This is a genomic window from Marinobacter shunpengi (assembly GCF_045449715.1).
Taxonomy (GTDB): domain Bacteria; phylum Pseudomonadota; class Gammaproteobacteria; order Pseudomonadales; family Oleiphilaceae; genus Marinobacter.
In genome coordinates this window covers 114,162-169,389 of sequence record NZ_JBJJLA010000022.1, presented here as the reverse complement: position 1 = coordinate 169,389, position 55,228 = coordinate 114,162, and the positions used below count along the sequence as shown (strand labels likewise).

Genomic DNA, 55,228 nt, shown 5'->3' with positions numbered 1-55,228 from the left:
CGATGAACGCGCCGGTCTGCTGATGGTCTTCCAGACCTATGAGAAACTGAGTTACGGCCTGATCCTGCAGGCTACCCGCGCCCTGTCCGTTGGCGACAAGGTGATGAATCCGTAAGACCCCGATCAGAACGTAAGGGCTGCCAGGAAGGCAGCCCCTCCAACAGGGAGGTTTACCCCGGTGACGGTCAGCGCACCAGACACTGATTTCCTGTCGTCCCCTTCCGCCCCCTGGCTGATACTGGGCTCCTTGCCCCGTTTCAGTGGCAAGCGCTGGCTGGCGGTGTGTGATGCCTTTGCCAACCCGCTGGAATTCCTGGAGGCCTCCCCGGCCACCCAGAAGGCTTTCGGCGCCGGTGCCGGGGCCCGTGCCATCATGGCGGCCTGGCAACGGCGGGACCTGGATTTTGCCCCCCTGGCGGACGTGGCCGCGGTTTTCGATACCTGCCAGCGTCAGTCCATCGGGCTGCTGGGCTGGGGAGACCGGCACTATCCGGAGCCCTTGCGCCATATACCGGATGCTCCGGCGGTTCTCTATGTGCGGGGAAATCCCTCGCTGCTGGAATGTCCCCAGATCGCCATCGTCGGCTCCCGCAATGCCACCCGGGCGGGCCTGGACCACGCACGGCAGTTCGCTGGTGCCCTGGCGGAACGGGGCTACGCGGTCACCAGCGGCCTGGCCCAGGGTATCGACGGCGCCGCCCATGCCGGCGCCCTGGCGGCGGGCGGCGATACCGTTGCCGTGGTGGGCACCGGTGCCGATGTGATCTACCCCAGTGCTCACCGGGCCCTGACCGGCGAGATTATCCAGCGGGGCGTGCTGGTGTCGGAGTATCCACCGGGCACCGGTCCCAAGGCGGGCCATTTTCCCCGACGCAACCGTATCATCAGCGGCCTGAGTCGGGGCATCCTGGTGGTGGAGGCGGGGTTGCGTTCCGGCTCGCTGATTACCGCCCGGCTGGCCCTGGAGCAGGGGCGGGAGGTGTTTGCCATTCCCGGCTCCATCCACAACCCCCTGGCCCGGGGTTGTCACGAGCTGATCCGCCAGGGCGCCAGGCTGGTGGAGACCGTGGACGATATCGAGGACGAACTCTCCGCCTGGTGGAACCGGCCGGTGGAGGCGCCCTCACCGAAGCCAGCCCCTGCGGAACCTCAGGCGGAACTGCCCATTAAGGCACCGGAACCCACGCCGGTGCCAGCCCATCTGGACGATCGGGAAATCGCGGTGCTGGAGGCTTTAGGGTATGATCCCCGCTCAACGGATCAAATCTGTGACGCCACGGGCTTGCCGGCGGACCAGCTTATGCAGTCGCTGCTGATGCTGGAAATGGAAGGACTGGTGGAATCCGCCCCCGGAGGGTATCTGAGGGTGTTCTAGTATTCCTTTCCAGCCCTGCCCCGTGGCCGTTGTGAGAGTCTGCGGAGCGTCATGACAACAGCCATCAACCTTGCCACAAACTGGTCCCGCCAGCGGCTCTGCCAGGTGCTGGACGGGCAGGGCGTGATCGCCTATCCCACCGAGGCAGTGTGGGGCCTGGGGTGCAATCCCTGGAGCGAGTTCGCCGTCGACGCCATACTCGCCCTCAAGCAACGACCCATGCACAAGGGCCTGATCCTGGTGGCAGCCTCAGTGCAGCAGATTGATTTCCTGCTGGACCCGCTGCCGGCCGAGGTGCGCGAACGGGCCCAGCAGCACTGGCCCGGCCCGGTCACCTGCGTGGTGCCGGATGTGCACCGTCGGATCCCCGACTGGGTGCGGGGCGACCATGACACCATTGCCGTGCGGGTCAGCGCCCACCCTCTGGTACAGCAACTTTGCCGGCTGGCGGGCATGCCGCTGGTGTCCACCTCCTGCAACCCGGCCGGTCGAGAGCCGGCCCGGTCGCCCTGGCAGGTGCGGCGCTACTTCCCGGATGGCATTGACCTGATGGTGTCCGGAAGCCTGGGCGAGTCCCGCCAGCCCAGCACCATTATCGATATCACCACTGGCCGCAAGCTGAGATAGGAGGCCCGATGACCGATCCCGCCACGCCGGATTCCGAAGCGGTCCGGCAGTACCTGCTGAACCTGCAGGACACCATCTGCGAGCGACTGGAGGCCCTGGACGGCAAGGCGAGTTTTGTCACCGATGCCTGGGACCGACCGGAAGGCGGCGGAGGCATCAGCCGGGTGATCACCGAGGGCGCCGTGTTCGAGAAGGGCGGCGTGAACTTCTCCCGGGTGATGGGGGAGCAGATGCCGCCCTCCGCCACGGCCCACCGTCCGCACCTGGCCGGTGCGCCCTGGCAGGCCATGGGCGTATCCCTGGTGATGCATCCGAAGAACCCCTACGTGCCCACGTCCCACGCCAATGTGCGGTTCTTTATCGCCACCCCGAAAGACAGTGACCCGGTGTGGTGGTTCGGGGGCGGCTATGACCTGACACCCTACTACGGTTTCGACGAGGACTGCCGCCACTGGCATGACACCGCCCGCAATGCCTGCCTGCCCTTCGGGTCCGATCTCTACCCGCGCTACAAGCAGTGGTGTGACGAGTACTTCTACCTCAAGCACCGGCAGGAACCCCGGGGCATCGGCGGCCTGTTCTTCGACGACCACAACACCGGCAACTTCGCGGACGACTTCGGCCTGATGCAGTCCGTGGGTTCCAGTTTCATTGCCGCCTACGAGCCCATTGTGGCGCGCCGCAAGGATCTGCCCTGGGGCGAGCGGGAGCGGGAATTCCAGCTCTACCGCCGGGGCCGCTACGTGGAGTTCAACCTGGTCTACGATCGTGGCACCCTGTTCGGGCTGCAGTCCGGCGGTCGCACCGAGTCCATCCTGATGTCCCTGCCACCGCTGGTGCGCTGGGACTATAACCGGGTGCCGGAACCCGGCTCCGGGGAAGCGCGGCTGACCGAGCATTTCCTGACCGGACGCAACTGGCTGGAGGACGACGATGCACAATGACCTGTACGCCGTGGTGGGCAACCCCATCAGCCACAGCAAGTCCCCCCGCATCCACAGCCTGTTCGCTGCCCAGACCGGCCAGGCAATGGAATACACCGCCATCCAGGCGCCGCTGGAGGACTTTGCGGCGACTGTGCGGGACTTCTTCGCCAAGGGCGGCCAGGGCCTGAATGTCACGGTGCCCTTCAAGGAGCAGGCCTGGGATATGGCGGACCGGCGCAGCGAGCGGGCCGAGAAGGCCGGGGCCAGCAACACCCTCTACCAGGAGGCCGACGGTGGACTGGTGGCGGACAATACCGACGGCATCGGGCTGGTCACGGACCTGACCGTTAACGCCGGCGTCAGCCTCACCGGCAAGCGAATACTGGTCCTGGGGGCCGGTGGCGCGGTTCGCGGTGTGCTGGGCCCGATCCTGGCGGTACAGCCGGGGGAACTGGTGATTGCCAACCGCACGGTGGCGAAGGCCGGGGCGCTGGTGGAGCTGTTTGCGGACGAGGCCGGCGATACCCGGCTTTCCGCCACCGGTTTTTCTGACGTGGCCGGTGCCTTTGACGTGGTTATCAATGGCACCAGCGCCAGCCTTCAGGGCGACCTGCCGCCAGTGTCCACGGACATTGTGACGCCGGATACGGTGGTGTACGACATGATGTACTCGCCGGGCATGACCACCTTCAACCAGTGGGCGTCGGAGAACGGCGCCGGCCGCATCCTGGATGGCCTGGGCATGCTGGTGGAACAGGCAGCGGAGTCGTTCCGACTCTGGCGGGGGGTGCGCCCGCGGACCGCGCCGGTGATGGAGGAACTGCGCAAACACTGAGGTATGTCACTGTTTGGCAAGCCGGTGGTAACCTGACCCACCAAACTGGGCTATGCTGTGGGCAGTGTGAGTAGTCGTCATAAGGCCGTCAGGCCCTCAGTGGCGCAGTCGGTTAACGAATTACCCGGACGGGACACTGCATGGATATTCTTACCCTGGTCGGGCTGGTGGCGGGGGTGGCGATTGTCATTATTGCCATGCTGGCCAACGCCACCGTATTGACCTTTCTCAACCTTCCCGGTCTGGCGATCGTCCTGGGCGGCACCCTGGCGGTCACCCTGGTGAGGTTCCGTATGGCTACGGTGACCAGCTCCGTCAAGCTGGCCCTGAAAACCGCCTTCACCGACCGCCTGGACCGCCCCAGCGACCTGATCCTCGAGGTCAGTGAGCTGGCCCGGGTGGTCCGCAAGGACGGCATCCTGGGGCTGGAGAGCCACGAAACCGATAACGAGTTCCTGCGCAAGGCCATCAACCTGTGCGTGGACGGTCATCCGCCGGAAATGGTGGAGGAAACCCTCGCCCAGGACATCCAGCAGATGAGCGAGCGTTACGAAGTGGCCGAGCGGGTCTTCCGGGGCATCGGCGAGTCGGCGCCCGCCATCGGCATGCTGGGCACCCTGGTGGGCCTGGTGCAGATGCTCAATACCCTGGATGATCCCTCTTCCATCGGGCCGGCCATGGCCATCGCCCTGCTGACCACCCTCTACGGCGCCTTCCTGGCCCAGTTGATTGCCCTGCCCCTGGCGGACAAGCTGCAGTTGAAGGCAGAGGACGAGCGCCGCAACCAGGTGCTGATCGTCACCAGCATCCAGAACATCCTGCGGGGCCAGAATCCGCGGGTGATCTCCGAGATCCTGTCGTCCTTCGTCAGCCCGGATCAGCGCCAGTCGCCGGAAGCGGGCCAGGAGGCCTGACCGTTGGCATCTCCGGTTCTGACCCGTCGTACCCGTGTGCGCCACAAGGGCGGCGCGCCCTCCTGGATCGTCACCTTTGCGGACCTGGCGACCCTGCTGCTCACCTTCTTTATCCTGCTTCTGTCGTTTGCCGAGATGGACCTGAACAAGTACAAGGCCATGGCCCAGTCCATGGCGGTGGCGTTCGGCAGCGCCAATGTGGTGGCGGAGGATATCGGTGGTTCACCGCTGACCATGATCGAGTCGGATACGGTATCGCTGCCGGAACCGCCGGATTCTCCCCGGGAGGAGGCGGAGTTCATCGATGACCGTGGTGCGGCGCCGGATGTGACGCAGGTGCCCGAGGGCATCGTGGATCTTTCCTCCCGCCTGATCGCCGAACTGGAGGACCAGGTGGCCGATGAGTCCCTGAGCGTCAACTATGATCCACAACAGGTGGTCATCCGGTTCTCAGAGCAGGCTACCTTCAATTCCGGGGAGGCGGAGATCAAGCCCCGGATGCTGCCGATCATCGACCGGGTGGTGGGTGTCCTGTCCCAGTGTAGTGGCGATATCATCGTGGCGGGTTACACCGACGATGTGCCCATCACCAGCAGCCGATTCCGATCCAACTGGGACCTGTCGGCGGCCCGGGCGGTATCCGTGGTCCATGAGCTGGTGATGAACCGCCAGATTCCGGCGGATCGGGTGATTGCCGCCGGCCGGGCGGAAACCCAGCCCCTGGCGCCAAACACCACCCCGGAGAATCGCGCCCTCAACCGTCGGGTGGAGATTGCCATCCGCGACCCGGGCTGTCAGGATTCGGCTCCCACCGAAGACCTGCCGGTCGAGGTGCTGCCCTGACCGTTCGGGGCACCAGGAGTCTGCGTGGTAGAAATCGCGCCGACTCCTATATCCTAATAGACAATTCATCTAGGTCAGGGGGCCGGAGGGTCGTTATACTGTTTGGCCCTATTTTCCTGGCAGCTTTATAACGAGAGAGATCATGAGCGGACCTGAAAAACCGAAAGTCATCGGAGAGGAATGGAGCGACGAGCGGGTCAAGAGCTTCCTGCTGATCAGTCCCTATGACGCCCGGCTCAACCCGGATCACTATGTCCTGATCACCGCCTACGAGGCCATGCGCGCCGAGGATTTCGAGCGTTTTATCCGGTTCTTCGTGGAAGCAGGCCGGGATCTGAACGCAAAGGACAGTCAGGGCGAGACCATCCTCGATCACGTTTCCCGTCACAAGCGCATGACGGCCTACGCTGATGCCCTGAAAGCAGCCGGCGCAAAAAAAGCGGCTGAACTGGCGTAACAGCCAGCCCAGCCGCCGAGCTCCACGAAGGAGGTGGCAGGCGAGGTGGAACGATCAGTGGACTTCCACCTCGATGGCCTTGGGTTCGGCCGGTTCCACCTTGGTCAGGGTCAGTGACAGGATCCCATCCTTGAACTCGGCCCTGATGCTGCCCTCGTCCACGTTGTCTGGTAGGGTGAAGCGGCGCAGGAAGCTGCCGTAGACCCTTTCGACACGGTGTTGCCTGTCGTCGCTGGTCTCTTCTTCTTTCCTGCGTTCACCCTGGATTGCCAGCACGCCGTCGTGGACGGTGACTTTCACGTCTTCCTTCTTCATGCCCGGCAGTTCGGCATCGATCACGAAGGCTTCCTTCGTTTCCTTGATGTCGACGGCCGGGGCCCAGTCGTTACGGCGGAACAGATCCTTGCCCTCCCGTTCGCCATTGCCGGCGGTGGGCAGACCAAAGTAGCGGTTGTAACGGTTGATCAGGTCTTCAAATTCGCTGACCGGATTCCAACGGGTAAGGTTGCTCATAATGAAACTCCTCCTGTGAACCTGAATACGATGTTTTGATTCAGCTTCAGTCTCGGAACAGCTCCATCACGGTGGCGCCAGCCGGATGGTTACTCCGTGAACTTCTGCTGTTATCGAATTTAGGAGCGGATTGGGGTTTTTCAAGAGGGCCGGTGGTTGAATTTTGATCTGGGTCAGGTTGGTTGAGGTTTGGGGGTTCGGGGGCAGGGTATGGTGGTCGGGGGTGTTTTCTCCGCCGCAATTCACGGTCCATCCCTGGACCGACCTTGCTCCGCGACATCCTGTCGCTGCTACGTAAACACCCCCGACCACCATACCCGTCAGACAGCCGGGAAAACGCCGTCATTGCTCAGCCAGGTAGTCGTCTTTAAGTTTGACGTAGTTGGCGGCTGTATATTTGAAGAACGTCTTCTCGTTATCGGTCAGTGCCCGCGATTTCTTGCATGGCGAGCCGACATAGAGATGGCCGGACTCCAGGGTTTTGCCCGGCGGCACCAGACAGCCAGCGGCGATGATGACTTCATCCTCGACCACGGCACCGTCCATGATGATCGCCCCCATGCCCACCAGCACACGGCTGCCGACCGTTGCGCCGTGGATCAGGGCCTTGTGGCCGACGGTGACGTCATCGCCCAGAGTCGTGGGCCAGCCGCCGGGGTTGAAGTCGGAGGCGTGGGTGATGTGGATCACCGTGCCGTCCTGGATGCTGCAGCGGTCGCCGATGCGGATGCGGTGCATGTCACCCCGCACCACGGTCATGGGCCAGACCGAGCAGTCGTCGCCCATTTCCACATCGCCGATCACCACCGCCGACTCATCCACCCAGGCCCGTTTACCGAATTTTGGGGTGTAGCCCTTGTGAGAACGTATGTTCGCCATTACATACACCTATTAGCCAAGAGATTTGCATACCGTTATCTTCACAGATTACACGGTGATCGACACTATCAGAACCTGGCCGTTGCTCCCTTACGGACCCACGGAGGTTGGTAGACAGGTGTTGGGGATGTTTTCGTAGCAGCGCCATGGATGGTGCGGTGCAAGGTCGGTCCAGGGAGGGGCCGTGAATTGCAGCGGAGAAAATATCCCCAACGCCTGTCAGGCACCAATCTATCAGGCCAGGTAACCTTCTGGACAATCAGCTGAGACGAGGCCAAATGAACAACCCACTGCTCACCGACGACCTGCTCCCCAGGTTCGACCACATCCGGACCGAACACATGGAGCCCGCCATTGACCAGATCCTCAGCGACAACCGCGTGCAGATCCAGGATCTGGCGGCCCAGGAAGATCCCAGTTGGGACACCCTGGTACAGCCCATGCAGTCGCTGGACGACCGCCTCAACAACGCCTTCTCGGTAATCTCACACCTCAATGGCGTGATGAATAACGACGACATCCGGGCCGTCCATAAGCGCTGCCTGGAAAAGCTCACTGAGTATGGCACCGAGATCAGCCAGAACGAGCAACTCTGCGCCGCCTTCAAGAGAGTGGCCGAACGTTCGGATTTCCAGGACCTCAGTGAGGCCCAGCGCAAGATGGTCAACAACACCCTGCGGGACTTCCGCCTGGGGGGCGTCGACCTGCCCGAGGACAAGAAGAAAACCTTCGCTAACCTGTCCCGGGAGCTGGCGGACCTGTCCAGCCGCTTCAGCGACAACGTACTGGATGCCACTCAGCACTGGTACAAGCACATCACCGACGAGAGCGAACTCGCCGGCGTGCCCGAATCGGCCCTGGACGGCGCCCGTCAGGCCGCCAAACAGAAAGAGCTGGACGGGTTCGTGATCACCCTGGATTTCCCCAGCTTCTTTCCGGTCATGACCTACTGCGATAACCGGGAGCTGCGCCGGGAAGTCTACGAAGCCTTCGTCACCCGCGCCTCCGATGTGGGGCCCGACGGCGGCAAATGGGACAACACCCCGATCATGGCGGAGATTCTCAAGCGTCGGCATGCCCAGTCCAAACTGTTGGGTTTCAACAGCTACGCTGAGCGCTCCCTGGCCACCAAGATGGCCTCCAGCGTCGGCGAAGTCATGGACTTCCTGAACCAGCTCGCCGCCAAGTCCAAGCCGGTGGCGGAGCAGGAAGTGGCCGAACTGAAGGCCTTCGTCAGGGAGGAGTACGGCGTTGAGGACCTGCAGGCCTGGGACATCGGCTACTACAGCGAGAAACTGCGCCAGAGGCGTTACGATATTTCCCCGGAAACCCTGCGTCCCTGGTTCCCGGCGGAGCGTGTCATCTCCGGCATGTTCCAGGTCACCGAGAAGCTGTTTGGTGTGCAGATCGAGCATCGGCCCGAAGTGGAAACCTGGCACAAGGACGCCACCGCCTATCGCATCTCCCGCGATGGTGAAGAGATCGCCTGGTTCTACCTGGATCCCTTCGCCCGCCAGGGCAAACGTGGCGGCGCCTGGATGGCCGACTGCCGGGTACGCTGGAAGAACCAGCGTGGCACCCTGCAACTGCCGGTGGCCTTCCTGACCTGCAACTTCACGCCGCCGGTGGAAGGCAAGCCGTCACTGCTGACCCACGACGAGGTGACCACCCTGTTCCACGAGTTCGGCCATGGCCTGCACCATATGCTGACCCAGGTGGATGTGGCGGATGTGTCTGGTATCAACGGTGTGGCCTGGGATGCAGTGGAACTGCCCAGCCAGTTCCTGGAGAACTGGTGCTGGAACCCGGACTCCCTGGCCCTGATCGCCAGCCATCACGAGACCGGCGAACCGCTACCCCAGGACCTTCTGGACAAGATGCTGGCGGCCAAGAACTTCCAGGCCGGCATGCAGATGGTCCGCCAACTGGAGTTCTCCCTGTTCGATTTCCGCCTGCACGCGGAATTCACCGAGGCAGCCCCCACCAATCCACTGGACATGCACCGGGAAGTCCGTAAGGACATTGCGGTGATCGAGAGCCCCGAGTTCAACCGCTTCCCCAATGGCTTTTCCCACATCTTTGCCGGTGGCTATGCGGCGGGCTACTACAGCTACAAGTGGGCGGAAGTGCTGGCGGCGGACGCCTTCTCGCTGTTCGAGGAGAATGGCATCTTCGATCCGCAGACCGGCCAGTCCTTCCGGGAGAACATCCTGGAAATGGGCGGCTCCCGGGAGCCGGCGGAACTGTTCAAGGCTTTCCGGGGCCGTGAACCGGACGTGGATGCCCTGCTCCGCCAGTCCGGCATCACCGACCACGAGCACGCAGCCTGAGGAGTCAGATAATGGCCCGTACACCGAAACGCTTCATCGCCGGGGCTGTGTGCCCCCGGTGCGCGGCCATGGACCGGCTGACCATGTTCACTGATGACGACGGCGTTCAGCACCGGGAGTGTGTCTCCTGCGGCTTCACCGACAGCCAGGGGGGCGATGGCCCCTCCGGTAATGGGGAGCTGGAGACCCGGGTGAACAAGCGTGACAATGAGGAGGACCACACCGTCAAGCAGGTGGTGTTTTTCAAGTCCCGCTCTGAGGATTGATTTTCTGGGCTACGTGGTTGCTTTTGTAGCCTGCAAACTCTGGGGGCTCAAGGGTCCGGGTGGGGGTTCCTAAACGAAAAACGGTTGTTTTTCTGACTGTTTCGGAATCCCCACCCGGACCCTTTCGTTTTGAAACCAACCCGCCTAAGCCTTACTACCCCCTGGTCCGCTGGTTACAGCACCATCGCCGCCAGCCAACCAAACACCAGTAACGGCAGGTTGTAGTGCAGGAAGGTGGGTACCACGGTGTCCCAGATGTGGTTGTGCTGGCCGTCCACGTTGAGGCCGGCAGTGGGGCCGAGGGTGGAGTCGGAGGCGGGTGAGCCTGCATCCCCCAGGGCGCCGGCGGTGCCCACCAGGGCGACAATGGCCAGGGGGCTGAAGCCCAGTTCCAGGGCCAGGGGTACATAGAGGGCGGCGATGATGGGAATGGTGGAGAAGGACGAGCCGATGCCCATGGTGATCAGCAGGCCCACCACCAGCATCAGGAAGGCCGCCATGGCCCGGTTGTCACCGATGGCCTCGACGGAGCCCTGTACCAGGCTGGCGATGTCGCCGGTTTCCCGCATCACTTCCGCAAAGCCGTTGGCGGCGATCATGATGAAGCCGATCATGGCCAGCATCTTCATGCCTTCGGTGAACAGGTCATCGGATTCCTTCCACCGCACCACGCCGGACAGGTTGAACAGCACGAAGCCGGTCAGCGCCCCCAGGATCATGGAGCCAAGCCAGAGCTGGACCACAAAGGCCGCGACGATGGCCATCAGGGCCATGAACAGGGTCCAGCTGTTGTAGTGGGTGTCCACCCGTTCGGTCTGCTCGATCAGCGACAGGTCGTAGTGGCGGTCACCCCGGTAGCTGAAGAAGACCGCCACGAGAAGACCCACCAGCATGCCCAGGGCGGGCAGGGCCATGGCCTTGATCACACTCAGGCCCTCGATGGTGATGCCATTGTCCGCCACATTGGCCATCAGGATCTCGTTCAGGTAGATGCCGCCGAAGCCCACCGGCAGGAACATGTAGGGGGTGATCAGGCCGAAAGTCAGCACACAGGCCACCAGACGCCGGTCCAGTTTAAGCTTTGCCATCACATACAGCAGCGGCGGTACGATCAGCGGGATAAAGGCGATGTGGATCGGCAGGATGTTCTGGGAGGACAGGGCCACCGCCAGCAACAGGCCGATAATCAGGAAGCGCACCCCCTTGTTGGCCGCGGCGGAGGAGTCACCGGCGTCCTGGTTGCCCACCAGCGCCAATGCCTTGTCCGCCAGGGCATGGGCCAGGCCGGACTTTCCGATGGCCACGGCAAAGGCACCGAGGGTGGCGTAGGACAGGGCCACGGTGGCACCGCCACCCAGTCCGTTGTTGAAGGCTTCGATGGTGGCGTCCAGGGACAGGCCGCCCAGCAGGCCGCCGACAAGGGCGCCAATGATCAGGGCAACGACAACGTGGATGCGAAGCAGGCTCAATACGAGCATGACGATTACCGCAGCGACAACGGCGTTCATGGTAAGACTCCGATGGTTAGCAGTGGCCCTTGTGGGGCCTTGTGCACGGGTGATTACAGATTGGTCAGGTTTTGAAGGGGCGCTAATGTGCAGGAAACGGGCCGTGGAGTCAAAAATGCCCGGGGTCTGGGACACCCGGGCACGATGCATCAATGACTTATGGGTCAGTCACTGATGCGGGTAAAGCGGGGCACCTGCTCGCCGGCCACTTCCACCGATTCGTTGAACATCTCCAGGGGGCGAACCCAAAGGCTGTAGTCGCCGTACAGGCAGCGGTAGACCACCAGCCATTCCTCGGTTTCGCTATGGCGGGCCGTACCGATGACTTCGTAGTCCTTGCCCTTGTAGTGCCGGTAGCGACCGGGGAGCACGTGCCGGGTCATGGTGGTACCTCAGTTCTTCAGCTTGTAGCGGCCTGGTCCCAGGAAGATCAGCGCCAGCGCGGTGAACAGGAAAAAGCCCTGCAGTTCCAGTGCCCAGCCGCCGTTGCCACCGAGCTTCATCAACTCATGGGTGTGGACCAGAGCGATGGCCACCAGCATGTTGAAGACAATGATCAGGGCCCCGATGCGGGTCTGGTAGCCCAGGATAACCATCAGGGGCGCCAACAGTTCCCCAATGAATACACCATAGGCGAAGAACGCCGGAATGCCATGGCTGGCCAGTTGACCCTCAATGAATCCGACGCCGTTGAGCAGCTTGCTGATGCCATGGAACAGTAGCAGGCCGCCAAGGGTCAGGCGGAGGATCAGTTTGCCGAGATCGGGATTGTCCATTGAGGGGTTCTCCGGTCAGAAGGAAATTCAGTGGGTTGAAGGCCAACAAGGTTAACGCCAGTTGTCACCCACGCCAAGCGCGCCGTTCACCTAGCGGTGGGTGATCTGTGGGTGCAGCTCCACCAGCCGCTTGAGGAGCCGGTTCTGGGCGCCGGTGCTGATACCGTTGTCCTCCATGGCCAGCACCAGTTGCTCCGCCAGGGCATTGAACTGGGTTTCGGTCACGTTCATGTCCGTGTGTACCTCGGTCATCGGGCGTCCTCCGTAGGTGCAGGGGCCGCCGCTGATCTCGCAGATCTGGTCCGTGAGGTTGGTGTGGAACTGAACCACATCGATGCCCTTGAACTGGAAGGCAATGCGTTCGTCCTCGACGATACGGTGCAGCAGGTCCTCCACGATATCGGCAATGCCAGCGCGCTCGCCCAGGTCCTGGTAGAGGGTATCCCCGGACAGGGAATCGCGGGTGGCGCATCCGGTAAGCAGTGCCAGGGTGGTCAGCAGGATGATCGTGCCCGTTCTCAGTGTCATCGTGGAACTCCTCAGAAACTGCCCTGCAGCGAAAGGTAGGGGCCCCGCTGGTCCTCAAGGCCGGCGATGTCGCCCAGGTTGGTCCAGGCGGCAGTGATGGCCAGGCGCCGGTCCGGCACCCAGACGATGAAGATGTCCCACCAGTCGTCCTCGGTAGCGAAGCCCAGGTTATCCGGCTTCTGCCGGTACTCGGCACCTATGATCCAGCGCCGGTTCAGGAGTACACCGGCGCTGGTTTCCAGCATGGCCTCGTAGTCGTCGTTGCGGTCACCGCCAAAGCCCAGCAACCCACCCTGGTTGGCTTTGGTGCCCCGCACGGTGGCGTTCAACAGCAGGTTGCGGTCGAACACCGCGGCAAAGAACAGCTTGCTGGCAGACAGGTAGACATCGGTGCCACGGTCATCCCTGGCACCCACGGCCTCCGGTATGTCGAAGTCCCGCTGGCGCTTGTGTTGCAGTCCCACGGACCACTGGCCGTAGTCACTGTAGAGCACATCGCCAAACAGCCGTGCCTTGATCCCGAAGATATCCTGGGACAGCTCGTCTTCGCCCAGGGCAGCCCCCAGGGTATCCAGGTCCAGGGTCTGGCGGGCGATGCTGACTTCGACCCGGTTATGCCAGTTCACGGCGGCACCGGCGACATTCAGGGTGAAATCGTCCACTTTCGCCTGTGACAGGGTGACCGTGCCGCCCCACTCCCGATCGCTGGCGTAGCCCGCCAGCATTGCCCAGGGCACCAGTCCGCCGCCGGCACTGCCCTCGATGGTGGTGACCCCGCCGGTGGCCCAGAGCCGGCTGCCGGGGTCGGCAATGGCGGATGTGGACAGGGTCAGGGCCGCGGCGATGGCCAGTGTCGGTCCGGCGCGTCGGGGGTGGTCTCTCATGAGATATCTCCAGTGGTCGGAAGCAATGTGTCGGCCTGGGTCCGGAAGGTCCGGGCCCAGTCACCAAGGTCCGCTGCTGGCATCGGGCGTGCCATGTAGAAACCCTGCCCCTTGTCGCAGCCCCAGTCCTGCAGCAGTTGCCAGCTTTCCAGGTCCTCGATGCCTTCCGCCACCACGGTGAGGCCCAGCCCGTGGGCCATGTCGAGGGTGGAGCGGACGATCAACTGGTCCTGGGGTTCCCGGTGCAGGCGCAGCACGAAGGATTTGTCGATCTTCAGTTCCTGTACCGGCAACTGGCGCAGTTGCGACAGGGACGAATAGCCGGTACCGAAGTCATCCACCGACAGGGTCGCACCCATGGCCCTGAGCTGGTCCAGGGTGCGGTGAGCGGAGGCGGCATCCGACATCACCGCACTTTCGGTGACCTCGAAGGTAAGCCAGTGGCAGTCGATACCCTGCTCCCCGAAGGCCTGCCGGACATCGTCGGTCAGTTGCGGATTGCCCAGGTCCAGGGCCGACAGATTGATGGCGGCGCCGATCAACAGGCCTTCCCCGTGCAGGCTCGCCAGGTCGTGGGCAATCCGGGTCAGGATAAAGCGCGTCAGGTTGCCGATCTGGCCGGTCTGTTCCGCCAGCAGGATGAACTCCTCAGGTGAGATGAACCCCAGCTCCGGGTGGTGCCAGCGGCACAGGGCTTCCACCTGGGCAATGCCCACGCTGTTCATGTCGATCTTGGGCTGGTACACGAGGTTCAGGCCACCAGTGGCGATGGCCTGGCGCAGGTCCTGGCTGAGGGTCAGCTCCCGCAGATGGTGCTCGTCCCCGCCGGGTTCGTACAGGGCCACCTGCCCGGGGCTGTGTTCGGCCCGTTTCAGAGTCAGCCGCAACCGACGCCGGATTTCGTCCAGGGTGCCGGCATCCCGGGGGACTTCCAGGCCCGCCAGAGCCACCTGCAGGTGGAGGGGCGTCCCGTCGATAGTGGCTTCGGCCTGGAGCTCATCCTGAATGCGGGGCAGCAGGGTGTGCAGCGGACCCGCTCCGGGGTCCGCCAGAACCACGAACTCGTTGCCGCCGGAACGGCTCAGTAACAGGGCCTGGCTCTCCACGGAGGCACGGAGCCGGTCAGCGGCCAGACCCAGGGCCTGGTCGCCAAAATCGAACCCGAGGGTGTCGTTGAGGGCCCGGAACCGGGTCAGGGTGATACCGGCCAGCAGCAGTGGCCGCCGTTTCCGCAGGTATTCCTCAAGCTGTGCGTTCAGGGCCTTGCGGTTAGTCAGGCCGGTGAGTTCGTCGTGGAAGGCGTTGAAGCGGATGCGTTCCTCCCGCTCCCTGACCCGGCGTTGCATGGTGATCAGGGCACCCTGGAGGGTTCGCAATTCGCGGGTTCGTGGCGGCGTGGGTTCGGTGACCGGCTCGCCATTGCCAATGGCGGTGGCGAGCCGTGCCAGATCCAGAACCGGCCGACCCAGTGCCCGCGCCGTCACCAGTACTACCAGCCCGGACAGGGCCGCGGCCATCAACAGGATGAGGACCAGATCGGTGACGCGGTCATAGTAGTTGGCCAGGGCCTGCTCACGGTCGACCAGCAGCATGGCCTGCACTGGGGATGGTTGTCCCGGGCCAAGGTCGATGGCGCGGAAGAAGAATCCCCGGGTTTCCTGCGTGTCTCCGTTGTCTCCGGGCTCGGGCAGCCTGGTGAAGGGTTCCGGGGGGGCGCTCGCGGCCAGCAGGGAGGCGCTGGCGCGGCTGCGGAACACCACGCTGGTGTCCGTCAGTTCCGCCAGTTGGCGGGCAAAGCCGTTGTCCAGGGAAAAACCGGCGACAAGCCACGCCCGCAGGCCGGCACCGCTCACGGGCACGACAAACATCTGCAGGGCCTTGTTGCCGGTGCTGACGATCTGCTCCGCCTGCCCCTGGTCCCGGGCCCTTGCCAGCAGTCGGGGAAGGAAGTCCTCCAGGTTGATGTCGGCGGTGCCCAGGGTGGCCTTCGGGTTGCCGTTGCTATCCAGCACCACGGCGATATCGGCACCAGCGCGACCGGCATGGTTGTTGAGGGCACTTTCCAGGGTGGCCTGGTTGTCGCTGGCAATGGCGGACCGGAACCCGAAATCATCCACCAGTACCTGCAGGCTGCCGCTCAGCAATTCGGCGCGGCCGGCCATGATCTCGGTGGTGACCCGTGCGGCGACATCAAGGCTGTTGGCGGCCCGCTGTTCCTCGTCTTCCAGCAGATAGAGCATGAAGACCAGCCCCAGGGCGAGGGCGGTGGCCGCCACCAGGGAAAGCATGGCCGCCAGCAGGCGGCCACGGAACCCGAGACTGCCAGGTCGCCAGGTCATAGCTCCCGGAAACGCTGCTGCAGTCGCTGGAGGGAGGAATCCGTTTCCGGCTCGGGGCGCACGTTCAGCGTCAGGGTCACCGGGTCGCTGCCGGTCAGGTCGACGGCAACGTCCACCAGTTCGGTATTGTTCACCAGCCGGGGATGCCAGACGCGGACCTGGTCGGGCAGCGGGCGTTCGTCCGGCCAGTCCAGCGACACCGCTCCCTGTTCACGGGTGACCCCGTGGTGCTGGTCGGTCACCAGGATGAAGCCCTGCATCTGGTCATGGATGTTGCAGCCCAGCTCCACCACGCCGGTGGTGCCAAAGTTGACCGGAGCCTCGGGTACGCCGGCATAAAGCTCGATTTCGAACGTCTTCGCCGGGGAAAATGAATAAACGTGGTGCTGAGTGTTATCACGGTTGGGGAAGGCCACATCGGTACCGGGCGGAACCACCATCACATGGGGGACGAACTGGCGGTTCTCCTGCACCATACGGGCGTCCGCGGTGGTCTCGTCCACCGGTAGCGGAAGGACGATCACCGCGTCGGCCAGCGGTTTGCCGTTGCCGGCATCGGTGACCTGGAAGCGGAGGTTATCCGCAACCGCAAGCATGGGGGCCACCGTAAAACACAGTACCAGGGCCTGTTTGCACGTCATTGCCGTCGCTCGTTGTTCGGTCAGGGCATCAGGGTAAACCGGATGTGGTTCCGGGTCAGCAGGTTTTCCCAGTATTCCTTCATCCACATCCTGGCGGCCTTCTGTAGTTCTTCTACGAACGGATCGAGATCCAGTTCATAGTAGCTCGGTGACCGGATCAGGTTGAGCATGGTCATGTTGATGGATTCGTCCAGCTCGTTGGCGAAGGGCTCCCCGATGAGCTGGTGAGCCAGCAGGTTGGCCTGGGTGGCTTCCATGTCCACCACCTGGCTGCGGCGGGTGGAGAGATTGTTCTCGTACATTTCCTCCATCAGGCGGTGGCACAGGTAGGCCTTGATTAGCAGGCCGTCGAGACCGTCGTACCGGGTCAGCATGATGGAGGGCTGCGTGAAGTAGCAGATGGCGGTCTGGATGAACGGGTCAAACAGCCCCCGCTTGCCGGACTTGCGGGCACAGTCGTCGATACAGTCGATCAGCCGCGGGGCCATCTCGATGTACTCGATCGCGAACTGGAACAGGCACATGGCCGGCTGATAGCCGTCCACCGTTACGCTGGCGGGCAGCCTGGCTGCCTTCTCGCGCATCTGGCGAAGGAATTCGCCGGAACGGGCTTCCTGCCGACGGGCCTGATCAATGATGTTCAATACTGCCTCTGGAGTCATGTCAGACAATGCCGGGGTTACTATGTCATGCGGGGCTGTCCGCGTCGGCGGCTCCCTAAACTGGAGTGTAGTTGAGATTTTTTCTCGTGCCGGGGGGATTACCGATCACTCATTGAAGAACCATGACCCATGTCGTGTCCGGATCATGAACACCATCGCCATGGACGTTGCCCGCGCCACCATCAGCAGGATCAGGGCAAACCAAAGCCCGTGATTGCCCCAGCCGGTGGTCAGCCACCAGCCGGGCAGGAACACCACCAGCGCCGAGAACAGCATGGTGTTTTGCATGTCCCGGGTGCGGGTGGCGCCGATGAAGATGCCGTCGAACAGGTAACCCCATACGGCGGTGGCAGGCAGCAGCCAGAGCCAGGGCAGGAACTGGCGGGCGGTGTCACGTACCTCATCGATGCTGGTCAGCAGGCCGATCAGCCAGTGCCCGCCGGCAACGAACAACGCCGTGAACACCACCGCGCCAATCAGTGACCAGCGGGTGGCGGTGCGGCAGGCCACCAGGAAACGGCGGTGTGAACGTCTGCCCACCGCCTGGCCCACCATGGCCTCGGCGGCATTGGCAAAGCCGTCCAGGCCGTTGGATATCACCAGCAGGAAGGTCAGCAGTACGGCATTGGCGGCCAGGATCACTTCCCCCTGGCGGGCGCCCTGGGCCGTGAAGAAGGCCAGCACCAGCAGCAATGCGATAGTGCGCACCATGATATAGCGGTTGACGCGGATCAGCGCCAGGTAGTCCGGCAACGTACCGAGCAAGGCCCGCAGGCTGGCCCGGTGGTCCGGCAGGCGCTGCCACACCAGCCACAGGCCCAGGGTGGTGGCGCCGTACTCCGCGATAACCGTGGCCAGGGCCACACCACGGCTGTTCCAGCCCAGTACCGTTACGAACAGCACGTCCAGCACGATGTTCACGCTGTTGGCGGCGATCAGCATGATCATGGGCCCGCGGGGTAGTTGGCAGCCGATCAGCCAGCCCACCAGGGTGTACTGGCACAGCACGGCCGGTGCACTCCAGATACGGATGGCGGCGTACCCGGCCGCCAGCTCCGCCACATCTGGCCCCGGGTTCATCAGTGCCAGGCCGGTGGCAATGAGTGGCGACTGCAGCAGGATCAGCGTCAGCGCAATGCCGCAGGCCAGCAGCAGGGATCGTAGCAGCAGCGCGGTCTGGGCGGTGGCGTCCCGGCGCCCGAAGGCCTGGGCCGCCAGCCCGGTGGTGCCCATGCGCATGAAGCCGAAGGTCCAGTAGAGGATGCTGAACAGGTTGGCGCCCACGGCCACCGCCCCCAGGTATTCGGGGCTTTCCAGGTGGCCCAGCACGGCGGTATCCACCAGTCCCAGCAGGGGGACGGTCAGGTTGGTGAGCATCAACGGCCAGGCCAGGCGCCACAGGTGCCGGTCCGAGTGGGTCAGGGTCAGCATGTCGCGACTGTGTCAGGAGATCTCATATATCGTAATTGCATAAGGTTATATCTATAAAATTTTTCAAAATGTGTCAGAGGTTTTGAGTGTGAGCTAACTCTCTGTCTATACTGGCTTCTGGTTATCCGTGAACAGACTTCCCGGCAATCCACCTGTTGCGTGTGCGAGCGCGACCGGTTTCAATAGCGCCCGGGGGGACGAACTTCCAACGATCCACTGGAAGTGTCACGCAGATCCGCCAGACATGACAGGCAGCCGTCGCAGGAGAGACGACCGCTCCAAGTGTGTCTGTCATGAACAAGAACAACATTCTGTGGAGACGCGGTATGCACGTGCACGTAAAACGGGCAGGTGCCCTTGTCGCGGGCCTGTTATTGTCTGCTCCGGCGCTGGCCGAGTGGACCCTGAACATGTCCCCGGGGGTCACTGAAACAAGCAACCAGGTTTATGGTCTTCACATGACCATCCTGTGGATATGCGTCGCCATCGGCGTCGTGGTCTTCGGGGTCATGTTCTGGTCCATCTTTGCCCATCGAAAGTCCAAGGGCTACAAGCCCGCCAATTTCCACGAGAACACCCTCGTGGAGATTCTCTGGACGATTATACCCTTTGCCATTCTGGTCATCATGGCCATCCCCGCCACGGCCACCCTGGTCGACATGTACGACACCAGCGAAGCCGACATCGATATCCGGGTCACCGGTTACCAGTGGCGCTGGCAGTACCAGTATCTCAATGATGAGTTCGGCTACTTTTCCAACCTTGCCACCTCCCGGGATGAAATCGACAACCGGATGGACAAGAACGAAAACTATCTCCTGGACGTGGACAACCCGATGGTGATTCCGGTGGGTAAGCGGATACGCCTGGAGCTCACGGCGGCCGACGTTATCCACTCCTGGTGGGTGCCGGCCTTCAGCATCAAGAAGGACGCCATTCCAGGTTTTATCAACAAGGTCTGGTTCGAGGTGAACGAGCCGGGTATCTATCGCGGGCAATGTACCGAGCTGTGCGGCAAGGACCATGGCTTCATGCCGGTGGTGGTTGAAGCGGTGCCGGAAGAGGAATACAACCAGTGGGTCGCGGACCGGCGGGAAGCGGCCGAAAAAGAGCGCCAGCTCACCGAGAAGGACTGGACCCTGGAAGAGCTGGTTGAGCGTGGCGAGGGTGTCTACACCTCCTACTGTGCGGCCTGTCATGGCCAGGATGGTACCGGCGGCGGCGCTTTCCCGGCACTCAAGGGGTCCCCGATGGTGACCGAGGACGTGGAGGCGCACCTGGATGTCGTGGTCAATGGTGTTAACGGCACCGCCATGCAGGCCTTCGGAGCCCAGCTCAGCGAGGCCGATCTGGCCGCGGTGATTACCTACGAGCGTAACGCCTGGGGTAATAACACCGGTGAAATGGTGACGCCGAAAGAAGTGTTCGACTACAAGAATCAATAACAGACAGCCGGACGGCGGGCAGGGTTCCGCCGTCGGGTTCGCCAGATAACAAGATATCGCCAGCGAAAAGAATCAGGCGGCAACGGGGGTTTCAAATGAGTGCGGTCGCAGATACCCACGCCCAGGACCACCATCACGGTCCCGCCAAGGGCATAACCCGGTGGCTGTTAACCACCAACCACAAAGATATCGGGTCCATGTACCTGATCTTCAGTTTTGCCATGTTCCTCCTCGGGGGCAGCATGGCCATGGTCATCCGGGCGGAACTGTTCCAGCCCGGGCTGCAGATTGTGCAGCCCGAGTTCTTCAACCAGATGACCACCATGCACGGCCTGATTATGGTCTTCGGTGCGGTGATGCCGGCCTTCGTGGGGCTGGCCAACTGGATGCTGCCATTGATGGTGGGGGCACCGGACATGGCGCTGCCCCGGATGAACAACTGGAGTTTCTGGTTGCTGCCGGCGGCCTTCCTGATGCTGGTGTCCACCCTGTTCATGGAGGGCGGCGCGCCCAACTTCGGCTGGACGTTCTACGCACCACTGTCGACGACCTACGGGCCGCCGAGCACCACGTTCTTTATCTTTGCCGTCCATATCATGGGGATTTCCTCCATCATGGGCGCCATCAACGTCATTGCCACCATCCTCAACCTGCGGGCGCCGGGCATGACCCTGATGAAAATGCCCCTGTTCGTATGGACCTGGCTGATCACCGCCTTCCTGCTGATCGCCGTCATGCCGGTACTGGCCGGCGTGGTGACCATGATGCTGATGGACATCAACTTCGGCACCAGTTTCTTTGATGCCGCCGGCGGCGGTGACCCGGTGCTGTTCCAGCATGTGTTCTGGTTCTTCGGGCATCCCGAGGTGTACATCATGATCCTGCCGGCGTTCGGTGTGGTGTCCCACATCATTCCGGCCTTCGCCCGCAAGCCACTGTTCGGCTACGCATCCATGGTCTACGCGGTAGGCGCCATTGCCCTGCTGTCGTTCGTGGTGTGGGCGCATCACATGTTCACCGTGGGCATTCCCATCTTCGGCCAGCTGTTCTTCATGTACGCCACCATGCTGATTGCGGTGCCCACCGGGGTGAAGGTGTTCAACTGGGTGGCCACCATGTTCCGCGGCTCCATGACTTTCGAGGCACCGATGCTGTTCTCCGTGGCCTTCGTTATCCTGTTCACCATCGGCGGTTTTTCCGGCCTGATGCTGGCCATCGCCCCGGCGGACTTCCAGTATCACGACACCTACTTCGTGGTGGCGCACTTCCATTACGTACTGGTACCGGGTGCGATCTTTGGCATCTTTGCGGCGGCCTATTACTGGCTGCCCAAATGGACTGGCACCATGTATGACGAAACCCTGGCCAAAACTCACTTCTGGTTGTCTTTCGTGGGTATGAACCTGGCCTTCTTCCCGATGCACTTCCTGGGCCTGGCCGGCATGCCCCGCCGTATTCCGGACTACGCGCTGCAGTTTGCGGACTTCAACATGGTGTCCAGTGTTGGCGCCTTCATGTTCGGTACCACCCAGTTGCTGTTCCTGTTCATCGTGGTGAAGTGTGCCAGGGGCTACGGCGAGAAAGCCTCGGCCAAACCCTGGGATGGTGCAGAGGGCCTTGAATGGACCGTGCCGTCGCCGGCCCCGTATCACACCTTTGAAACGCCGCCGGACGTAAAGTAAGGGGTATTCGCGGCCCTGGTTCCCCGGTCGGTTCCGGACCGGGGGCCGGCCAGCAGGCCTGGCCGGTGAAACGGGCACGGCGCTCCCGGATGTCGTCCGATGCAACGAGAGACACGACAACAATAATCGAGAATGGACAGGCCAGCGGAACGGGCCTCTGGAGAAAAGCATGGCGAACAACCAGACGTACTACGTACCTGAACAGAGCAAGTGGCCCATCGTGGCCACGGTCGGGATGTTCCTTACCGTCTACGGGGTAGCATCCGTCATGGTTAACAGCGGGCAGGGTGAGTCCACCCACAGCTCCTGGTTCATCTTCCTGATCGGCAGCCTGGTGATGGTCTACATGCTGTTCGGCTGGTTCGGATCGGTGATCCGCGAGAGCCGGGAGGGGCTCTACAGCCCGCAGATGGACCGTTCCTTCCGCTGGGGCATGAGCTGGTTCATCTTTTCCGAGGTGATGTTCTTCGGCGCCTTCTTCGGTGCCCTGTTCTATGCCCGGGTATTCTCGGTGCCCTGGCTGGGCGGTGAAGGGGACAAAGGTGCCAGCGGGTTGCTGTGGGAAGGCTTCCAGGCCACCTGGCCGCTGATTAACAACCCGGACCCGGAAGCCTATCCGGCACCGGAAGGGGTGATTGGGGCGTGGGGACTGCCCCTGGTGAACACCATCCTGCTGGTCACGTCGTCCTTCACCATCACGCTGGCCCATCATGCCCTGAAGGAAAACCACCGGAATAAGGTGAAGACCTGGCTGGCGGCCACCATCGGTCTGGCGATCGTGTTCATGTTCGTGCAGGGCTACGAGTATATCCACGCCTACCAGGACCTGAACCTGACCCTGCAGTCCGGTATCTACGGCAGCACCTTCTTCATGCTGACCGGTTTCCACGGCGCCCACGTGATCCTGGGCTCGCTGATCCTGATTGTCATGTTCATCCGGATCCAGAAAGGCCACTTTACCGGCGACAACCACTTCGGGTTCGAGGCGGCAAGCTGGTACTGGCACTTCGTGGATGTGGTCTGGCTGGGGCTGTTCGTGTTCGTCTACGTGATCTGATCCTGTCCACTGGGTGCCGGACGGAGGGGTCCGGCACCCGGCCTGGCGCTATTCTCCGGCTCAGGTGTACGGAGTCGGGTTCAGGCTGAGCCCGCCCTGCCACAGGGCCAGCAGGATAACGAGCAGCAGCAGTATACTGAGACCCACCCTGACCGCCAGCGAGTTGACCACCCGCCGTCTGCCGCCATCATCCTTGATCAGGAAGAACAGGCCACTGAACAGGCTGATGATGACGGCCAGCATCAGTACGACGATCAGGATCTTTAGAAGCATGGGTATCGTCCCCGAATTGGATTCCCGTTATTGTTGTCGGTGTACAGGCAATAAGCCTCCGGGCCATGGCCGGATTGCCCGTCATCAGGGACGGGTCCGGTGGCTCCAGACTGGGACTATAACAGAGCATGTCTGAACATGAATCCCGTCGCAGGGTCTGGTCTCCCGACTGGCGACTGTTACTGCTGGCTCTGGTGATGCTGCCGGTACTGCTGGGCCTCGGGTTCTGGCAACTGGACCGGGCGGAGGAAAAGGAGCGCCTGCTGGAGCAGTGGGACGACCCGGCCCAGGCCCGTCCGTGGGTCGATCCGGGCATGGAAAACAGGGTGACCGGGCAGCCGGTTGTCCTGACCGGGCGGTACGGAACACCGGTATGGCTGCTGGATAACCGCACCCGGGACGGCGCCCCGGGTTATGAAGTGCTGAGCCTGTTCCACCCCGACCAGGGGGCCCCGGTGGTGGTTAACCGGGGCTGGGTGCAGGCGGAACGCCGTCGGGACCAGCTTCCCGTCATCGACACGCCGCAAGAGCCGGTGCGTCTGCTGGCCCGGGTGGCAGACTACCCGGTACCGCCCATCCTGGCGGGCGAACCGGTCGCCAGAAGCAAGCCTTCCACCTGGCCCCGACGGGTCCAGGCGCTGCCTGAGGAATTGGCCGCGGAAGTGGAGCCCGGGGTGGCGGATAAGATCTTGAAACTGGACGGCACAAATCAACCGGGTGCCTTCCGGGCTGACTGGGAACCCGATATGATGGGCCCGCAGACTCACTATGGTTATGCCCTGCAGTGGTTCTCCATGGCAGCGGCGCTCATCATACTGACAATAATAGCGAGCTATCGTAAGCAGGAGTCCTGAATGACCGATACGACTGCCCAGCAGCAGGAAGCCGAACCGTCCCCGGATCAGGTACGCCGCGGTCGTCGCACCGCCTTGCTGTTGTTTGCCATCGGTTTCGGGCCGATGATCTTTGCCACCATCATGTACTACTCTGGCTGGCTTCACCCGGAAACCCGCAGCAACCACGGCGAGCTGATCGAACCGCCGGTCCCCGTGGCCGAACTGAACCTGCTGGGTGCCGAAGGACAGCCCCTGCAGGCCCGCTTCGGCCCGGACCAGCAGGATGCCAAGTGGCTGATGGTTGTCACCGCGCAGAACTGCGGAGAGGATTGCGAACAGCTCCTGTACCTGGCCCGGCAGGTGAATATCGCCCTGGGCAAGAATGCTAACCGGATGGGCCGTGCCGCCTGGCTTGGCAAGGTACCGGAGGAGCTACAGGCGCGCTGGCAAAAAGAGTACAGCTCCATGGAGCGCCTGAGCCTGGCCCCGGATGCCGACCCCGCTTGGCCGGCGGACGTAGACCCGGCCGAGAGCCCACGCATCCTGGTGGTGGATCCGTTTGGCAATGTGATGATGCACTACGGTAGCGGTAACACCGGCAAGGAAATGCTCGAAGACCTCAAGCACCTGATGAAGCTCTCCCAGATCGGATAGAAACGTCCGGGCAGTGCCCGGCCATGCAAGGGTTCGGATTGTGGAAAAAGAACAACAAGTTGCCATGAATCAACCAGGTAAGGCTCACCGTGTGATGGCACGCTGGGCGCTGATTGCCGCGTTGTTTACGGTGGTGGTGGTGATGCTGGGGGCCTGGACCCGCCTGGTGGATGCCGGGCTTGGCTGTCCGGACTGGCCGGGTTGCTACGGCTTCCTCACCGTGCCCCAGAGTGAAGCCAGTATCGCCGAGGCTAACGCCCGCTTCCCGGAAAGCCCTGTGGATGTGTCCAAGGGCTGGCCGGAAATGATCCACCGTTACGCCGCCGGCAGCCTCGGGCTGATTGTGTTCGGCCTCGCTATCTACGCTGTTCGTCATCGCCGAGAAGGTGTGCCGGTCAAACTCCCCCTGTTCACCGCCGGGTTTATCGTGTTACAGGCCCTGTTCGGCATGTGGACCGTGACCCTGCAGCTCTGGCCCAAGGTGGTGGCGTTACACCTGTTGGGGGGCTTTACCACCCTCAGCCTGCTGACGTTACTGACCCTGCGCCTGCGGGCATCCCGCAAGTCCGTAACACCGGAACGGGAAAGTGCCCTGGCCCGCCTGCGACCCTGGCTCTACGGCGGCCTGGCCCTGGTGATCCTGCAGATTGCCCTGGGGGCCTGGACTGCCGCCAACTATGCGGCAGTGGCCTGTCCCGATCTGCCCACCTGCCAGGGCCAGTGGTGGCCCGAGGACATGGATTTCCGTCATGGCTTCGACATCCTGCAGACTATTGGTCCCAACTACCTGGGTGGCCAGCTCACCGCTGACGGGCGGGTGGCGATCCACATGACCCACCGTGTCGGGGCGATAGTGGTGCTCGGGTATTTTGCCGTGCTGCTGCTGGTGCTCTGGCGGCAGGTGCGACGCACACCACTCCGATCCATGGTCCTCTTGACCGCGGGGGTGCTGCTCATGCAGATTGGGCTGGGCATAGCCAATGTCGCATTCCATATTCCACTGTCCGTCGCGGTGGCCCATAACGCCATGGGGGCCGGACTGCTACTGACGGTTATCCACATGCTCTGGCGTGTGCATGGCTACGCACGACAACCGGTCGCAGAACCGGCAGGGACAACAACAACGCAACGCGAGGTACCCGCATGACTGACCAGGCCAAGGCCATGGCTGCCCAGTCCTCCGCCAGCCGATCCATTTCCTGGCGGGATTTCCTGGAACTGACCAAGCCCCGTGTGGTGGCGCTGATGATCCTCACCTCGGTCATCGGCATGCTGCTCGCCACGCCGGGTGTTCCCGGATGGAGTGTGCTGCTGTTCGGCAACCTGGGTATTGCGTTGCTGGCGGGAGCCGCCGCGGTGGTCAACCACGTGGTGGACCAGAAAATTGACACCATCATGGCCCGCACCCGTCGCCGCCCGGTGGCCACCGGGCGGGTCAGCCAGATGGATGCCCTTCTGTTCGCCACCGTGCTGGCGGTTGCCGGCATGATGGTCCTGATGTGGCAGGTCAACCACCTCACCGCATGGCTGACCCTGGCATCCCTGGTGGGCTATGCCGGGGTGTATACCCTGTTCCTCAAGCGGGCCACGCCCCAGAACATTGTTATCGGTGGTCTGGCGGGGGCCATGCCGCCACTGCTGGGCTGGACGGCGGTGACCGGGCAGGTGGAGGGCCATGCCCTGCTGCTGGTACTGATCATCTTCGCCTGGACGCCCCCCCACTTCTGGGCCCTGGCCATCCACCGCAAGGAAGAGTACGCCAAGGCGGGCATTCCCATGTTGCCGGTCACCCATGGTAACCGTTACACCGAACTGCACATCCTGCTGTACACCCTGATGCTGCTGGCGGCCACCCTGCTACCCTTTGCCACCGGCATGTCCGGCTGGATCTACCTGGCGGGCGCCACGGTTCTCGGGTTACGATTCCTGCAGTATGCGGTCCGCCTGCTCCGGGGGGATGACCGCCGTGTGGCGCTGGCAACCTTCAAGTACTCCATCACGTACCTGATGGCCCTGTTCGTGGTGTTGCTGGTGGACCACTTCTTCTACTTCTGATTACCAGGCTGACAGGAGACATGATGGATCGTTCGGTCCGGCGCACGCTGTTGATATTGCTGCTGATCGTATTCCTGATTTTCGGTTTTGTTATCTTCCAGCAGATGGATAACCGGAGCCAGGAACCTGAGCCGGCGCCGGATCTGAGCGCCATCAACACCTTTGTGTATGACGAGCCCAGGGAGCTGGCGGACTTCACCCTCACCACCGAAGAGGGCGATGAGATGACCCGGCAGGACCTGCAGGGTCGCTGGACCTTTGTGTTTGTGGGCTACACCAACTGCCCGGATATCTGCCCCGCCACCATGGCCACCCTGCGACAGACCGACGCCAGCCTGACGTCTGAGCTGCCCCAGCCCAACTATCTGTTGGTGAGCGCCGATCCGGAGCATGACACCCCGGAAAAGCTGAAGCAGTACGTGGATTTCTTCGGGGAGGATTTCCACGGTGTGACCGGCGATATCGATGTGCTCCGCAGTTTTGCCAAGAGCGTGGGTGCCGTGTTCGTGCATCGGGACGACGGTGAGGGCAATACCCTGGTGGACCACAGCGGCCATCTGGCCCTGATCAATCCCCAGGGCCGGACAGCCGCCCTGATCCAGCCCCCCCATGACCCGGACAAGCTGGCCGAAGCCTACCGCGAGATCTACGAGTGGACCCGTCGCAACCAGTCGCGCTCTGGCTGATTGCCTGAACTTCCAATCAACGACACGCCTTCTCCGGGATGTGTCACCCCCAACCCGAGGACAACCATGCTATACGTACGAGCCATCCTGAATGTAAAGCCGGACCAGCGTGACACCCTGCTGGAAGCCGCCAAACCCTGTATCGAGGCAACCCTGAAGGAGCCCGGATGCCTGGAGTATGAACTGCACACCAGCCTGTCCGATCCCAACCGGCTGGTGTTCCTGGAAGTCTGGGAATCCGCCGGGCACCTGGAACCCCATGGCAAGAGCGACCACATGAAGGCCTTCGGCAAGGTCGCCGCCGGCTGCCTGGCGGGACCGCCCAGAATCGAGTACATTACGCCAGCCAAGGTAGATGTGAAGTAACCTAAGGAGTTTCCCGACTGGTTCCCGTCCGGGCTATCCGCCCGCGGGCTACCAGGTCAGAGGCTCCGTGATCCGGGATCCATCCCGTTGGAGTCGCCATGACAGAGCACCGGTCCGCCGCTAAGCCCGCCAATCTCCTGTCGGTAGTGGTGGCCGGCGCCACTATCCTGCTGGTGGTCCATGCCCTGGGCCGCTTTATCTACACCCCCCTGCTGCCCTACCTGGTGGGCGACGGCCAACTGACCGCCAGCGAAGGCGCCTCTGTTGCGACCTGGAATTACCTGGGCTACCTCATCGGTGCCCTGCTGGCCATCCGCTGGTACCGCCCGGACCAGATCCGCCTGACCCTGCCCATCGCCATGGTGGTCCACGTGATAACCACCCTGTTGCAGACCCAGGTGGAACCGGCCTCCTGGCTGTCCGCCCTGAGGTTGGTGAACGGCATCGCCAACGGTGTGGTGTTCGTGCAGGCGCCGGCACTGATACTGGAATGGCTGGTAAGGCGCAACCGCAGCTCCGCCAGTGGCCTGGTCTATGTGGGGGTGGGTGTGGGCCTGTTGCTGTCCAGCTTGCTGGTGTCCGGCACGGCGGACCTGCTCACCGGCCCGGCCCGCTGGTGGCCGGCGGCGCTGCTGTCCATTCCGCTGGCGGCCTGGGCCACCTGGTACCTGCTGAAACTGGATGTACCGGCGGGACTCCAGCGGGATGACGGTTCGTTCGTTGACAAGGGGCCTCTGCTGGACCGGGCCAGCATTCCCCTGTTCCTGTCCTATGCCGGGGCGGGGCTGGGCTACATCCTGCCCATGACCTTCCTGCCCCTGCTGACCAAGACCCAGTTACCGGAAGGCCACTGGCTGGTGGACGGCTCCTGGCTGCTGGTGGCGGTGGTGACCATTCCCACGCCCATTGTCTGGAGCTACCTGGGCTCCCGGGTGGGCGACCTCCGGGCCCTGCGGCTGAACTACCTGATCCAGTTCCTCGGTGCCCTGGCGCTGGTGGTCTGGCCGGACCCCCGGGGGATTGTGCTCTGTGCCCTGCTGGTGGGCAGCACCTTTGTGGGCACCGTGCTGCTGACCCAGCGTATTGGCCGCGCCCTGCACCCCCACCAGGGCCCGCGCCTGTCGGCCGCCACGGTGGCCCTGTACAGTGTGACGCAGATGGCCGGCCCCTGGCTGACGCGGCAATGGCTGGACGCCGGTGGTACCCTGGTGGGCGCTTTCACCCTGGGGGCCATTGCCCTGGGTTGGGGGCTGTTCTTTGCCCTGTTCGTTCCCCGTGCCGAGGACTGGCACGCCCGCCGATAGATCCCGGAACTTGTCCATGCTGCCCATCGACCAGGTACTGCCGGAACTCACTGCCACCCTGGAGTCACAAACCACCGTGTTGCTCCAGGCACCCCCCGGGGCCGGCAAGACCACCCGGGTACCGGTTGCCCTGCTGGATGCCCCATGGCGGCAAGGGCGCCGAATCCTGATGCTGGAGCCCCGGCGCCTGGCGGCCCGATCTGCTGCCCGGTTCATGGCACGGCAACTGGGTGAGACGCCCGGCCAGACGGTGGGTTATCGCACTCGCCTGGATACCCGGGTATCGGCACAGACAGTCATTGAGGTGGTCACGGAAGGCATCCTGACCCGCATGATCCAGTCCGACCCGCTGCTGGATGACTACGCCGCTGTGCTGTTCGATGAGTTGCACGAGCGTTCCCTGCAGGCGGACCTGGGCCTGGCACTGGTGCGGGAATCCCAGCAGGTACTGCGCCCGGACCTGCGGGTGGTGGTAATGTCCGCCACCCTGGATACCACGCCCCTGGCCCGAATGCTGGATGATGCGCCGGTGATCAGCAGCGAGGGCCGCGCCTTCCCGGTATCGGTGATCCACCGTCCGCCGTCGACCCCTGCCGGGCGGGCACCCCGGGTGACTGATCAGGTGGCCTCGGTCATCCGGGAAGTGCTGACGACGGAAACGGGGTCCATCCTGGTGTTCCTGCCCGGGGCCGGGGAAATCCGCCAGGTGGAGCGCCTGATCCGCCCCGACCTGCCGACTAATGTTCACCTGGCGCCCCTTTACGGCAACCTCAAGGGTGAGGAGCAGGACCGGGCCATCCAGCCGGTCCCCGACGGCGAACGCAAGATCGTGCTGGCCACCGCCATTGCCGAGACCAGCCTGACCATTGAAGGTGTGCGGGTGGTCATCGACGCCGGCCAGGCCCGACGGGCGGTGTTCGACCCCAACAGCGGCATGACCCGCCTGGAGACAGGGCGCGTGTCCCGGGCTGCCGCCGAGCAACGCAAGGGCCGGGCCGGACGGGTGGAGCCCGGGGTGTGCTACCGCCTGTGGAGCGAGTCCGACCAGCATGGCCTTGCCGCGTTCACGCCCCCGGAGATCCTGGAGGCGGACCTGGCCCCCCTGGCGCTGGAGCTGGCGCAATGGGGAGCCCTCAAACCGGAGGACCTGGACTGGCTCGACCCGCCACCGGTCGCCCACTGGAACCAGGCGGTGGCATTGCTGCAATGGCTGGATCTGCTCAACCCGGACGGGACCATCACCGACCATGGTCGCAACGCCCGGGCCCTGGGCATCCATCCCCGCCTGGCCCATATGGTGCTGAAGGGGCGGGAACTGGGCTATCCGCAATCAGCGGCCAGACTGGCGGCGCTGTTGGGTGAACGGGACCTGCTTGGCCCCGGCGCGGGGGCGGATATCGGCTATCGTTTGCAGGCCCTGGGCGGGGAGTATCGGGCCCCGAACCTCGACCGCAACCGCCTGGACGCGATCCGGCGCTCCGCCGCCCGGCTGCTGCCGGATGCCCACGCCCGGGATGTGGATGACAGCCTGCCGGCGGGCCGTCTGCTGGCACTGGCCTACCCGGACCGGGTTGGCCTGAGGCGTTCCGGGGATGCCCACCGTTACCAGCTCAGTAATGGTCGTGGCGCCAGTCTGTCCGACGAGGACGCCCTGGGCCAGCAGCCATGGATCGTCGCCGCCGACCTGGATGGCCGGGCCAGGGAGGCGCGGATCTATCTGGCCGCCACCACCGACCGTGCCACCCTGGAAGCGGACCTGGCCGACCATATCGAAACCTCGGACGAAGCGACCTGGGACGACGCCCGGGGTACCGTGGTCGCCCGCCGGGTGACCCGGTTGGGGGCCCTGGTCCTGACGGAGAAAGCATTACCGGAGCCAGGGCCCGAGCAGATCCAGCTTGCCCTGCTCACCGCTGTCCGGCAAAAAGGCATCGACAGCCTTCCCTGGAAGAAAGCCGCCCGCCAGTGGCAGGCCAGGGTGACCTTTATGCGCTCCCTGGAACCGGACCAGTGGCCGGAGGTGTCTGACAACGCCCTGATGGCAATCCTGGAGCAATGGCTGACCCCTTTCCTAACCGGTGTCCGCAACTGGAAAGCCCTGCAACAGGTTAATCTGATGGACGCCCTGCAGACGCTCCTGCCCTGGGATCGGCAGCAGGCCCTGAAACGGGAACTGCCCACCACCCTGGAAATCCCCACCGGCCAGCAGGTCCGCCTGGACTACACGGCGGAAAACGGTCCGGTGCTGGCGGCCAAGCTCCAGGCCCTGTTCGGCTGGACGGAAACCCCCAGGCTGGCTGGCGGGCGAGTCCCCGTTGTTATCCACCTACTATCACCCGCACAACGCCCCCTGGCGGTCACCGCGGACCTGGCCAGCTTCTGGCGCGAGGTGTACCCGGAAGTCCGCAAGGAAATGCGCGGCCGCTATCCGAAGCACCCCTGGCCCGAAGACCCGTTCACGGCGGAGGCAAAGATGGGGACCAAGCGGTCCGGGCGATAAGCACCAAACGGGACATCGGGTATACTGGTACCCAGTATCCTGTCCGGGAGCATGGAGAGCCGTATGAAACCCAACCCCATTTTCTGGCGCGACCCCCGCATGCCCCATGTGGAACTGCGTCAGGTCGAGGACGGCCGCCAGGTCTGTTACGCGCCCCACAGCCACACCCAGTGGTCCATCGGCGCCATAACCGGCGGCCGGAGCACCTATTGCTATCGCAGCGACCGTTATCAGGTGGCGGCCGGCGACCTGGTGCTGATGAACCCCGAGTGGGTGCACAACTGCAATCCCATCGAGGACCAGCCCTGGGCCTACTTCATGATGTACGTGGATACAGACTGGCTGACGGACCTGCGCTACCGGGCGGGCCTGCTGCCGTCGCCCCAGTGGCAGGATATCGAGACACCCATTGTGTCCGACCCGGGGTGGTACCGTCGTTATTGCCACATGGCGCATTGCCTGCTGGATGATGGCCGGGACCTGCTGGAAAAACAGACTGAAGTGGTGGAGTTCCTATCGGACCTGATGCATGAACTGGCCAGCCAGCCGGTCCACTCCAGGACACAGGCTCCGGAAACCCTCAGATCACTGGCAGCCTATCTTGACGAGCATGTGGCCGAGGATATCTCACTGGATAGGCTGTGTGACCACTCGGGCTATAGCGCCGGGCACCTGGTCCGTGCGTTCAAGCGGCATTTCGGCCTCACGCCCCATGCCTACCTGGTCAACCGCCGGATACAGCTCGGTCGTCGGGCCCTCAGGGAGGGCGCCCCCATCGTTGAGGCTGCCCTGGACGCGGGCTTTGCCGACCAGGCCCATTTCCAGCGCACCTTCAAGCGGTTGATGGCGGCCACCCCGAAGCAGTATCGGGTGGCGTCAGCCAAGCAGCAGGTAGACACAGCTGGCGGCAAGTAACGCGGCCAGTGTCCGGTTGATGGTGACCAGCACCGCAGGCCGTTGCACATGGCGACGGAGAAAGGCGCCGGCGTAGACCCAGGTGGCCAGCGACAGCCAGCAGATGGGCAGGTAAAGCACCGCGAACAGCAGGATGGTGTCCAGGTCATTGGCACTGGTGTAGGCGCCAATGCCGGAGGCAGAGGCCAGCCAGGCCTTGGGGTTGAGCCACTGCATCAGGGCGCCGGTGGCAAAGCCGGGTGCCCGGGCGTCGTCCTCCGGCAGGTCACCGCTGTCCCGGGCGAGGCGCATGGCCAGGTAGAGCAGGAAAGCCACGCCGGCCCACCGCAACAGGTCTTCCAGCATCGGCACCATGGTCATCAGCGAGTAGAGCCCCAGGCCGACGGCCAGGAACAGGACGATAAAGCCCAGGGTAGCCCCGGTCACGAAGACCAGTCCCCGGGCGATGGGGTAACGGGTGCCACTGCTCAGGCAGACCAGGTTGACCGGACCCGGTGAAATGGATGCAGCCAGGGCAAACGCCGACATGGGCAGGATCAGGGAAAGGCTCATGGGTGGTTCTCCGCTTTGGTGACGGAGGTATCCTGCGGTAATCCTGGGCTGGGTTATTGAACAGAATTGATGTGGTACGGTCGAATCCGCTTTCACGCTTGCACATCATCATCGGAAAGGGTGACTATTCCGCCGTGCAGGGACAAACAGCGCGATAACAAGAGTGCATTTCGTGCCCTGGCCCGTGGGGGCATTATGATATCGGGAGTACCAAGCATTGCCTGAACTCAAGACCGTCGGCCTGTTCCTTGTCACGGCGCTGGCCGAGATTGTCGACTGTTATCTGCCCTACCTGTGGCTGCGGGAAGGCAAGTCCATCTGGTTGCTGATCCCGGCGGCGTTGAGCCTGGCGCTGTTCGCCTGGTTGCTGTCCCTGCACCCCACCGCTGCAGGTCGGGTCTATGCGGCCTACGGTGGCGTCTATATCTTCATGGCGATCCTGTGGCTATGGGTGGTGGACGGCATTCGGCCCACCCCCTATGACCTGTTGGGATCGGCCGTGGCGCTGGTTGGTATGGCCATCATTATGTTTGCTCCCCGTCACACATAGGCGACGTTGTCATGAAATCATGGATTGCCACTTCTCTCCTGTTGTTGTTTGCGGCAGATGACTCCCCCAGGGAGCAGGCCACTTTCGAGTTTGAGCCTCCGGTACAGGAGCAGGCCCCTGCGGAAAGGCCACCCCCTTGCGCCTTCCATAACCTCGAGCTTCCCGAGTCCATGGCCGTATACGCCGCCGGTGGCTACACAGGGCGGGAACTCCCGTTCCAGATCGACCAGAGTGGCCATCAGGCCACGCGGTTCGATGTCGCCGTCAACAGTCCCGGGCAGCCGGTGGCATTGATGCTCGGGGCCTATGAGCCGACGGTCTGGAACCTGGGCTGGAGCCAGGGCACGGAGATTGTGGCGGTGGTGGTATCCGGCTATCACCGCCAGGCGATTGCCGGGCTGGAGCCGGACGTTCCGGTGTTGAACAGCAGTTATGACAACCAGGGGTCGTGCGGATATTTCTATGTGGGCAAGGATCGCAATGCTGCGCTGAACCCCCTGTCACGGAAGCTTTTCAACCAGCCGGTGGACCTGGTGTTTCCCGGCGACAGGGACACCGGCCGGATCCTGGTGGGGGAGCCTCTTGATGCGGGGGCCGAACTGATCACCTCAACGGCACAAACCCCGGAATCGTTTCGGGACCCGGATGCGCCCCTGGCGGGGCAGGCGGGTATCGACCAGGCCCTGACCAGGGGTGTCCTGCGCGAAGCCACGCCCGCCGATGCCGATGCCTGGGTGGATGCCCTGATTGCCAGCCGCCCGGAACCGGACATCCCCCCGGTCGCCGGTGAGGGGATACCACGGCCCCCTACCCCCCGGATGCACCGGGCCTATGTGGTGCTGGAGGCGTTCACCTATCCCAGTGGTCTGTACGGGGCCAATTCCGCGACTTTCTTCGTGCCGGAGGGGGTGCCCAGGCCGGAGGGCAACCCGGGGCATTCCGCCGTCCACGATTTCAATACCCTGACGTGCGATGGGGCCCTGTGTCGCTAAACGACCGGGCGTGATCCGTCAGCCAGAAGGTCTGCCTGTGCCACCTCCACCCGCTCGGCCACGCCGGGCCCTGGCGGCCTAAGCCGCCCGGCAGGTCTTCAGTTGCTCGTTCAGTGCCGCCATCACATGGGAGCGGGTCAGCACGCCCAGCACGCGGTTGTCACGGTCGACCACCGGGTACACCTTGGGTTTCTGTTCGGTGAACAGGGCACCCAGCGCCAGCTCCGACATATCCGGTGTGACGGAGACCGGGTGACGGGACATGATGTCGCTGATCCGTACCCAGTTGTCGCAGTGGTAGGTGCTGCTGGCCAGTGAGCGGATGCAGTCCTGCTCGGACAGGAATCCCACCAGGCGATTGTCGTCATCCACCACCGGCAGGCCGGTATAGCCGCTGGACAGGATCTGGTCCACGGCGCGGCTCAGGTAGTCCCGCTCATGCAGTGCAGGGGTCCATTTCGACATCAGATCTTGTACGGTACGCATCGGTCCCTCCTCGGAATTTATCAGGCGTCTGGCCAATAAGTATCCGGATTGGGGCAGTGACTGCCCAATGGGACTTTCCAATGCTATCTATTCCCATAAGCTATCGTTATTAATAGATCGATAGCTAACGACCATCTAAGCCCGCAAGATCAGTAGCACGCCGGTAATCAGCAGAACGCCATACACTGCCTGCCGGAAGCGCTCCTCGTTGAGCCGGTGGTGCAGGAATTCCCCCACCAGCACGCCCACCACCAGCAATGGCAGGTACCACACCAGCCGGTGAGCGCTGGCCACCAGGCTGCCATCGAACAGGTAGAGCACGCTGAGGGTCAGGTTCAGGGTGAACCAGACGGTTAGCAGGGTAGCCCGGGTCCGGCTCTTGTCGAGCCGGATGCCCGCCAGGGCGTAGACCAGTAACGGCCCGCCGGAGGCGAACAGGCCGTGGGTGATACCGGCCCCGAAGGTGATTATGCGGCTGGTTATCAGGCCGTGGGGTTCCGCCACCCGGCCCCCGAACAGTCGCCACAGTTCCTTGCCGGCAAACCACACCACCAGCGCGCCGAACAGGGCCTTGAGGATACCGGCGCCCAGCCAGGGGGTCAGCAGGTAGCCGGCCACCGTGCCCGCCAGCATCAGCGGCAGGATCAGGGTGGCCAGTAGCCGCCAGTCGATATGGTGGTGATGCCTCCAGGTCAGGTAGCCGCTCATGAATACGTTCAGGGGCACCAGTACCGGCAGCATGTCGGGGATGGGCAGCAGCACGGCCCCCAGGGACAGGGCGATGACAATGGAGCCGAAGCCGGTGATGGCTTCGATGGTGTAGGCCAGCAGGATGGCAAAGCCCAGCCAAAGCCAGGGGTCGATCATGTCACGGGGCCTTTGTCCGGAGTGTCGGGTGGTGGCTGCTGGCAATATCGCCGGCAAACTTACGGCGTATGGCTCGCAGGTAGAGGGCCGGCGCGATGCGCCACAACAGGCTGCCGAAACGGGAGACGCCATCGGGCAGTAGCCAGCGCTTGCGCCTGTTCAGGGCCTGGTCAATCATCCGAGCCATGTCATCGGCGCTGGACAGGCCGCCGATGGTGGAGCGGGCATGTCTGGCCTTGCTCCCATCCGCCCCCAGGGCGTTGTGCTCGATGGGGGTGTCCAGGAAGCTGGGGTACACCATCAGCACATGGACGCCCCGGGGCTCCAGCTCCAGCCGCAGCACCTCGAAGAACTGGGCCAGGGCCCCCTTGGCGGCGCAGTAGCCGGCCCGCCCCGGTACCGGCATCCAGCCGGCCATGGAACCGATGCAGATAATGCTGCCCCGGGACTGTTCAAGCAAGGGCAGGGCCAGTTGTGTCAGTTCCACCGGCCCCTGCCAGTCCACCGCCATCACCTTTCGGAACACCTCCGGATTGGTGTCCGTGGCGGGCGACCGGTGGGTGATGCCGGCGTTGTTCACCAGCAGGTCCAGCCGGCCGAAAGTGGTCTCGGTTTCGTGCACCAGGCGCTGGAGCTCGTCCCGCCGGGTAACGTCGACGGTGACGATATGCACCCGGGTGTCGTCGCCCAGTTCCGCCCGCCGCTGGTGAAGGGCTTCGGCATCGATATCCGCCAGCACCAGGCAATGTCCGGCCCGGTACCAGTGTTGCGCCATGGCCCAGCCGAGGCCGCTGGCGGCGCCGGTAATCAGGGTAACGGTCACAGGTCACCCCGCTGCTGGGCATGCCCGACGAAGAAGTCGAAGGTTTCCGCCGAGGTCTTCCGGGGCCGGTAACCGAATTCCTCCTTCAGGCGCCGATTGCTGAGTACCGGCCGGTAGCGCAGGAAATTGACCTGCTCCGGTCCCACCGGTTTGCCCAGCCATTTTGCCACCTGCAGGCCCGCCTTGACGACGCCCGCCGGCAGGGTCAGCAGGGGCTTATCCAGTTTGCGGGCAATCTCGCGGATGGTCAGGGCACCGTCGCCGGCCATGTTGTACCGGCCGGTCCGGTCTTCGCGGATGCCCTGTTCCATGGCATCCAGCACATCCTGGTCCCAGATGAACACGAACGGTGAGTCACTGCCGCGGATCGCCAGCAGCCGGGGCGCCAGGAACAGGCTGGTGATCTGGTTGCGGGTATCCGTGCCCAGTACCGTGCCGGGTCGGAAGATGAGCTGTTTCAGTTCCGGATGCTCGGTGCGGTAACGGGCCAGCAGCTCTTCCACCTGGCGCTTGTGGTCCGAGTAGGCGAACTCCGGGTTGCCCCGCAGTGGGTCATCCTCGTCGATCCACGGGGGGTTGTCCGGGTGGTAGCCATAGGCGGCCCCGGAACTGGTCACGGTGATGTGCCGGACCTTGGCGGCCACACAGGCTTCCAGCACGTTGCGGGTGCCGTTGACGTCGATGTCGTAGTCCCGCTGCCGGTCCGGTGAGGCCTGGAGGATCGACGCCAGGTGGATAACGTGGGTGATGCGGTATTCCGCCAGGGTCAGCACCAGTTTCGAATCGCGGACATCCAGCACTTCCAGGGGAAAGTCCAGGCCTTCCCGCCAGTGCAGGTCGGTACCCATGACGAAGTAGTCCTTCGCCAGCCGGTTGCCCAGCTGGTGGCCAATGTAGCCGGCGGCGCCGGTGATCAGGATGCGTTTTTCGGTGGTCATGATGTCAGCTTTGTGGTTGTACGGGTTTGGGATCGGGGAGCGGCCGATGGGCCCAGATCTGTGACAGGGTGAGGCCTGACACCAGGTGCCACACGCCCCAGAAGGCGGTAATCAGCATCATGCCGCCCGCTTCCGGAAAGAAAGTAAACAGGATCACCAGCCCCAGCCCCGAGTTCTGGATTCCCACCTCCATGGTCACCGCCCGCTGGTCCGGCACCGACAGTTTCATCAGCCGGGCCATGCCGTAGCCCAGGGCCAGTGCCAGCAGGTTGTGGCCCACCACCAGCCAGAAGAAGGTATGGAACTGGGCCAGGAACAGATCCACGTTATTGAGGAAAGCGATGGCCACGAAGGCCAGAAATATTAGCAGCGAAATGAACCGCAGGGGTTTCTCGCTACGCACCGCCAGCGTCGGGAAGCGTCTGCCGGTGACCATGCCCAGTACCAGCGGCAAGGCCAGCACCAGCAGCACCAGCATGAGGATGTTCTCTGGCTGCAGGGCAATCTCCTGCAGGTAGGCGCGGGTGTGGGGGTTGAGCCAGCCGTAGAGGGCAAAGTTCAGCGGCGTCATCACCGTGGCGGCCAGGCTGGAGACCGCGGTCATACTCACCGACACCGCCACGCTGCCCTTGCCCAGCCAGGTCATGATATTGGAAAAACTGCCCCCGGGGCAGGAGGCCACCAGGATCATGCCCAGGGCCAGTTGCGGATCGACCCGGAAGACCCAGGTGAACAGACAGGTGGCTGCCGGCAGCAACAGGAACTGGGCAATTAACCCGGCGATGGGGGCCCGGGGTATGGTCAGTACCCGTTTGAAGTCGGCGGGGCTCAGGTTGAGGGACACGCCGAACATCATCAGGGCCAGGATCACGTTGAGGGTGACCAGGCTGGCGGGGTCAAACTGCACCGTCATACGGATTTACCCCTTGCTGTGGTCGGGTTGGAGTTTGGCGATATGGCCTGCCAGGGTCTCCAGGTACTGGTCCTTGTTCACATAGTAGGCCATGCGGGCGAGCTTGATGTAGTTGTAGCCCCCATCCAGCCGTTCGCCCACCCGCTCCTTCTTTCGTTGCCGAAGGTCTTCGGCATCCCGGGTACCCTTCTGTTGCTCGCGGATGAACAGGGCAGCCAGTCGTGCCTGCTGGTTGCGACCTTCCCAGCCCAGGCCGGTGGCCTCGATCATCCCCATGAGGAACAGGTTGTCGTAGTCCGGGTGCATCATGTTCAGGTACAGCCGGGGCGCGTCCTCGTGTTCCGGCCAGTTGAGGTGCTTGCGGTCGATGAACGGGTAATCCAGCAGGTAGCCGGTGGCCATCAGGATCAGGTCGTACTCGCCGCTTTCGCCGTCGCTGTAGTGGACGGTCCTGCCCTCGACGCGATCGATGCTGCGCCGGGGGTGGATATCCCCGTGGCCCAGATGGTGCAGGATCAGCGAGTTGATCACCGGATGGGATTCGTACATGCGGTAGTCCGGGTCCGGCAGGCCGTAGTCCGACGGCTTGCCCATCACCAGTCGGATCAGCGCGGCGTCCAGCCGTTGCTTGATGGGCCGGGGCATCTTCAGTTTGCCACCAATGGTGTCGATGGGCTTGCCGTTGAGGAACTTGGGCAGGAAGTAGTAGCCGCGACGCAGGCTCATGTCCACCGAGCGGGCATGGTGCACGGCGTCCACGGCGATGTCGGCGCCGGAGTTACCACAGCCGATGATCAGTACCCGTTTGCCCTTGAAGACATCCGGAGAGCGATAGTCTGCGGAATGCATCAGTTCGCCGTCGAACTCGCCGGGCAGGCTGGGCCTATTGGGGGTATGCAGGGTGCCGTTGGCGATCATTACGCCGTCGAAGGTGCGGGTCTGTTGCTGGCCGTCGTGCTCGGTGGTCACCTGCCACTGGTCGCCGTCGGGCTCCACATTCACCACGCAGGTGTTGAACTCATAGTGTTCACGCAGGCCGAAATGGTCGACGAAGTCCCGGAAGTAGGTGCGTAGCTCGTGGTGGCTGGGGTACTGGGCCACCGAGTCCTTCATGGGAAACTCCACGAACTCGGTCATGCGCTTGGACGAGATCAGATGCGCGGTTTCGTACATGGTGCTGTGCGGGTTGTCGATATCCCACAGACCGCCTACGTCGCCATGGAGTTCGAATCCGGTAAAGGGAATGCCCTGCTTCTGGAGATTGCGGGCACAGGCAAGGCCCATGGGGCCCGCGCCGATCACTGCATACATGTTGGAATTTCCTGATTTTGTTTTTGTCATCCCGTATCTTATGGGTAAATGCGTCCGTTTTCCTGACCGGACAGGACAGAAACCACGACAATTCAGGCCATGATCGGAACGTCACCCACGGTTACCCACCTCTATGCCCAGGCGATCCTGCAGGCGGCGCAACGCCGGGGCATCACGCTGTCCGACGATATTACCCGACAGGTGGTGCCGGGGCAGCGGGTGCCACTGGCGGTGCAGGACCGGCTCTGGGAGGAATATTGCCAGGCGGTGGACGATCCGCTGGCCGGGCTGGAGATCGGCCTGGCGTTGCAGGTGGGGCACCTGGACAGTGCCGGTATGTTGCTGGTGAGCTGCGATACCCTGCGGGAGGGGCTTGAGGCGCTGGTGGAGTACGCGCCAGTGGTGGGTGATGGTGGTGAGTTCTCGATCTCGGAGGATGCTGATTGGATCAGCCTCTGCTATCGGCCGGAGTATCGGGTGCGGGTGGCGGAACGGGTGGACGCAGTGATGGCGTCGCTGGTGCGGCTGGCAGGCTGGGCTACCGGGGAGGCTTTCCGGCCGGAGATCCTGTTGCTGGCTCATCCGTCCCGGGGTGATGGGGTGTCCTATCGGGAACGGCTGGGTATGCCGGTGGTGTTTGACGCTGATTGCAACTGTCTGCAGTGTCACCGGGACCAGGGCGATCTGCCGTTGATCCAGGCCAATAGCGCGTTGCGGGATCACCTGCGGCAGCTTGCGGATCATACCCTGGAATCCGTGGGTCATCAGAGTCTGAGTGGGCAGGTGAGTCGCCTGGTGCGGGAGCATCCTAACTGGGGCAAGGAGCGGGTGGCCTCGGAGCTGGCGGTCAGTGGCCGACATCTGAACCGGTTACTGGCGGATGAGGGGTTGTCGTTCAAGGTGCTGCGGGAGCGGGAGTTGCATCGGTTGGCGACGGAGTTGTTGCAGGCCGGGCAGACAGTGGTCGTGGTGAGTGAGCGCCTTGGGTTTTCGGAGGAGGCCGCCTTTGCCCGGGCGTTTCGGCGGTGGGAAGGGGTTAGTCCTGCCCGGTATCGTTCCGGGCTTTCCTCCGGGGAGTAGGTATTTTAGCGTTAGTGCCTGCGAGGGGGTGCTGGTAGGTCTCTCGCCGCCGCAATTCACGGCCCATCCCTGGACCGACCATGCTACCGGGCCTTCCCTGGCCCTGCTCTGAAAGACCTACCAGCACCCCCTCACTTTTGACCCCGTGCTTGCCTCCATGAAAACACTGCATCCAACTGAAAGGCTCACTAGACCTGTTTGCCGGCAAACCGCGCCTCGCTTCCATGCCAATCATGAGACAAAAGATCAGTAAAGATTCGCTCGTTTTCGAGTCCAGCCACCAAACCAGCCAATCTACGAACCCAGCTCACGGCTTACTCACAAACCACTTGCCAAACACCGAATTGCCCATAAAATGCACAGCGTCTCCCTTGAGCAAACACCCCAATGCAACTGGTTTCCTTCGATATCTTCCGTACCCTGGGCTTCCCGGATACCACCACCATCAAACCCGAGCACTTCCTGCGTCACAAGGCCGAGCTTGAACAGGCCGACTGGGTACTGTTCCCGGAATACTGGCAACTAAATGCCCTGGTCCATGGCCTGAAGTGCCGGGTTTTCCCCAGTGAAGCCAGCTACCGCATCGGCCACGACAAGGTCGAGATGACCCGGGCCTTCCAGACCGTGGCCCCGGAACATACTCCCTGGACACTGATCGAAGCCAACGGGCCGGAAGAGCGGGAGCGGGTCTGGGCGACCATGCCCTCGCCTTTCGTCGCCAAGTTGCCCAAGGCCTCCATGGGTGAGGGCGTCTGGCTGATCGAATCCCGTCAGGACTGGTTACGGTACTGCAAGCGGACGCCGGTGCTGTACGTGCAGGAATACCTGCCCATCGACCGGGATGTCCGTGTGGTCGTGGTGGGTGACCAGGTGCTGACCGCCTACTGGCGGAGGCAGTCGGATCAGGGCTTCTATAACAACGTGGCACGGGGCGGAAAAATCGATGCGTCGGCGGTGCCGGCAGTGGCGACGGACCTTGCCCTGAGCCTGGCACGGACGCTGGGCGTGGACCATGCCGGTTTCGACATCGCCCTGGTGGAAGGCTACCCCTACGTGCTGGAATTCAACCGGCTGTTTGGCAACCAGGGGCTGGCCCAGGGAACGGCGTTGAAGGATGCCATCCTGGGCTATCTGCGGACCCGGACGGCGCCGGAAGATCCGGACGGCCCGGCCCCACTCTGGCCGGTGGCGGTCTGAAGGTTCCGGCCCTCAGGCCTTCACGTCAACATTGGCCCCGACGCGATCCGACGGATTAGCGCCGGCAGTGGGTACGGCGGTATCGGTGACGCCTTCCAGCAATTGCATGGCGCCCTGTTCCTGCATGTCCATGGCCTGTTTCATGACCTGGATCTGCGCCTGTTCACTCACCCGTTGCTGGCTCATCTGGGTGCTGGCGGCTGCCATGGAAGCGACTTCAGACATCGTTATACTCCGGCTGTTCAATTTGTGACCACATTAACAGTCTGGGCGGCGTATTGAATAGCCCCCAACCCCTTCCTGTTTCAATACATTACAAATCTATTCCAGTGGTTTCATAAGGTCTTGCCCCATGGGTATTTCTGCTCATATCCGGCCCATGAAAAAAGCCTGATGATCGCGCCATATGACGGGTACTGCAGCGTTGCTGTGGTGCCCTTTTTTATGGGCGATTACCCTGTGGAGGGACACACCACCCATGACCGATGTCACCAACGCCAACATTGCCGACTACTACGACGCCGAGACGTTCAAGCGCATCAAGGACTTTGCGGACACGCAGGAAACCCCGTTCGTGGTGATCGACACCAAGGTGATCGACCGCCAGTACAACGAGCTGGTGGAAGGCTTTCCGTACGCCAAGGTCTACTACGCGGTGAAGGCCAACCCGGCTCCGCAGATCCTGACCATGCTGCGGGACAAGGGCGCCAGTTTTGATATTGCCTCGGTGTATGAGCTGGACAAGGTGATGGCCCTGGGTGTGACCGGTGACCGGGTCAGCTATGGCAACACCATCAAGAAGGCGAAGGACATCCGCACCTTCTACGAGCGCGGTGTGCGCCTGTTCGCCACGGATTCCGAGGCGGACCTGCGCAATATTGCCAAGGCGGCCCCGGGCTCGAAGGTGTATGTTCGGATCCTGACCGAGGGTACGCTGACCGCGGACTGGCCCCTGTCCCGCAAGTTCGGCTGTCAGACCGACATGGCCATGGACCTGCTGATCCTGGCCCGTGACCTGGGGCTGGTGCCCTATGGCGTATCATTCCACGTGGGTTCCCAGCAGCGTGAGATCGGCGCCTGGGATGCGGCCCTGAACAAGGTGAAGGTCATCTTCGAGCGTCTGAAGGAAGAGGACGGCATCGAGCTGAAGATGATCAACATGGGCGGTGGTTTCCCGGCCAACTACATCACTCGCACCAATGAGCTGGGGGTGTACGCGGAAGAGATCCATCGTTTCCTGAGGGAGGATTTCGGTGACGACCTGCCGGAGATTATCATCGAGCCGGGCCGTTCACTGATTTCCAATGCCGGTGTGCTGGTGAGCGAGGTGGTGCTGATCTCCCGCAAGTCCCGAACGGCCCTGCACCGATGGGTGTATACGGATGTGGGCAAGTTCAGTGGTCTGATCGAGACGCTGGATGAGGCGATCAAGTTTCCGATCTGGACGGAGAAGTCCGGCGAGGGCGAGGACTGTGTGATTGCCGGGCCGACCTGTGACAGTGCCGATATCATGTATGAGCACCACAAGTATCCGTTGCCTCTGAATCTGGCGATCGGGGATCGGATGTACTGGCTGTCTACCGGGGCCTATACGACCACTTACAGCGCTATTGAATTTAACGGGTTTCCTCCGTTGAGAGACTTCTACCTCTGAGATTGGGGGCGGGCCGCGAAGCGGGGGGCGGGTTCTTCCGGAAACCCAAAACTCGCTTCGCTCAGACAAGGGTTCCCTGCAGAACCCACCCCCCGCTCCACGGCCCTCAGGCTGTGAGTGTGGGGCCTCTTCGGGGTCAGCCTTCGGGCTGGCCCTTTTTGTTTGTCAGGTCGAGGGTGAATGCCAGTGGCAGCACCAGCACGCTGTAGCCGACCATGATCATCAGGGCGTGGCGGATATCGCCGGTCCAGTCTGCCAGGACGCCGCCCAGCATGGGTACCGAGAACGCCACCGTGTAGCCCACCAGGAAGGTACCGGCGGAGAGGCGACCGGTGTCTTCGGAGCGGACCACCAGTGGTGGCAGGGCGATCAGCAGGATCAGCAGTATGCCGGCGACGAAGCTCATGAAGGTGGCGAAGGCGATGGACCACCAGCCTTCGGTAACGATGGTGCCGGCGGTGCCGAGGATGCTCAGGGCGGCCATCCAGACGATCAGGTCGCGGCGGCCGACCCACTGGCGGGCCATTTTCAGCATCATCAGGGAGGCGAAGACCTGGGCGATGTTGTAGCAGAACAGGGCTTCGGAGAGTTTTCCGAAGTGGCCCTGCTGCTCCAGCAGGTTGCCCATGTAGGCGTTGAGGCCAAAGAACATGGAGGAGGACAGGCCCAGCAGCAGGCCCAGTTTGAGGGTCAGGGGATTGCGCCAGTCCGGAAGCCAGGCTGCCCGTTTGGTGGGGCGGCTGAGGTCCCGCCTGGGGATGAACAGGGCGGCGGCCACCAGCAGCGCCGGCAGCGACCAGGCCAGCAGGGTGTCCTGCCAGCTATTGTCCAGCAGCGGCATGAGCACCGGCAGGGTGACGCCGGCACCGATGAACTCGCCCATCAGCATGCCGTTCATGTAGATGGCGGAGCCGATGGCAATGTGGTGGGGCTCCAGCCATCTCGGTAACAGGGCCGGCAGTGCAGGTTGCATCATGGCGATGCCGAGGCCCATGACGATGCTGGCGACCATCAGGGTGATGGCGTCAGGAACTAGCCCCCGGGCGGCGGAGCCCAGGGCCATGATGGTGATGGCCAGTGCCAGGGTGTTGCGGGGACCAAGGCGGGAAATCGCCAGGGAGCCGGGCATGGCGCCAATGGCCAGCATCAGGATGGGCAGGGTGGTGAGGGCGCCGGTCAGGGCCTGGTTGAGGCCCAGGTCATCGCTGATGAACGGTGCCAGCGGCGGCGCCACCAGGATGGGGATGCGCAGGTAGACACCGGCCAGCCAAAGCAACACCGCCACCGGCAGCAGCGTTGCTGGCGGTGGCGGTGTGGTTGCGGTGCGTTCGACCGCCATCAACGATCAGTTGTCGCTGGTGTCCGGCAGGTAGGCACCGTCTTCGTCGTGGATTTCACGGCCGGTCACCGGCGGGTTGAAGGCACAGATCAGGCGCATGTCCTCGGTGCCACCATACAGGGTGTGGCGGTCGTGGTTGTCGAGGGAATACAGGGTGCCGTCGGTGATCTCGTGAACCTCGCCCGTGGCCAGGTCCTTGATGCGCCCGTTGCCGGCTACGCAGTAGACGGCTTCCAGGTGGTGCTTGTACCAGAAGGTGTGCTCTGAGCCGGCCTTGATAATGGTCTCGTGAAACGAGAAACCCATGCCGTCCTTTTTCAGCAGCAGACGGCGGCTGGTCCACTGCTTGTCGCTGACTTCACGTTCGGTACCGATGATGTCCTGCACTCGTACGATTTTCATGGGCGTACCTCGTTCTGGTTGGGTAAAGCCGTTCTGAAAGCCAGGGATCATCCCGGTATCGTTCAGAGGCTACTGAATGTGACAAGCCTTGCATTATAACTGTTTGGCCGCCCCTTAACGAGGCCGGCCCGCCTCCCCAGAGGCTATCGAATCCCTGCTGGCACCGTTATCGGCCCGCCATTTCCGGTAACCCACCAGGGCGGAATGGATGGCGGCCTCCAGGGGTTGCTGTTCGTCAGGGGCCAGTTGCCGGCCCTTGCGCAGCTTGCCGAGGGCTTGCTGGATCGCCTTGCGCTGGGGGCTGTCCAGTTGTTCCAGCCAGTGGCTGTCGGAGGGTGGCAGCTCCAGCGGGTCACGACCGGCATGGTTCCTTTCACTGATGTGCCACCAGTGATCCACCGCCCTTCCCAGAACAATATAGCCGAATTGCAGGTCCTGTACCGGGCCGAAGGTGGCGGTCTGTAGTTCGCCACTACCCTTCAGTGGCCCCAGCCGTAACGCCTGCACCGCCAGCCGGTCGCCGTAGAAGTAGCTGCCGGCGGCGCCGATCAGGCCACCGATCAGGGCGCCGGCGCCCAGGGAATGGCCCAGGGTCAGGGCGTCGATACCGGCACCACCGACCGCGCCGGCGCCGAAGCCGGCGGTGGCCAGGTAGCGTTTGCTGACGGCCCAGGCCTGGCGGGTGCTTTCGCTGAACAGGTCATGGTCCTGGTGCCAGCTCAGTTCGGCTTCCTGACGGGCGATCTGGTGGTGCTGGTACAGAGTCTCGATATCCCGTCGCAGGCGCTCTTCCCGTTCCCGCTGATTCTGGTACCAGCGCTCCCTGAGTCGGGTTTCCAGGGCCTCGCGACTGTTGCTGCCGGGTGTCGGCAGGTTTCGGGGCAAGGTACGGGACTCCTGGTGGCGCATCATGTCGGCGAGTGCGCCGGCAATCAGCCGGGCGGACTGCCATTGCCGGTCTTCCCGCTGGCGCGTCAGATAGTGGGTGGCCTGATCCAGGGGTTGCTCCCAGTCCGGGCGGAGTTGGCCAAAGGCTTTCAGAAGGCTTAGATGTTTCTCGAACGGGGCGCGAACGGCGTCGAAACTGCGCACAACCTGGAAGAACTGCCCCAGGGCCTTGTGCCAGCTTTCGGTGTGGTCGTCGGCGCCGATACGGTTGATCAGGGCCAGGCTGGGTTGTCCGGTCCAGCGCAGGATGGTCATTTCCGCCTCCTGCTCGGCTGTATAGGGCACTGAGCCGTCCACCACGTAGATGATGCCGGCGCCCTCGATGATGGGCGTCAGCAACTCACACTCGTCCCGGAACTTCGGGTTGTCCCGGTTCTGGTGCACGAATGCCGCCACCGTATCCGGCCGGTCGGAGGCGGACAGGCTGTGTGCCTCCAGCCATTCCAGCACCCGCCGCGGGCGCTGGAACCCGGGGGTGTCCACCAGGGTATACAGGGTGTGGTTGTCCACGGTCAGGGGGTAGGTGTGGCTCTCCCGGGTGGTGCCCGGTTCCAGGGCGATGGCAATGCGGTCGTTCTGGGACAGGGTGGCCACGACGCTGGACTTGCCCCGGTTGGGGTGACCCACGACGGCGAAAACCGGCGCCTGATCACTGGGGGGCATGGTGCACCTCCGGTGTGTTGGCGGTGGCCACGCGGGTGTTCTGGCCGACCCTCTCTGCAAATCGCAGCCATTGGGCCAGGGGCTGGGGCGCTGGTGGTTGCGACGGATCGCTGGCCACGGGCAGCAGGATCAGGGCGAGATCCGGAAACTGTTTGGTGGCATCTTCCAGGAAGTCCTCCAGCTCTGCGGTGGGGGGCTCCCAGCTCCGGGTCACCACCAGAAGGTGCCGGTCCTCCGGAGATCGCCGCTCAGCGATGGCGTCCAGGGTGTCCCGGTCCGCCTGAAGACTCTGGTTGCCCCCCGCCCGCAGGGGCTGCGAAGGCGGCTTTGTCAGGATGTCCGCCGGCGAGGCGCCGGCCCAGCAGACCACCAGCGGAGTCTCGGGAATGGCGACGGTGTCCGAGGTGACATCGACGGGAAGCTGGCCACTGTCGGTGGCGTCGCTGCCAGTCTCCACCGCCGGGGTTTCCATGCGCCAGAGCAGCGCCTTATAGCCGGGGTGGTCGCAAAGCGCCCGTTGCTCCTTGCGGCGAAGGTCCAGGGTGGCGACCACCAGTAACAGCAGCCGCGGCAGGATGGTCCATGTCAGCCAGGCCATGGCCACGAAGGGCCACCAGGCGCCCCAGCGGATACTGGCGGTGTCCGTACCGGCGGCATCCAGCCGGAAAAAGCGGGTGTCCGTCACCAGATCCAGGTTTGGGGTGGCCACCGGCAGCCAGCCGGACCAGGGGGCCGCCACCCAGGAGACAACGCGATACCAGCCCTCGGCTGACGTTTCCAGGGTGGTGCTCCAGCCGAAAGCCAGGTCCTGCACAACCACGGAAACCAGCAGGGTCAGCAGTCCGGCGACGCCGAAGGCGAGGCCGGCGGCCTGGGCGGTCCGTGCCATCATCGGGCTGAACAGGGGCCGCAGGACTGATGATGGCTGACGCTTCTCCAGACGGTGTTGCAGACTGTGGGCCAGCGGTGCCCAGGGTTGCCAGCCGGCCAGCCCCTGGCAGGCGGTGAACAGGGCCAGCACCAGTTGCAGCAGGATGACGCCGAGGATCACGGTGATATTGATCTGCTGGCCCCCATCATAGAACAGCAGGCCCGACATGGTGATGACGCCGAGCAGCGCACCGGCAGTGATAAAGACGGTGGTAAAGTGCCGCCAGAACCGGAGTTCCGGGAAACCGGCGGCGGTTGTCCCGTTCAGGGCCTGGAGCTTGCCCAGCCAGTGGCGGATATCCGGCTTGTGGCCCTCGCCCCGGTCCAGGGCGTAACGGCGGTCCCGGCGGTGCAGGAAGGTCGGCGACTGCCGCTGGTCGCGCTGGTGCTGGTGATCAAAGGCCAGCAGGGTCTCAAGGTGGCCGGGCATGGAGTATCCTTGTAGCAATGACGTACAAAAGCCAGACGGCCACGAGAGTGTAACCGATGCCCCACCATTTGATGAATCTGCGCCATGTGCCCGACGACGAGGCGGATGAGATCCGCGCCCTGTTCGAGGAGCATGGGGTGAACTACTACGAGACGCCTCCCTCCTTCTGGGGTATCAGCATGGGCGGTTTCTGGGCCCATGACGGGACCGAGGTGGAACGGGCGAAGGCCCTGCTGAAGGACTACCAGGCCGGGCGTCAGCGCCGGCAACGGGAAGCCTGGGAAGAGGCCTTGCGCCAGGGCCGCGGCGATGGCGTCTGGCACCAGTTCCTGCGCAAACCGGTCACGGTTATTGCCGCCCTGGCGGCGCTGGTGTTTATACTCGGCGTTTCACTGGCCCCGTTCCTGAAGCTGGGCTGATCCACCGTAGCGCCAGATGAGGTACCGCATGCCATCCCCCTTCCAGCCGACCGGAATCCGCGGCCTGACCCGGGACATGATTGAGGCACTGATCGCCATGTTCGAAAAGGCCAGTGCCGGGGCCATTGCCGTGGACTGCGACGCGCGCATTACCTGGATCAATGACAGCTACTGTCGGTTGCTGGGTGTCCGCGAGCAGGATGTGATCGGTCAGCCGGTGCAGCGGGTTATCCCCCAAAGCCGTATGCCGGAGGTGGTGGCCAGCGGTGACCCACTGTTGCTGGATATCATGGAGCATCAGGACCAGCAACTGGTGGTCACCCGACTGCCCTACTTTGATGGAGACGGTGCCGTAGTGGGCGCCATCGCCTGCATCCTCTATGACGATCTGCAGCCCCTCACGCCCCTCGTGGCCCGATACCGCCGCCTGCACAGGGACCTTCAGGCGGCCCGCAAGGCCCTGGCCAAACAGGCAAGGGGCACCCGTTACAGTTTATCGGACTTTATCGGCGCCAGCCCGGCGGCGCTGGAGGTCAAGCGCAAGGCGCGGCTGGCGGCGGGGCGGGACATGCCGGTACTGCTCCAGGGGGAGACCGGTACTGGTAAGGAGGTGCTGGCCCAGGCCATCCATGCCGCCTCCGGGCGGGCGGAGCGTCCGTTTGTGGCGGTCAACGTGGCGGCCATACCGGAAAACCTGCTGGAGGCAGAGTTCTTTGGCGTTGCCCCCGGTGCCTACACCGGCGCCGCCAAATACCGTGACGGGCGCTTCCAGCTCGCCAACGGCGGCACCCTGTTCCTGGACGAGGTGGGCGACATGCCGCTGCCGCTGCAGGCCAAGTTGCTCCGTGCGCTGCAGGAGGGGGAGGTGGAGCCCCTGGGCTCCAACCAGGTGCAGGCGGTGGATGTGCGGGTGATTGCCGCCACCAGCCGTGACCTGCGGCAGATGATGGTGGAGGGCAGCTTCCGGTCGGACCTGTACTACCGCCTGAATGTCATGGACATTCAGGTGCCTTCCCTGCGGGAGCGGCTGGCGGACCTGGGCATTCTCTGTGAAAGTCTGTTGGCGGACCTTTCGGATGGGCCGGGCCTGGGGGCGGAGATCACCGACGAGGCCCTGGCCCTGCTGGCCCGGCACCACTGGCCGGGCAACATCCGCGAACTGCGCAATGTGCTGGAGCGGGCGCTGACCCTGAACGAGAATGCCGAAGCCCTGGACCGGGACATACTGGCACAGGTGCTGCCCGCCCTGGAGACGTTGTCGGTGCCGGTCACCGACACTGTCCCGCGCGCCGGCCACCCGGTTGCTGGTGTTACCCATACCCTGGCGGAGGTGGTGGCATCGGCGGAGCGGGAAGCCATTGAATCAGCCCTGGCGGCCAGCCGGGGCAACCGCAGCCGGGCGGCCCGCCTGCTGGGGATTTCCCGCTCTGTGCTCTACCAGAAACTTGCCAGAATGTCCTGAATCAAGGACACCTGTCCGTAATTAAGGACAGGTTTTCGCTGATATACATGGGGATTGTCCGATTTTCAGGACACCTATCAATTCCCGGCTGTGCGCCGGCATTCTATTCATCTGATTTTTAAGACAAAATCCTGATCGGCACGGTTTCTGCTCACCAGGGCGTGACGGCCAGAACAACCACTAACAACACTGGCTTTCCCGTCCACGGCGATAGTGCCCGGTTCCGGTTGTTCTGGCTGCAACAGACAGTCCTGTCGTGAGTGCGACAAAAACAACAAGGAACCCGATATGTCGATCAAGACCTCCGTATCCCGTCTTGGCCTGGGCGTGGCCGCTGCCAGCGCCCTGGCCCTGTCCGCCACCCCCGCCGCCGCGGAAAAGGTCCGCTGGCAGGTGCCGCTGGCATTCCCTTCCCACCTGGTGGGGCTGACCACACCAGTCAAGCACCTGTCCGAGAACCTCAAGGATATCTCCGGCGGCGATATCCAGTTCCGCTACTATGAGCCGGGCGAGCTGGTGCCCCCCTTCGAGATCATGGATGCCGTCAGCGAGGGCAAGTACCCGGCCGGCTATACCTGGGTTGGCTATGACCAGGGCACCATCCCCGCACTGCCGCTATACTCCGGCGCGCCGTTCAATATGGAGCCCCCGGCTTACCTGGCCTGGTACTACGAGGGCGAAGGCCGCGAATTGCTGGAGGAAATCTACGCCGAGCGCAATATCCACCCCATGCTGTGCAGCATCATCGGCCCGGAAGGCGCCGGCTGGTTTGCCGAGCCCATCGAGTCACTGGACGATTATGACGGCCTGCGCATCCGCTTTGCCGGCATCGGCGGCAAGGTTCTCGAAGAACTCGGCGCCTCGGTGACCATGGTGCCCGGCGGTGAGATCTACCAGGCCCTGGAGCGGCAGACCATCGATGCCACCGAGTTCTCGCAACCGGCCATCGACAAGATGCTTGGGCTGGACCAGATCATCAAGAACTACATCATGCCGGGCTGGCACCAGACCCTGACCACCTCCCACCTGCTGGTCAACAAGGATGTCTGGGATGATCTTGAACCCCAGACCCGCGCCCTGGTGGAAATGGGCTGCGAGTCCGCCACCCTCAAGGGCTTCGCCGAGAGCGAATACGCCCAGCCCACCGCCCTGCGGGACTACCAGGACGAAGGCGTGACTGCCCAGACCCTGCCGGAACCGGTACTGCGGGAACTCCAGGAGGCCACCAACAAGGTGCTGGATGATATCGCCGCCGAGGACGAGATGTTCAGGCGGGTGCTCACCAGCCAGCGTGAGTTCATGGAACACCACTCCATCTGGCACAGCAAGGGCTACCTGCCCCGGGACTTCTACCAGTACGACTGATCCCGTAGCCAGTCGCGGGCGGGCGCATTCCGTGCCCGCCCGTTTTCCCCTGAATCCAGAACATATCCGAGGTTGATGTGACGGAACCTGCGACTTTCAGTGCTCCGGCCAGCCCCGCTGCCCACCATAACGGCCTTCCCCACAACCGGCTTTCCCAGGGCCTGGATCGGCTGATCAGCGCCATCGGCAGGGGTCTGTCCTGGCTGTGGCTGGTGATGCTGGTGGTGGTGCTGGTCAACGTATTCAGCCGGTTCGTGCTGTCCCGGGGCTCCATTGCCCTGGAGGAGCTATCCTGGCACCTGTTCGGCATCGCCATGATGATGACCCTGGCCTACGCGGTGGTGAAGGATGACCACGTGCGGGTGGATGTGCTGCGAGAGAAATTCTCCCTGCGGACCCGCGCGCTTATTGAGGCCCTGGGCATTGCCCTGCTGGCGCTGCCGATCCTCTACCTGATGATGGAAGCCCTGGTGCCCTACGCCTGGAAGGCCTTTGTGCTGGACGAGCGTTCACAGGCCCCCAGTGGCCTGCCGTACCGGTTTATCTTCAAGGGTTTCCTGCCCCTGGGCCTGGCGCTGGTGACCCTGGCCCTTTTCTCCCGGCTGACCCGGTGCACCACCTTGCTGGCGGGTTTCCCCCGGGCCCTGGCCGCTCCCCATGACCAGGAGGAGGACCACTGATGGGACTGGAAACACTGCTCGTTATCGCCATGTTCGCCAGTTTCATGGCGCTGTTGCTGCTGGGCTTTCCGGTGGCCTGGTCACTGGCCGGCATTGGCCTTGTGTTCGCAGTCGTTGGCCACGTGATGGTCGAACACTTCGACGCAGACCTTTGGTTTACCTGGTCCGGCACCATCGGTGTGCTGGATGCCCGTATCTATGGCATCGTGGCCAATGAACTGATGGTGGCCCTGCCGCTGTTCATCTTCATGGGCATCATGCTGGACCGTTCCGGCATCGCCGAAAAACTGATGCACAGCCTGGTGCGGGTGCTGGGGCCGTTGCGGGGTGGCTACGCCATCACCGTGGTTATCGTCGGCATCCTGCTGGCGGCCTCCACCGGCATTGTCGGGGCCTCGGTGGTGTTGCTGGGTATGTTGTCCCTGGGACCGATGATGCAGGCTCACTACAACAAGTCCCTGGCGGTGGGCACCGCCTGTTCCGTGGGTACTCTGGGTATCCTGGTGCCACCGAGCATTATGCTGGTACTGATGTCTGACCGGCTGGGAACCTCCGATGCGTCGGTGGGCAAGCTGTTCATGGGCGCGCTGATCCCCGGCCTCATGCTGGGGGTGATGTACATCCTGTATATCGGCATTGCCGCCTGGCTGAAGCGGGACCTGGCACCGGCGCCAAAGCATCACCAGAAGCTGGATTTGCGGGCGCTGGTGGATGTGTTCCTGTCGGTGGTGCCCCCCATGGCGCTGATACTGGCAGTGCTGGGGTCGATCTTCTTCGGTATCGCCACCACCACGGAAGCGTCGGCGGTGGGTGCCGCCGGCGCCATGCTGATGGCCTTTGTCAGCCGTCGACTGGACATGGACGTACTGCGGGAAGCCCTGTACCAGACCAGTCGTACCACGGCATTTATCTTCGGCATCTTTATCGGCGCCACGGTATTCGCGGCGGTCTTACGGGGTCTCGGTGGTGATGATGTCATCCGCGATGCCATCACCGGCCTGCCCTTCGGTACCACCGGTGTCCTGATCACGGTGTTGTTGATTACCTTCCTGCTGGGGTTCTTCCTGGACTGGGTGGAGATCACGCTGATTATCCTGCCGCTGGTGGCGCCGGTGCTGTTTTCCCTGGGCGTGGAGCCGGTCTGGTTTGCGGTACTGTTCGCGATCTGCCTGCAGACGTCGTTCCTGACTCCCCCGGTGGGTTTCTCACTGTTCTATATTAAGGGGGTCTGTCCGCCCGGCATCACCACAAGGGACATCTACCTGGGGGTGCTGCCCTTCATCCTGCTGCAGTTGCTGGGCCTGGGGCTGGTGTTTGCCTTCGAGCCCCTGGCAACCTGGTTGCCCAATGAGGTGTATGGTGGCCAATGAACAACAATGAACCGGATCAACAAGGAGTATCCGTCATGAGGCTGAAACAGAGAACCGCCCTGATTACGGGCGCCGCACGTGGCATCGGCCGGGCCATCGCTGAGCAGTACGCCCGTGAAGGCGCCCGGGTGGCCATTGCCGACCTGAACCATGACAGCGCCAATGAGGCTGCCGAGGCAATTCGAGCAGCCGGCGGCCAGGCCATGGCGTTGGCCATGGATGTCACTGACGAACAGGCCGTGGACGACGGCTTCCGCCAACTGGCCGACCAGTGGGGTGGTGTGGACATTGCCCTGGCCAACGCCGGGGTGCAACACATCGACCCGGTCCACAAACTGGCCTACGGTGACTGGCGCAAGGTGGTGGATGTCCACCTCAATGGTGCCTTCCTGGTGACTCGTGCCGCGCTGAACCAGATGTACGCCGGCAAGGGCGGTACCATGTTGTATATGGGCTCCGTCCACTCGGTGGAGGCCTCACCCCTGAAATCCCCCTATGTGGCGGCCAAGCACGGCCTGCTGGGCCTGTGCCGGGCGGTGGCGAAGGAAGGGGCCGAGCATGGTGTGCGCAGTAACATCATCTGCCCGGGCTTCGTACGCACTCCGCTGGTGGAAAAGCAGATTCCGGAGCAGGCGAAGGAACTGGGGATTTCCGAAGAGGAAGTAATCCGCAACGTCATGCTGAAGAACACCGTGGATGGTGAGTTCACCACCGTCGAGGATGTTGCCGAACTGGCCGTCCATCTGGCCGCTTTCCCCTCTGCCGCGCTGACCGGTCAGTCCATCGTGGTCAGCCATGGCTGGCACATGCAGTAAAGGAGTCCTGAATGAGTGACAAGCACGAGTCCATGGTGGTCTGGACACCATCTGAGGAAACCCTGGAAACTTCCCGCATGGAGCGCTTCAGGACCTGGCTGGAAGAGCAGGGCCTGGGGCCGTTTGCCGACTATCATGCCCTGCACCAATGGTCCGTCGACGAGCTGGAGACCTTCTGGCAGAAGGTCTGGGACTATTGCGGCCTGGTCTGCGACACTCCGGCCGAACGGGTACTGGGCAGCCGTGAGATGCCAGGGGCGGAGTGGTTCCCCGGAATGAAGCTCAACTTTGCCGCCAACCTGCTGCGGCTGGCGGAGGGCGACCATGCCGATCGTGAGGCGGTGGTGGCCTATTGCGAGACCCGCCCGGTGCTGCGGCGCAGTTACGGCCAGTTGAAGGCAGACGTAGGGGCCTTCGAGGCCTTCCTGCGCAGCCAGGGTGTGGCTCAGGGGGATCGGGTGGCCGGCATTGTCACCAACGGCTATGAGGCCATTGTCGCCATGCTGGCCACCACCAGCATGGGGGCCATCTGGAG

Annotated in this window: 58 protein-coding genes (2 of these 58 only partly in view); 34 read left to right on the top strand and 24 right to left on the bottom strand. The window is 63.3% G+C overall.

From position 1 onward, the window contains the following. The 8 genes from ACJO3T_RS16430 to ACJO3T_RS16395 all read left to right on the top strand — a co-directional run. Window positions 1–115: the 3' end of a LysM peptidoglycan-binding domain-containing protein gene (locus ACJO3T_RS16430; RefSeq protein WP_406962590.1), read on the top strand. Its footprint begins 902 nt before the window's first position; the window shows 115 of its 1,017 coding nt (coding positions 903–1,017); its start codon lies off the left edge, out of view; the stop codon is at window positions 113–115. Window positions 116–178: 63 nt separating this feature from the next. Continuing rightward, entirely contained in the window at window positions 179–1,375 is a 1,197-nt protein-coding gene (dprA, locus tag ACJO3T_RS16425) for a DNA-processing protein DprA (RefSeq protein WP_406979168.1), read from the top strand. Between the two features lie 51 nt (window positions 1,376–1,426). Next, the gene (gene tsaC, locus ACJO3T_RS16420; protein ID WP_406962594.1) at window positions 1,427–2,002 is read left to right on the top strand and encodes an L-threonylcarbamoyladenylate synthase type 1 TsaC; all 576 of its coding nucleotides are present in this window, start codon (window positions 1,427–1,429) and stop codon (window positions 2,000–2,002) included. Window positions 2,003–2,010: 8 nt separating this feature from the next. Next, window positions 2,011–2,946 carry an oxygen-dependent coproporphyrinogen oxidase gene (hemF, locus tag ACJO3T_RS16415; protein WP_406979167.1) on the top strand — a complete coding sequence of 312 codons (936 nt, stop codon included), beginning with the start codon at window positions 2,011–2,013 and terminating at the stop codon, window positions 2,944–2,946. Next, window positions 2,936–3,763, top strand: coding sequence for a shikimate dehydrogenase (gene aroE / locus ACJO3T_RS16410; RefSeq protein WP_406979166.1), 828 nt, complete (start codon window positions 2,936–2,938; stop codon window positions 3,761–3,763). The genes hemF and aroE overlap by 11 nt, the downstream gene beginning before the upstream one ends. A 140-nt stretch (window positions 3,764–3,903) precedes the next feature. Then, complete coding sequence (locus tag ACJO3T_RS16405; protein WP_406962600.1) at window positions 3,904–4,677, top strand: MotA/TolQ/ExbB proton channel family protein; 774 nt, start codon at window positions 3,904–3,906, stop codon at window positions 4,675–4,677. Between the two features lie 3 nt (window positions 4,678–4,680). Next, window positions 4,681–5,520 carry a flagellar motor protein MotB gene (locus ACJO3T_RS16400; RefSeq protein ID WP_406979165.1) on the top strand — a complete coding sequence of 280 codons (840 nt, stop codon included), beginning with the start codon at window positions 4,681–4,683 and terminating at the stop codon, window positions 5,518–5,520. 142 nt (window positions 5,521–5,662) lie between these two features. After that, window positions 5,663–5,977, top strand: coding sequence for a PA4642 family protein (locus ACJO3T_RS16395; protein WP_406962603.1), 315 nt, complete (start codon window positions 5,663–5,665; stop codon window positions 5,975–5,977). A gap of 54 nt (window positions 5,978–6,031) precedes the next feature. On the opposite strand, the gene ACJO3T_RS16390 is transcribed toward ACJO3T_RS16395, so the two are convergent. Further along, window positions 6,032–6,490 (bottom strand): Hsp20/alpha crystallin family protein, encoded by a 459-nt coding sequence (locus ACJO3T_RS16390; protein ID WP_406979164.1) that lies wholly within the window; start codon window positions 6,488–6,490, stop codon window positions 6,032–6,034. A 342-nt stretch (window positions 6,491–6,832) separates the two neighbouring features. Next, window positions 6,833–7,369 (bottom strand): gamma carbonic anhydrase family protein, encoded by a 537-nt coding sequence (locus ACJO3T_RS16385; RefSeq protein WP_406979163.1) that lies wholly within the window; start codon window positions 7,367–7,369, stop codon window positions 6,833–6,835. A gap of 278 nt (window positions 7,370–7,647) precedes the next feature. On the opposite strand from ACJO3T_RS16385, the gene prlC reads away from it, so the two are divergent. Together prlC and ACJO3T_RS16375 are read left to right on the top strand one after the other, a co-directional pair. Beyond that, window positions 7,648–9,699, top strand: coding sequence for an oligopeptidase A (gene prlC / locus ACJO3T_RS16380; RefSeq protein ID WP_406979162.1), 2,052 nt, complete (start codon window positions 7,648–7,650; stop codon window positions 9,697–9,699). Window positions 9,700–9,710: 11 nt separating this feature from the next. Next, complete coding sequence (locus ACJO3T_RS16375; RefSeq protein WP_406962610.1) at window positions 9,711–9,965, top strand: YheV family putative zinc ribbon protein; 255 nt, start codon at window positions 9,711–9,713, stop codon at window positions 9,963–9,965. A 173-nt stretch (window positions 9,966–10,138) separates the two neighbouring features. On the opposite strand, the gene ACJO3T_RS16370 is transcribed toward ACJO3T_RS16375, so the two are convergent. The 9 genes from ACJO3T_RS16370 to ACJO3T_RS16330 all read right to left on the bottom strand — a co-directional run bounded on the left by ACJO3T_RS16370 (window position 10,139) and on the right by ACJO3T_RS16330 (window position 18,734). Beyond that, window positions 10,139–11,473 (bottom strand): Na+/H+ antiporter family protein, encoded by a 1,335-nt coding sequence (locus tag ACJO3T_RS16370; RefSeq protein ID WP_406962612.1) that lies wholly within the window; start codon window positions 11,471–11,473, stop codon window positions 10,139–10,141. A 164-nt stretch (window positions 11,474–11,637) separates the two neighbouring features. Next, window positions 11,638–11,856 carry a DUF1653 domain-containing protein gene (locus tag ACJO3T_RS16365; RefSeq protein ID WP_406962614.1) on the bottom strand — a complete coding sequence of 73 codons (219 nt, stop codon included), beginning with the start codon at window positions 11,854–11,856 and terminating at the stop codon, window positions 11,638–11,640. 9 nt (window positions 11,857–11,865) lie between these two features. Further along, on the bottom strand, window positions 11,866–12,249 hold the full coding sequence (locus ACJO3T_RS16360; protein ID WP_406962615.1) for a DoxX family protein: 384 nt from the start codon (window positions 12,247–12,249) through the stop codon (window positions 11,866–11,868). Between the two features lie 90 nt (window positions 12,250–12,339). Beyond that, complete coding sequence (locus tag ACJO3T_RS16355) at window positions 12,340–12,777, bottom strand: group I truncated hemoglobin (protein ID WP_406962616.1); 438 nt, start codon at window positions 12,775–12,777, stop codon at window positions 12,340–12,342. Between the two features lie 11 nt (window positions 12,778–12,788). Then, window positions 12,789–13,661: a DUF3034 family protein gene (locus ACJO3T_RS16350; RefSeq protein WP_406979161.1), complete on the bottom strand. Its 873-nt coding sequence runs from the start codon at window positions 13,659–13,661 to the stop codon at window positions 12,789–12,791. Beyond that, window positions 13,658–16,000, bottom strand: coding sequence for a bifunctional diguanylate cyclase/phosphodiesterase (locus tag ACJO3T_RS16345; RefSeq protein ID WP_406979160.1), 2,343 nt, complete (start codon window positions 15,998–16,000; stop codon window positions 13,658–13,660). The genes ACJO3T_RS16350 and ACJO3T_RS16345 overlap by 4 nt, the downstream gene beginning before the upstream one ends. Next, window positions 15,997–16,641 (bottom strand): methylamine utilization protein, encoded by a 645-nt coding sequence (locus ACJO3T_RS16340; protein ID WP_406979158.1) that lies wholly within the window; start codon window positions 16,639–16,641, stop codon window positions 15,997–15,999. The genes ACJO3T_RS16345 and ACJO3T_RS16340 overlap by 4 nt, the downstream gene beginning before the upstream one ends. A 20-nt stretch (window positions 16,642–16,661) precedes the next feature. After that, window positions 16,662–17,303 (bottom strand): hypothetical protein, encoded by a 642-nt coding sequence (locus ACJO3T_RS16335; RefSeq protein WP_328185338.1) that lies wholly within the window; start codon window positions 17,301–17,303, stop codon window positions 16,662–16,664. A gap of 105 nt (window positions 17,304–17,408) precedes the next feature. Next, window positions 17,409–18,734: an MATE family efflux transporter gene (locus tag ACJO3T_RS16330; protein ID WP_406979157.1), complete on the bottom strand. Its 1,326-nt coding sequence runs from the start codon at window positions 18,732–18,734 to the stop codon at window positions 17,409–17,411. 326 nt (window positions 18,735–19,060) lie between these two features. Here ACJO3T_RS16330 and coxB point away from each other — a divergent pair, with 326 nt between their 5' ends. The 3 genes from coxB to ACJO3T_RS16315 all read left to right on the top strand — a co-directional run bounded on the left by coxB (window position 19,061) and on the right by ACJO3T_RS16315 (window position 22,918). Then, on the top strand, window positions 19,061–20,179 hold the full coding sequence (coxB, locus tag ACJO3T_RS16325) for a cytochrome c oxidase subunit II (RefSeq protein WP_406962626.1): 1,119 nt from the start codon (window positions 19,061–19,063) through the stop codon (window positions 20,177–20,179). Window positions 20,180–20,274: 95 nt separating this feature from the next. Beyond that, window positions 20,275–21,861, top strand: coding sequence for a cytochrome c oxidase subunit I (gene ctaD, locus ACJO3T_RS16320; protein ID WP_406979156.1), 1,587 nt, complete (start codon window positions 20,275–20,277; stop codon window positions 21,859–21,861). Between the two features lie 169 nt (window positions 21,862–22,030). After that, on the top strand, window positions 22,031–22,918 hold the full coding sequence (locus ACJO3T_RS16315) for a cytochrome c oxidase subunit 3 (protein WP_406962630.1): 888 nt from the start codon (window positions 22,031–22,033) through the stop codon (window positions 22,916–22,918). A 60-nt stretch (window positions 22,919–22,978) separates the two neighbouring features. Here the strand turns inward: ACJO3T_RS16315 and ACJO3T_RS16310 are convergent, their stop codons facing one another. Then, window positions 22,979–23,191 carry a twin transmembrane helix small protein gene (locus ACJO3T_RS16310; RefSeq protein ID WP_406979155.1) on the bottom strand — a complete coding sequence of 71 codons (213 nt, stop codon included), beginning with the start codon at window positions 23,189–23,191 and terminating at the stop codon, window positions 22,979–22,981. A 128-nt stretch (window positions 23,192–23,319) separates the two neighbouring features. Between ACJO3T_RS16310 and ACJO3T_RS16305 the strand changes: the two genes are divergently transcribed. The 9 genes from ACJO3T_RS16305 to ACJO3T_RS16265 all read left to right on the top strand — a co-directional run bounded on the left by ACJO3T_RS16305 (window position 23,320) and on the right by ACJO3T_RS16265 (window position 32,507). After that, window positions 23,320–24,045: an SURF1 family protein gene (locus ACJO3T_RS16305; protein ID WP_406979154.1), complete on the top strand. Its 726-nt coding sequence runs from the start codon at window positions 23,320–23,322 to the stop codon at window positions 24,043–24,045. Further along, entirely contained in the window at window positions 24,046–24,681 is a 636-nt protein-coding gene (locus ACJO3T_RS16300) for a redox-active disulfide-containing membrane protein (protein WP_406979153.1), read from the top strand. A gap of 64 nt (window positions 24,682–24,745) precedes the next feature. Next, window positions 24,746–25,828 carry a COX15/CtaA family protein gene (locus ACJO3T_RS16295; protein ID WP_406962638.1) on the top strand — a complete coding sequence of 361 codons (1,083 nt, stop codon included), beginning with the start codon at window positions 24,746–24,748 and terminating at the stop codon, window positions 25,826–25,828. Window positions 25,829–25,845: 17 nt separating this feature from the next. Continuing rightward, the gene (gene cyoE / locus ACJO3T_RS16290; RefSeq protein ID WP_406962806.1) at window positions 25,846–26,736 is read left to right on the top strand and encodes a heme o synthase; all 891 of its coding nucleotides are present in this window, start codon (window positions 25,846–25,848) and stop codon (window positions 26,734–26,736) included. Between the two features lie 23 nt (window positions 26,737–26,759). After that, a complete protein-coding gene (locus ACJO3T_RS16285; protein WP_406962640.1) occupies window positions 26,760–27,422 on the top strand; it encodes an SCO family protein in 663 nt (220 codons plus the stop codon). 66 nt (window positions 27,423–27,488) lie between these two features. Then, entirely contained in the window at window positions 27,489–27,788 is a 300-nt protein-coding gene (locus ACJO3T_RS16280) for a putative quinol monooxygenase (protein WP_406962642.1), read from the top strand. Between the two features lie 98 nt (window positions 27,789–27,886). Next, the gene (locus ACJO3T_RS16275) at window positions 27,887–29,092 is read left to right on the top strand and encodes a YbfB/YjiJ family MFS transporter (RefSeq protein WP_406979152.1); all 1,206 of its coding nucleotides are present in this window, start codon (window positions 27,887–27,889) and stop codon (window positions 29,090–29,092) included. Window positions 29,093–29,108: 16 nt separating this feature from the next. Next, window positions 29,109–31,592 carry an ATP-dependent helicase HrpB gene (gene hrpB / locus ACJO3T_RS16270; RefSeq protein ID WP_406979150.1) on the top strand — a complete coding sequence of 828 codons (2,484 nt, stop codon included), beginning with the start codon at window positions 29,109–29,111 and terminating at the stop codon, window positions 31,590–31,592. A gap of 63 nt (window positions 31,593–31,655) precedes the next feature. Then, the gene (locus ACJO3T_RS16265; RefSeq protein WP_406979148.1) at window positions 31,656–32,507 is read left to right on the top strand and encodes a helix-turn-helix domain-containing protein; all 852 of its coding nucleotides are present in this window, start codon (window positions 31,656–31,658) and stop codon (window positions 32,505–32,507) included. Here the strand turns inward: ACJO3T_RS16265 and ACJO3T_RS16260 are convergent. Then, on the bottom strand, window positions 32,469–33,059 hold the full coding sequence (locus ACJO3T_RS16260) for a LysE family translocator (protein ID WP_406979147.1): 591 nt from the start codon (window positions 33,057–33,059) through the stop codon (window positions 32,469–32,471). The genes ACJO3T_RS16265 and ACJO3T_RS16260 overlap by 39 nt on opposite strands. 217 nt (window positions 33,060–33,276) lie before the next feature. Between ACJO3T_RS16260 and ACJO3T_RS16255 the strand changes: the two genes are divergently transcribed. Together ACJO3T_RS16255 and ACJO3T_RS16250 are read left to right on the top strand one after the other, a co-directional pair. After that, window positions 33,277–33,609 carry a YnfA family protein gene (locus ACJO3T_RS16255; RefSeq protein ID WP_406979145.1) on the top strand — a complete coding sequence of 111 codons (333 nt, stop codon included), beginning with the start codon at window positions 33,277–33,279 and terminating at the stop codon, window positions 33,607–33,609. An 11-nt stretch (window positions 33,610–33,620) separates the two neighbouring features. Beyond that, a complete protein-coding gene (locus ACJO3T_RS16250; RefSeq protein WP_406979144.1) occupies window positions 33,621–34,601 on the top strand; it encodes a hypothetical protein in 981 nt (326 codons plus the stop codon). A 78-nt stretch (window positions 34,602–34,679) separates the two neighbouring features. Here ACJO3T_RS16250 and ACJO3T_RS16245 read toward each other — a convergent pair whose 3' ends face one another. From ACJO3T_RS16245 to ACJO3T_RS16220, 6 genes are all read right to left on the bottom strand, one after another. Then, on the bottom strand, window positions 34,680–35,087 hold the full coding sequence (locus tag ACJO3T_RS16245) for a CBS domain-containing protein (protein ID WP_406979143.1): 408 nt from the start codon (window positions 35,085–35,087) through the stop codon (window positions 34,680–34,682). 135 nt (window positions 35,088–35,222) lie between these two features. Beyond that, the gene (locus ACJO3T_RS16240) at window positions 35,223–35,954 is read right to left on the bottom strand and encodes a sulfite exporter TauE/SafE family protein (RefSeq protein ID WP_406979142.1); all 732 of its coding nucleotides are present in this window, start codon (window positions 35,952–35,954) and stop codon (window positions 35,223–35,225) included. Between the two features lies 1 nt (window position 35,955). Continuing rightward, window positions 35,956–36,777, bottom strand: coding sequence for an SDR family oxidoreductase (locus tag ACJO3T_RS16235; protein WP_406962661.1), 822 nt, complete (start codon window positions 36,775–36,777; stop codon window positions 35,956–35,958). Further along, window positions 36,774–37,715, bottom strand: coding sequence for an SDR family oxidoreductase (locus ACJO3T_RS16230; RefSeq protein ID WP_406962663.1), 942 nt, complete (start codon window positions 37,713–37,715; stop codon window positions 36,774–36,776). The genes ACJO3T_RS16235 and ACJO3T_RS16230 overlap by 4 nt, the downstream gene beginning before the upstream one ends. Before the next feature lie 4 nt (window positions 37,716–37,719). Further along, window positions 37,720–38,628, bottom strand: coding sequence for a bile acid:sodium symporter family protein (locus ACJO3T_RS16225; protein WP_406979141.1), 909 nt, complete (start codon window positions 38,626–38,628; stop codon window positions 37,720–37,722). Window positions 38,629–38,634: 6 nt separating this feature from the next. Next, window positions 38,635–39,939 (bottom strand): flavin-containing monooxygenase, encoded by a 1,305-nt coding sequence (locus ACJO3T_RS16220; RefSeq protein WP_406962666.1) that lies wholly within the window; start codon window positions 39,937–39,939, stop codon window positions 38,635–38,637. 99 nt (window positions 39,940–40,038) lie between these two features. Here ACJO3T_RS16220 and ACJO3T_RS16215 point away from each other — a divergent pair, with 99 nt between their 5' ends. Next, a complete protein-coding gene (locus tag ACJO3T_RS16215) occupies window positions 40,039–41,019 on the top strand; it encodes an AraC family transcriptional regulator (RefSeq protein ID WP_406979140.1) in 981 nt (326 codons plus the stop codon). A gap of 387 nt (window positions 41,020–41,406) precedes the next feature. After that, entirely contained in the window at window positions 41,407–42,216 is an 810-nt protein-coding gene (locus ACJO3T_RS16210; protein WP_406979139.1) for an ATP-grasp domain-containing protein, read from the top strand. A gap of 12 nt (window positions 42,217–42,228) precedes the next feature. On the opposite strand, the gene ACJO3T_RS16205 is transcribed toward ACJO3T_RS16210, so the two are convergent. Next, entirely contained in the window at window positions 42,229–42,441 is a 213-nt protein-coding gene (locus ACJO3T_RS16205) for a YjfB family protein (RefSeq protein ID WP_406962670.1), read from the bottom strand. Between the two features lie 253 nt (window positions 42,442–42,694). Between ACJO3T_RS16205 and ACJO3T_RS16200 the strand changes: the two genes are divergently transcribed. Beyond that, window positions 42,695–43,870, top strand: coding sequence for a type III PLP-dependent enzyme (locus ACJO3T_RS16200; protein WP_406962671.1), 1,176 nt, complete (start codon window positions 42,695–42,697; stop codon window positions 43,868–43,870). A gap of 136 nt (window positions 43,871–44,006) precedes the next feature. Here the strand turns inward: ACJO3T_RS16200 and ACJO3T_RS16195 are convergent, their stop codons facing one another. From ACJO3T_RS16195 to ACJO3T_RS16180, 4 genes are all read right to left on the bottom strand, one after another. Continuing rightward, entirely contained in the window at window positions 44,007–45,209 is a 1,203-nt protein-coding gene (locus ACJO3T_RS16195) for an MFS transporter (RefSeq protein ID WP_406962673.1), read from the bottom strand. Between the two features lie 6 nt (window positions 45,210–45,215). Then, the gene (locus ACJO3T_RS16190; protein ID WP_328185367.1) at window positions 45,216–45,611 is read right to left on the bottom strand and encodes an ectoine synthase; all 396 of its coding nucleotides are present in this window, start codon (window positions 45,609–45,611) and stop codon (window positions 45,216–45,218) included. A 114-nt stretch (window positions 45,612–45,725) separates the two neighbouring features. Further along, the gene (locus ACJO3T_RS16185) at window positions 45,726–47,222 is read right to left on the bottom strand and encodes a GTPase/DUF3482 domain-containing protein (protein WP_406979138.1); all 1,497 of its coding nucleotides are present in this window, start codon (window positions 47,220–47,222) and stop codon (window positions 45,726–45,728) included. Beyond that, on the bottom strand, window positions 47,209–48,582 hold the full coding sequence (locus ACJO3T_RS16180) for a DUF2868 domain-containing protein (protein WP_406979136.1): 1,374 nt from the start codon (window positions 48,580–48,582) through the stop codon (window positions 47,209–47,211). The genes ACJO3T_RS16185 and ACJO3T_RS16180 overlap by 14 nt, the downstream gene beginning before the upstream one ends. A 56-nt stretch (window positions 48,583–48,638) precedes the next feature. Between ACJO3T_RS16180 and ACJO3T_RS16175 the strand changes: the two genes are divergently transcribed. From ACJO3T_RS16175 to ACJO3T_RS16145, 7 genes are all read left to right on the top strand, one after another. Then, the gene (locus tag ACJO3T_RS16175; protein ID WP_406979135.1) at window positions 48,639–49,001 is read left to right on the top strand and encodes a DUF6164 family protein; all 363 of its coding nucleotides are present in this window, start codon (window positions 48,639–48,641) and stop codon (window positions 48,999–49,001) included. A gap of 28 nt (window positions 49,002–49,029) precedes the next feature. Continuing rightward, entirely contained in the window at window positions 49,030–50,463 is a 1,434-nt protein-coding gene (locus tag ACJO3T_RS16170; RefSeq protein ID WP_406962680.1) for a sigma-54 interaction domain-containing protein, read from the top strand. A 288-nt stretch (window positions 50,464–50,751) separates the two neighbouring features. Continuing rightward, a complete protein-coding gene (locus tag ACJO3T_RS16165; RefSeq protein ID WP_406962682.1) occupies window positions 50,752–51,828 on the top strand; it encodes a TRAP transporter substrate-binding protein in 1,077 nt (358 codons plus the stop codon). Window positions 51,829–51,905: 77 nt separating this feature from the next. Continuing rightward, a complete protein-coding gene (locus ACJO3T_RS16160) occupies window positions 51,906–52,508 on the top strand; it encodes a TRAP transporter small permease subunit (protein ID WP_406979134.1) in 603 nt (200 codons plus the stop codon). Continuing rightward, complete coding sequence (locus ACJO3T_RS16155; RefSeq protein WP_406979133.1) at window positions 52,508–53,878, top strand: TRAP transporter large permease; 1,371 nt, start codon at window positions 52,508–52,510, stop codon at window positions 53,876–53,878. Before ACJO3T_RS16160 ends, ACJO3T_RS16155 begins: the two co-directional genes overlap by 1 nt. Before the next feature lie 35 nt (window positions 53,879–53,913). After that, complete coding sequence (locus tag ACJO3T_RS16150) at window positions 53,914–54,693, top strand: 3-hydroxybutyrate dehydrogenase (protein ID WP_406962688.1); 780 nt, start codon at window positions 53,914–53,916, stop codon at window positions 54,691–54,693. Between the two features lie 11 nt (window positions 54,694–54,704). Next, window positions 54,705–55,228, top strand: partial view of an acetoacetate--CoA ligase gene (locus ACJO3T_RS16145; RefSeq protein ID WP_406979132.1) — the beginning only. The gene runs 1,471 nt beyond the window's last position; 524 of the gene's 1,995 nt are visible here — the first part of the coding sequence; it begins with the start codon at window positions 54,705–54,707; its stop codon lies beyond the right edge, outside the window.

Bases quoted from the DNA above. Each gene is read 5' to 3' on its own strand.
- tsaC (WP_406962594.1), top strand. From the start codon at position 1,427: ATGACAACAGCCATCAACCTTGCCACAAACTGGTCCCGCCAGCGGCTC.
- hemF (WP_406979167.1), top strand. From the start codon at position 2,011: ATGACCGATCCCGCCACGCCGGATTCCGAAGCGGTCCGGCAGTACCTG.
- aroE (WP_406979166.1), top strand. From the start codon at position 2,936: ATGCACAATGACCTGTACGCCGTGGTGGGCAACCCCATCAGCCACAGC.
- ACJO3T_RS16405 (WP_406962600.1), top strand. From the start codon at position 3,904: ATGGATATTCTTACCCTGGTCGGGCTGGTGGCGGGGGTGGCGATTGTC.
- ACJO3T_RS16395 (WP_406962603.1), top strand. From the start codon at position 5,663: ATGAGCGGACCTGAAAAACCGAAAGTCATCGGAGAGGAATGGAGCGAC.
- ACJO3T_RS16390 (WP_406979164.1), bottom strand. From the start codon at position 6,490: ATGAGCAACCTTACCCGTTGGAATCCGGTCAGCGAATTTGAAGACCTG.
- ACJO3T_RS16385 (WP_406979163.1), bottom strand. From the start codon at position 7,369: ATGGCGAACATACGTTCTCACAAGGGCTACACCCCAAAATTCGGTAAA.
- prlC (WP_406979162.1), top strand. From the start codon at position 7,648: ATGAACAACCCACTGCTCACCGACGACCTGCTCCCCAGGTTCGACCAC.
- ACJO3T_RS16375 (WP_406962610.1), top strand. From the start codon at position 9,711: ATGGCCCGTACACCGAAACGCTTCATCGCCGGGGCTGTGTGCCCCCGG.
- ACJO3T_RS16370 (WP_406962612.1), bottom strand. From the start codon at position 11,473: ATGAACGCCGTTGTCGCTGCGGTAATCGTCATGCTCGTATTGAGCCTG.
- ACJO3T_RS16365 (WP_406962614.1), bottom strand. From the start codon at position 11,856: ATGACCCGGCACGTGCTCCCCGGTCGCTACCGGCACTACAAGGGCAAG.
- ACJO3T_RS16360 (WP_406962615.1), bottom strand. From the start codon at position 12,249: ATGGACAATCCCGATCTCGGCAAACTGATCCTCCGCCTGACCCTTGGC.
- ACJO3T_RS16355 (WP_406962616.1), bottom strand. From the start codon at position 12,777: ATGACACTGAGAACGGGCACGATCATCCTGCTGACCACCCTGGCACTG.
- ACJO3T_RS16350 (WP_406979161.1), bottom strand. From the start codon at position 13,661: ATGAGAGACCACCCCCGACGCGCCGGACCGACACTGGCCATCGCCGCG.
- ACJO3T_RS16345 (WP_406979160.1), bottom strand. From the start codon at position 16,000: ATGACCTGGCGACCTGGCAGTCTCGGGTTCCGTGGCCGCCTGCTGGCG.
- ACJO3T_RS16340 (WP_406979158.1), bottom strand. From the start codon at position 16,641: ATGACGTGCAAACAGGCCCTGGTACTGTGTTTTACGGTGGCCCCCATG.
- ACJO3T_RS16335 (WP_328185338.1), bottom strand. From the start codon at position 17,303: ATGACTCCAGAGGCAGTATTGAACATCATTGATCAGGCCCGTCGGCAG.
- ACJO3T_RS16330 (WP_406979157.1), bottom strand. From the start codon at position 18,734: ATGCTGACCCTGACCCACTCGGACCGGCACCTGTGGCGCCTGGCCTGG.
- coxB (WP_406962626.1), top strand. From the start codon at position 19,061: ATGCACGTGCACGTAAAACGGGCAGGTGCCCTTGTCGCGGGCCTGTTA.
- ctaD (WP_406979156.1), top strand. From the start codon at position 20,275: ATGAGTGCGGTCGCAGATACCCACGCCCAGGACCACCATCACGGTCCC.
- ACJO3T_RS16315 (WP_406962630.1), top strand. From the start codon at position 22,031: ATGGCGAACAACCAGACGTACTACGTACCTGAACAGAGCAAGTGGCCC.
- ACJO3T_RS16310 (WP_406979155.1), bottom strand. From the start codon at position 23,191: ATGCTTCTAAAGATCCTGATCGTCGTACTGATGCTGGCCGTCATCATC.
- ACJO3T_RS16305 (WP_406979154.1), top strand. From the start codon at position 23,320: ATGTCTGAACATGAATCCCGTCGCAGGGTCTGGTCTCCCGACTGGCGA.
- ACJO3T_RS16300 (WP_406979153.1), top strand. From the start codon at position 24,046: ATGACCGATACGACTGCCCAGCAGCAGGAAGCCGAACCGTCCCCGGAT.
- ACJO3T_RS16295 (WP_406962638.1), top strand. From the start codon at position 24,746: ATGAATCAACCAGGTAAGGCTCACCGTGTGATGGCACGCTGGGCGCTG.
- cyoE (WP_406962806.1), top strand. From the start codon at position 25,846: ATGGCTGCCCAGTCCTCCGCCAGCCGATCCATTTCCTGGCGGGATTTC.
- ACJO3T_RS16285 (WP_406962640.1), top strand. From the start codon at position 26,760: ATGGATCGTTCGGTCCGGCGCACGCTGTTGATATTGCTGCTGATCGTA.
- ACJO3T_RS16280 (WP_406962642.1), top strand. From the start codon at position 27,489: ATGCTATACGTACGAGCCATCCTGAATGTAAAGCCGGACCAGCGTGAC.
- ACJO3T_RS16275 (WP_406979152.1), top strand. From the start codon at position 27,887: ATGACAGAGCACCGGTCCGCCGCTAAGCCCGCCAATCTCCTGTCGGTA.
- hrpB (WP_406979150.1), top strand. From the start codon at position 29,109: ATGCTGCCCATCGACCAGGTACTGCCGGAACTCACTGCCACCCTGGAG.
- ACJO3T_RS16265 (WP_406979148.1), top strand. From the start codon at position 31,656: ATGAAACCCAACCCCATTTTCTGGCGCGACCCCCGCATGCCCCATGTG.
- ACJO3T_RS16260 (WP_406979147.1), bottom strand. From the start codon at position 33,059: ATGAGCCTTTCCCTGATCCTGCCCATGTCGGCGTTTGCCCTGGCTGCA.
- ACJO3T_RS16250 (WP_406979144.1), top strand. From the start codon at position 33,621: ATGAAATCATGGATTGCCACTTCTCTCCTGTTGTTGTTTGCGGCAGAT.
- ACJO3T_RS16245 (WP_406979143.1), bottom strand. From the start codon at position 35,087: ATGCGTACCGTACAAGATCTGATGTCGAAATGGACCCCTGCACTGCAT.
- ACJO3T_RS16240 (WP_406979142.1), bottom strand. From the start codon at position 35,954: ATGATCGACCCCTGGCTTTGGCTGGGCTTTGCCATCCTGCTGGCCTAC.
- ACJO3T_RS16230 (WP_406962663.1), bottom strand. From the start codon at position 37,715: ATGACCACCGAAAAACGCATCCTGATCACCGGCGCCGCCGGCTACATT.
- ACJO3T_RS16225 (WP_406979141.1), bottom strand. From the start codon at position 38,628: ATGACGGTGCAGTTTGACCCCGCCAGCCTGGTCACCCTCAACGTGATC.
- ACJO3T_RS16220 (WP_406962666.1), bottom strand. From the start codon at position 39,939: ATGTATGCAGTGATCGGCGCGGGCCCCATGGGCCTTGCCTGTGCCCGC.
- ACJO3T_RS16215 (WP_406979140.1), top strand. From the start codon at position 40,039: ATGATCGGAACGTCACCCACGGTTACCCACCTCTATGCCCAGGCGATC.
- ACJO3T_RS16210 (WP_406979139.1), top strand. From the start codon at position 41,407: ATGCAACTGGTTTCCTTCGATATCTTCCGTACCCTGGGCTTCCCGGAT.
- ACJO3T_RS16205 (WP_406962670.1), bottom strand. From the start codon at position 42,441: ATGTCTGAAGTCGCTTCCATGGCAGCCGCCAGCACCCAGATGAGCCAG.
- ACJO3T_RS16200 (WP_406962671.1), top strand. From the start codon at position 42,695: ATGACCGATGTCACCAACGCCAACATTGCCGACTACTACGACGCCGAG.
- ACJO3T_RS16195 (WP_406962673.1), bottom strand. From the start codon at position 45,209: ATGGCGGTCGAACGCACCGCAACCACACCGCCACCGCCAGCAACGCTG.
- ACJO3T_RS16190 (WP_328185367.1), bottom strand. From the start codon at position 45,611: ATGAAAATCGTACGAGTGCAGGACATCATCGGTACCGAACGTGAAGTC.
- ACJO3T_RS16185 (WP_406979138.1), bottom strand. From the start codon at position 47,222: ATGCCCCCCAGTGATCAGGCGCCGGTTTTCGCCGTCGTGGGTCACCCC.
- ACJO3T_RS16180 (WP_406979136.1), bottom strand. From the start codon at position 48,582: ATGCCCGGCCACCTTGAGACCCTGCTGGCCTTTGATCACCAGCACCAG.
- ACJO3T_RS16175 (WP_406979135.1), top strand. From the start codon at position 48,639: ATGCCCCACCATTTGATGAATCTGCGCCATGTGCCCGACGACGAGGCG.
- ACJO3T_RS16170 (WP_406962680.1), top strand. From the start codon at position 49,030: ATGCCATCCCCCTTCCAGCCGACCGGAATCCGCGGCCTGACCCGGGAC.
- ACJO3T_RS16165 (WP_406962682.1), top strand. From the start codon at position 50,752: ATGTCGATCAAGACCTCCGTATCCCGTCTTGGCCTGGGCGTGGCCGCT.
- ACJO3T_RS16155 (WP_406979133.1), top strand. From the start codon at position 52,508: ATGGGACTGGAAACACTGCTCGTTATCGCCATGTTCGCCAGTTTCATG.
- ACJO3T_RS16150 (WP_406962688.1), top strand. From the start codon at position 53,914: ATGAGGCTGAAACAGAGAACCGCCCTGATTACGGGCGCCGCACGTGGC.